The sequence below is a fragment of the uncultured Roseibium sp. genome (assembly GCF_963675095.2).
In the GTDB taxonomy this organism is placed as follows: Bacteria; Pseudomonadota; Alphaproteobacteria; order Rhizobiales; family Stappiaceae; genus Roseibium.
On record NZ_CAXXSJ010000001.1, the window covers coordinates 1 to 41,205 of the forward strand.

A 41,205-nucleotide genomic window follows, 5' to 3' on the forward strand; every position below is an offset into this window, starting at 1 on the left:
CCTGCAGAAAACGGTCAATGTCGGCTTCCGTGCTGTTCCAGCCGAGGCTGACACGCAGCGCGCAACGAGCGGTCGCCTCATTGGTCCCCATGGCGGTCAGCACATGGGAGACGGACACCTTGCCGGACGAGCAGGCAGAACCGGATGACAGGGACAGGCGTTCCAGATCAAAGGCGATCAGCGCCGTTTCCGCCGAAATTCCGGGGGCTGCAAAGCAGCTCGTATTCGCAAGACGCGGCGCCTCTTCCCCGAATATAGTCACGCTGGGGCAGATTTCACGTACGCCGGCTTCCAATTTGTCACGCAAGCCAGCCAGACGCGCCGTATCCTGCGCTTCTGTTTCCGCTTCCTGGGCGGCTGCACCAAAGCCGGCGATGGTGGCCACGTTTTCCGTGCCGGCCCGGCGCCAGTTCTCCTGACCGCCGCCAAGCATCAGCGGCGCCGGCACGCGGGCCGTGGATCGGACGACGAGCGCCCCTGCGCCCTGCGGTCCGCCAAACTTGTGGGCCGACAGGCTGATGGCATCGGCCTTCCAGGCGTCCATGTCGTTTTCCATGCGCCCGGCCGCCTGCACCGCGTCGACGTGGAAGAAGCCGCCGGCCTCTGCCACCAGATCACCGATTTCGGCAAGCGGACTGATCACGCCTGTCTCGTTATTGGCCGCCATGACCGACACAAGCGCCGGCCCGCCTTCCGCCAACATATCCTTCAGAGCATCCAGCCGAATCAGACCATTGCCGTCGACAGGAATGACCTCCTGCATGGAAGCCGGGAACCGGCCGCCGGCGGCAACGGACGGGTGTTCCGTCGCGCCGCGCAGAAGACGTTCCAGGTAGGCCGGAGACCCCTGGTCCTGCCAGGTAGGGGTCAGGGCCGTCATATTGGCTTCGGTCCCACCGGACACGAAGGTGACAGCCCGGGAGCGGGCCTTGCACAGGCTGGCCACCTGCTCGCGCGCGGCTTCGATCCTGGCACGGGCACGGCGGCCGTCGGCATGGACCGACGACGCATTTCCGACATCGTTCAGGACTTCGACCATGCACTCCCTCGCACCGGGGCGCAGCGGCGCGCCAGCGTTATGGTCGAGATAGACATGGTCTTTCGCCTGAGGCATGGCCAGTCCGTGAGCCTGTGTTTCACCTGTTTAAAGCCGGATCGAAAATCTTTTCGTTCACCCTCCGTTACGGAAAACTTGAAATTTTCCGCCCCGATGGCTTAAACGTGCCCACCTGACGACGTCGCGTCTCGTTTTCAACGATATGAGGCGTGAGCGACTTTCGAATAATTCTAAAGAAGGTTCTAGAAACTCGGAACCTGTGAGTCAAGTTTAGACTTAGGGATTTCACGTATATAGAACTGAAGGCGCGCCCGGGAATCCCAAGGGTGCCGCGATAAAAAAGGACATAGCGCTTCATGCCCGAGGTGATCTTCAACGGTCCCGCGGGCCGGCTGGAAGGCCGGTTCCATCCCGCGAAAAAACGAAATGCACCGATCGCCCTGGTGCTTCATCTGCATCCGCAGTTCGGCGGCACGATGAACAACCAGATCGTGTACCAGCTCTACTACATGTTCGCGCAGCGCGGCTTCGCGGTCCTGCGGTTCAATTTCCGCGGCGTCGGTCGGTCCCAGGGCGCCTTCGACCATGGCCAGGGCGAACTTTCTGATGCGGCCGCGGCCCTCGACTGGGTGCAGACCGTACATCCGGATGCGCGCGCCTGCTGGATTGCCGGCTTCTCCTTCGGCGCCTGGATCGGCATGCAGCTGCTGATGCGCCGTCCGGAAGTGGAAGGCTTCATCTCGGTCGCCCCGCCGGCCAACCTGCACGACTTCTCGTTCCTGGCTCCCTGCCCATCTTCCGGCCTGATCATCCATGGCGAGAACGACAAGGTCGTGCCGCAGAAGGATGTGCAGACCCTTGTCGACAAGCTGAAGACCCAGAAGGGCATCGTCATCGACCATCAGGAAATCCCTGGTGCGAACCACTTCTTCGAGAACAGCATGGACGACCTGATGGACCGTTGCGGTACTTACCTCGACGGCCGGCTCGGCCTGACGCCGGACGATTACGTGCAGATCGACTGATCCGCACCGCCAGGTATGAAAAAAGCCCGCCGAATTCCGTGGGCTTTTTTTTGCATCCTCTCTGAACAGATCTATCTTATGAACGTGGATAATCGTGGAAGCAGATCTTAGAGATTGTTTCGCATTCAACCGTTGTGTAGGCTGATTTCGCCACCTAACTCTCGATATTTTGATAAAATTTATTTCCCTTCGCCAACATAACAGCCCTGTGTTGAAACCATGATTTCATCGAATAGTTCAGCCAGAACAGGATATTCTATCTCTTCCATCAAAGGATCCACCATCATCCGCGCGCTCCCTTCCTGGCAATCGCTCCAGACTCGGGACCAGTAGAGACGAAATGCCGGGGCCACGCAGGACCAAGTATGGTTGAGTGATAAATCAACCAGAATAGGCTCACCAGTAACGGTACCTACGATTGAATAATGGTCTCTGGGGTCTAGATGAGCCCTAAGCCCTTTATCTAGGACGTCACCACCGAACGGGAACATTCCTCCATAGGGCCAGATTTCAATCTCGCTTATGGGTGGAAGATCTGGATAGCTTTCCCTGTAGGATAAGACTGAGAATAAAGAGCTCATCGTGAAGATGGCTTCGCAGGTGATTTTTCCAAATGAATTCCGGGATATCAAAAGACCTTTGGTAATACTGTCAGTGGAAAGACGCTTTGGATGCGTAATGTAACCAATTCCCTTGACAAGGTCATAGTGTTCGCAGAAGTAACGCATCGAACCGGAGGGATAAGATTCACGACCAAGATTGTGCCAACGAGCCGCGGCAAGAGGCCTGTTGTCAAAACACAATCTTATATCTGCGTCTTTGCGAAACCCAGATGGAATCCCTTTGCCTAATTCAAGAATAGAAGGACGGTATGACCGTTCACTCTTTCCGATATTTTCTCTGCTAGAATTCACATCGGGAGCTTCATCAAAATTACGAGACACCCAATAAGAGACGTCATCCGATGACATAGCCTTTTCGCAAAGAAACATCGGAAGAAAAGCTACAAATACAGTAAGTACATTAGTGAAATTCATTCTTCTTTCCGTTGTCCGCAACCTCTCCGCCTGAGGCGAGCTGAATGGTCGAGAGCGCGGGCAATATAATGCGCGCCGCCCGCGATCTTTGGATGTGTTCAACGTTTCTCACCTTGCATTATACTCAGCGAAATGCATCCGACTTGTGTCCAATATGTTTTGACGCGCCTCCTTCCCACTGGAGTCAGCCGGTTTTGGCAATGCAATGTGTTCCAGTATTAATTCTATCCGCTTTTGCAGAAAGCAAATTTAGTACGACCGGACCAACCCTCTCCATAGTCAACCCCGGCCAAGCGACAGCGCGAGCTCGGGGCCGGCGAGGGAGAAGCCTGACGATTTGATGCGCACCATCCGAACGACAATGACCGTGGCTCGCCGGTCCCGGATCTTCGCTGGCGCTCCGTCCGGGATGACGAAATCAGTGTATGTCGCAAAATAAAAAAGCCCGCCGGTTCGGCGGGCTTTTTTTGGATCTTTTTCAGCCACTTGCCGCCTGTCTTTACACTGCTTTGTAAAGACCCGCGCTGAGGCTTACTGGCCGGGCGTCCAGGCCTGGTAGTCGCCGGAGACTTCCGGACGGTGTTCCGGGGTCAGGATCGAACCGTGCGGGCGATAGGCGCCCGGCGTGCCGGTCAGATTCTGCTGATGCGGCTTCTGCCAGTGCTTGGGATAATAGGTCTCATCGGTCGGCGGCGTGTCGACGCGGTGGTGCATCCAGCCATGCCAGCCCGGAGGTATCGTCGAGGCTTCGGCGAGACCGTTGTAGATCACCCAGCGCTTCTTGCCGCCGCGTTCCCGGTAATATTTGTTGCCGGACTCGTCCTCGCCGACGAATTCACCTTTGCGCCAGGTGAAAAAGCGCGTTCCCATGGTCTGGCCGTTCCACCAGGTGAACAGTTCGAGTATGAGCTTCCACATCGCCTGAAGAGATCCTTGAGCGAAAAGCATTGGTATCGCGGACGGTATCAGCCGGACCGCCAGCAGGATTGGCGCGAATATGACGGCTCGCAGGGCGGCTGTCCAGCCCGCATTTCCCCGCTCTTAGCCTCAGACAGGGGGAACGGCCCCGAACGGGGGGAACCGTCAGGTGCCGGTAGTGCGTGTCGCACCGAAAGCGGAAATGCGTGGCGCTTTCTTGTCCGTTGCAGATGGAATGATCCGTTTGCCGGTGAGGTCGATCGAATCGGGCACGCGCCTGGAGGCGGAGGCGAATTCCTTTTCCACCGCGCTTTGCACGGCCGCCAGGCGCTTGGTTGCCTGCTCGTGATAGCTACGCGCGTTTTCCAGGCTCCGGATCTTCTCCGCCTGAACATCGAGGGTCTTGTGGATCCCCTCGATGTTGTAGAAGCCGGAGTTTTCCAGAATCATTGGCCGCTCGTCGGTCAGAAGCCATTTCAGGCGGCTGCAGAGGGTCGACGGCGAAAGCGGCTTGACCAGCAGATGATGCGCTCCTGCCCTCAGCCCCTTGTCGACCAGGGCCCGCGTGCCGTGGGCAGTGATGAACAGCAGCGGCACGTAGCACAGGGGCTCCATATGCCGGTGGCGGATCAGGCGCAGCAGCTGATAGCCGGAGGTGGGCGTCATACGCCAGTCGGCGAGAATCACGTTCGGCGGCTCGCTCAGCATGGCCTCCAGCGCATCGTCCGCCGAATCGAAGACCCGGACGCGGGCAACCTTGAAACTGATGAGAATCGACCGGATCAAAGTCTGCATGGGTTTGCTGTCCTCGACGATGACCACATCGAGATCCTCAAGCCCTAAGCCATACGCTGCGTGATGCTTCATTAGATCCGCTCTTGATTGTCCCCAACTGAAACAATGCCGAAGGCGCTTTAAGTCGCACTCAATGCGCGGCCTGCCATTTTCATAAAATTTTCATCTAAACCGCGCGGTTCCGCTGAAATTTGCGGCAGGGCGGGAACGTTTGTTTTTGAGCCGGCTCAGGCCCAAAATCGCAGAAGTCCGCGCGTTTGCGCAACACTCCCCGCTATCCACATAGCCACACTATATTTGGGGCTTGCACCAAAATTAGACACAACAGCTTGTCGATACGCGCTTGACGGTAACGATTGATTCACTCTAGTTTTTTATCACTTTCAGTGTGCGTATCCGGAAGCGGTCTTCCCCGCCTCCGATCCTCCAGTATCCAGTATCGAGCGTAACGCGTCCCGAGCCTTGGCGAACGCCATTCGGGCGCTAGCTACGGGTGTGTCTGGGTTCCGCAAAAGCTCCCCAGCCCCCTCGTGACAAAGCTGTTGATGAACACTATATGTAGTAGCCATCAGCACACAAAACACTAGATAACGGGCCAGCCAAAGCGGTCCGGAAAAAACAGGGATCGGCGTTGTCGCCGACCGGACCGACTAGGTTTCGGATTGAATTGCGTGGGATTCGCGGCCGGAAAACAAAGTACGGCCCGACCGGGAAATCGAAGGGGACATGGAATGCGGATTGAGCGGCGCTATACGAAACAGGGACAGTCTCCCTACGCCGACATTGAATTCCGGACGGCAACGAGCGAGATCCGTAATCCGGACGGATCGATCGTGTTCCGGCTCGAGAATATCCAGGTTCCGGCGCAATTCTCCCAGGTTGCGGCCGACATTCTCGCGCAGAAATATTTCCGCAAGGCCGGCGTTCCGGCCAAACTGAAGCCCGTCGAGGAAAACACCGTCCCGTCCTGGCTGTGGCGCCAGGAAGCCGACGAGAAGGCGCTGAAGAAGCTGCCTGAAGACGAGCGCTACGGCTCCGAGATCGACGGTCGTCAGGTGTTCGACCGCCTGGCCGGCACCTGGACCTACTGGGGCTGGAAAGGCGGCTACTTCGACACGGAAGAAGACGCCCACGCCTTTTATGACGAGCTGCGCTACATGCTGGCGACCCAGAAGGTGGCGCCGAACTCCCCGCAATGGTTCAACACTGGCCTGCACTGGGCCTATGGCATCGACGGCCCGAGCCAGGGCCACTTCTATGTCGATTTCCAGACCGGCGAACTGACCCGCTCCGCAACGGCCTATGAGCATCCCCAGCCCCATGCCTGCTTCATCCAGTCCGTCGGCGACGACCTCGTCAACGAAGGCGGCATCATGGACCTGTGGGTCCGCGAGGCGCGCCTGTTCAAGTACGGCTCCGGCACCGGCTCCAACTTCTCCCGCGTGCGCGGCGAGAGGCGAACGGCTGTCGGGCGGCGGCAAGTCCTCCGGCCTGATGAGCTTCCTGAAGATCGGCGACCGGGCGGCCGGCGCGATCAAGTCCGGCGGCACCACGCGCCGCGCGGCCAAGATGGTCGTGGTCGACGTCGACCATCCGGACGTCGAGGAATACATCAACTGGAAGGTCAAGTCGAGGAGCAGAAGGTGGCCGCCCTCGTCACCGGCTCCAAGGTCTGGCCAGAAGCACCTGGGCGCCGTCATGCGCGCCTGCGTCAATTGCGAGGGCGGACAACGGCGAGTGCTTCGATCCGGCCAAGAACCCGGCCCTCAAGGCCGCCGAAATCTCGCGCCGCCAAGAAGATGATGGTGCCCGACAACTACATCCAGCGCGTCATCCAGTTCGCACGCCAGGGCTTCACCAAGATCGAATTCCCGACCTACAACACCGACTGGGATTCCGAAGCCTACCTGACCGTTTCCGGCCAGAACTCCAACAACTCCGTGCGCGTCACCGACGGCTTCCTGTCGGCTGTCGTGGAAGACGGGGAATGGGACCTGATCCGCCCGCATCACCGACAAGGCGGTCGAAGACGATCAAGGCCAAGGACCTTTGGGAACAGATCGGCTATGCCGCCTGGGCATCCGCCGATCCGGGCATGCAGTTCGACACCACCATCAACGACTGGCACACCTGCCCGGCTTCGGGCGAGATCCGCGCGTCCAACCCGTGCTCGGAGTACATGTTCCTGGACGACACCGCCTGTAACCTGGCGTCCCTGAACCTGCTGCAGTTCCGCCGCGAGGACGGCTCGTTTGCCGTCGACAACTACGAGCATGCCGTCCGCCTGTGGACCATCGTTCTGGAAGTCTCCGTGCTGATGGCCCAGTTCCCGTCGAAGGAAATTGCGGAACTGTCCTACAAGTTCCGCACGCTCGGTCTCGGCTACGCCAATATCGGCGGCCTGCTGATGACTTCCGGCATTCCCTATGACAGCGACGAAGGCCGCGCGATCTGCGGTGCGCTGACCGCGATCATGACCGGTGTGTCCTACGCAACGTCTGCGGAAATGGCCGGCGAGCTGGGCGCCTTCCCGGAATACGACAAGAACGCCAAGGACATGCTGCGGGTCATCCGCAACCACCGCCGCGCCGCATATGGCGAGGACACCGGCTACGAGGCGCTCAACACCAACCCGGTCGCCCTCGACCACTCCAACTGCCCGGACAAGACCCTGATCGAACGGGCGAAGCTCGCCTGGGACCGGGCGCTTGAGCTCGGCGAGAGGAACGGTTTCCGCAACGCACAGTCCACCGTGATTGCGCCCACCGGCACCATCGGTCTGGTCATGGACTGCGACACCACCGGCATCGAGCCCGACTTCGCCCTGGTGAAGTTCAAGAAGCTCGCCGGCGGCGGCTATTTCAAGATCATCAACCGCGCCGTTCCCGAAGCCCTGCGCGGCCTCGGTTACTCCGAAGCCGAGATCGCCGAGATCGAGGCTTACGCGGTCGGTCATGCCTCCATCGACCAGGCGCCGTACATCAACCCGACGACGCTCAAGGCCAAGGGCTTCTCCGACGAGAGCCTGGCCAAGATCAAGGCGTCTCTCGGCTCCGCCTTCGACATCAAGTTCGTCTTCAACCGCTGGACGGTCGGCGACGAGCAGATGGCTGAACTGATGGTTCCGGAAGAAAAGCTGATCGATCCGGCCTTCGACCTTCTGACCCACATGGGCTTCTCCAGGGAAGAGATCGAAGCGGCCAACACCCACGTCTGCGGCGCGATGACCCTGGAAGGGGCACCGCACCTGAAGGAAGAGCACTACGCCGTGTTCGACTGCGCCAACCCGTGCGGCCGCATCGGCAAGCGCTTCCTGTCGGTGGAAAGCCACATCCGCATGATGGCGGCGGCCCAGCCGTTCATTTCCGGCGCGATCTCCAAGACGATCAACATGCCGAATGACGCCACCGTCGACGACTGCAAGGAAGCCTACATGCTGTCCTGGCGTCTGGCGCTGAAGGCCAACGCGCTCTACCGCGACGGCTCCAAGCTGTCCCAGCCGCTCAATGCCCAGCTGCTCGCCGACGAGGACATGGAAGACGACGAGGTGGCGGAAGCCATCGCCGCCAAGCCCATGGCCGCCAAGGCGGAAGTGGTTGCGGAACGGATCGTGGAGCGCATCGTAGAACGCGCCATCCGCGAACGGGAAAAGATGCCGGACCGCCGCAAGGGCTACACCCAGAAGGCACGCGTCGGCGGCCACAAGGTGTATCTCACCACCGGCGAGTACGAGGACGGCCGTCTCGGCGAGATCTTCATCGACATGCACAAGGAAGGCGCCGCCTTCCGCTCGCTGATGAACAACTTCGCCATCGCCATCTCGCTCGGCCTGCAATACGGCGTGCCGCTGGAAGAATATGTCGACGCCTTCACCTTCACCCGGTTCGAACCGGCCGGCATGGTGCAGGGCAACTCGGCGATCAAGAACGCGACGTCGATCCTCGACTACATCTTCCGCGAACTGGCCGTGTCCTATCTCGGCCGCCACGACCTCGCCCATGTGCCGCCGGAAGCGATCGGCAACACGGCCATGAGCACTGGCCCGAACGAAGGCAAGGACAAGGTCGCAGCCCAGCCGGCCGTCGTTTCCCACGGCCTCGTCCGCGGCCAGACCGAGCGCTTCCGCCTGGTCTCCAGCGGCGAACCGGCCGGTGCTCTGAGCGACGCGGTGTCGGCCAAGACGACCAACACCCCGGCCGCCCAGACCTCGGCGATCGCCACCGCCTTCGCCCGCGGTTCCGAAGCGGTCGCCGCCGTGGAAGTCAGCACGCCCCCTGCCCCGCAGCAAAACGATGCGGCCCAGCAGATCGCCCAGGCCCGCATGAAGGGCTACGAAGGCGAAAGCTGCTCGGAATGCGGCAACTTCACCATGGTCCGCAACGGCACCTGCCTGAAGTGCGACACCTGCGGCAGCACGAGCGGGTGTAGCTAAACGTCGAGGCTAAGGCCTGAAAAAACGAAACCCGCCCATCGGAGACGATCGGGCGGGTTTTGTGAATCCGCCGAGTTGATGGACCGTATGCGGTTTGGCAGTTCCCTGTCGATGGTGGATACGCGCAAGTTATCGCTCAACTTACAGCCGATGCCACGTCACCTCCAAGGCTGTGAGCGCGAAGATGGCAAGGATGCGAAGACCGTCCGACTCTATTTGGCTTACCGCGCATTCAAAATACGGGCGGAATGAAGGATTTCAGTTCGCACGAAAGTGGTGAAATCCATCAACGTTTCGTGCCGAAGATGTTGTCGACGAAGAGAGCAAAGCCGCCGCCGACGAAGAGTTCAATGACTCCGACGCTGCGCTTGGCAGACGATATATCGACGATCATTCGATTCTGCATCATCCAGATGACGGTGTAGATCGAGAGTACGAAGAAAGACGAAATGACGATCGAGAAGATCGCATAAAGCGCGTTGACCTTCTCGTCGGTGACGATCGGTTACATCGCGCGAGTCAATAACGAATTTCGAAATCGTAATGAAATAAGCCGCGGTGATTGGTCCGATTACGAAGGCGGTGTCGAGCTTGTCTGCCATTTCAAAGCGCGACGCATAGAAAAATATCATCGGGAGCAACCCGAGATGTCCGCCGAGGACAAGAATTGAAACAAATATTACAATATATCCCTTGCGCATTTGACTCTTATCTCCAGCCGATAACTTCCGATCCCCTATAGGTCTGCGACAGCGCATCGAAAAAGCGGGTCAACATGGCGTTCTCGATTTCACTGTATGGCTTCTTGTCTTCGATCCGCAGGAACTGGTCCTCAAAGGGCGTGTCGTCTACATCGAGGCCCTTTGCAAAGTAGGAGATCGGCTCCCAAGCCAGAGTGCGTTTTCCGTCCAACGCAGTGTCTTCAATGAAGAACGCCACGATCGTCCGCATCCAGGAATTGCCGCTGAAATTGTACTCTGAGGAGTGATACAGGCACTGAATTTCACCAAGTTTGTTATTCTGTTTGACGATATCGCAGTCCTTATTGTTCGAGATCGCGTCGAACATTTTCGTGACCACCGCCTTTATCTTATCGAGCGACTCGGTGTTCTCGTAATAATCGTCGAAAAAGCTGCGCGTCGGAACGCGCATGATTGACATTCGCGAATGAGTTCCGCTGATTACGTAGGCTTTGGAATTGATGTTGCCGAGTAGCGCTTGGGTGGTGGTGTCACCCACGCGGGTAGAAGCGTAGGCCTGCATCATGACATCGGTGTTCATCGCAACGAGTGCGGTACCGAAATTCGAGCCGTCGAAAAATGTGCGGATCGAGGCGTCAGTGTTCGCCTTGCCAGAATAGGCATCCCAAAAGGCAGCATAGTTGTGCGGAGTAACGATGCCAACCGGTTTGCCGGTCGAGAGCGCCTTGCCGTACTTCTGCTCGACATAGGCGGTCAACGCGGAGAACGCGCTGGCACTGATCAGCCGGCTGGTATCGCCTTTCCAATTGAGCAGGATCTGATCCGCCAAGGAATCGCTGCGATTGGTAATGCCGCGCAGTTCAAGAGCAATGTCGCCGCCGGACTTTGGGTCTGGGCTCCATGTGACATTGCCATTCTCGACTCCTTTGATCAGCGTAATCTCTTTATCTCCATAGAGATCCGGGATCTTCAGCGTCATTTTCCCTTTTTCTATGTTATACCCAGTAATAGCGTGGGCATTCGGCGTATCTGCGCCCTTCAGTTCAAGCAACGATCCCGATAGAGAGCCGTCCGCGTCGCGATCCAAAGATATGTAATCTCCAGAACTTGTACGGAACCCCCATTCGGCGGCGTCTACGGTCGAAATCAGAAGGAAAAGGACCCAAGAGGTCGCAATTAGCCGTGCATGATTCATCAGAGGTATCCAACTTACCAACATATCAATCTTACGTTGAGTTGGTCTACTTGGCAAACTATCATCTCTATGGCGAGATACCCGATCTGCGAACGTTTTGAACTGGCACTTTTCTATTGTGATGCGGATACCGGGAGAAGGAGAATTCCATGAAGGAATCGAAGTTATTGGAAGCGCTGATTGTCCCCATTCAGCGTTAGAGGCAGAAGAAGGCACGCCTATCGTCAAGACCTGCTACAATTCAATTTTTTCGATGCAACGAACGTCCGGTTTGCGGGGGAAATCACAACCGGTTTTGTGGCTGAAATGCGGACGCAAAGCGGTCACCCGTACCTAGTAGGCCGAATATGAGATTACGCCATTATCCCACTCTCAATCCGGACTGACATGAATTCATCCCATGCCTCGCATACTCATAACGCGCCTTGGGGAAAGCTCTGTTACCTACCTCGACGAGGAGCGGTCATCCGAAACACTTTGTGTCGGTGTCCAAGAAGCCTGCAACGGGCCGGAACGCGGCACAAGGCAGACTGAAGCAAGAAACCCGCCCATTGTAGACGATCGGGCGGGTTTTCGGTTCCCCCGATCGGAAACCGAGATGCGGAGACGTGCAGTCTCCCTATCCAACCAATCAAGCGCTTACAACAGGACGGTACCCATGCCGCCATAGGGCTTGCGCCAGCGGTAGTAGGTCTGCCCGGATCCCATCGAGCCGCGCCATGCCCTGGCCGACAAGAAACTCAACCTGCCGAAGCTTCGTAACATTCTTTTCGTCTTGTGGTGCTTGTTTCCCAAACTTGATCCCCGTTTTCCGAAACATAACGGCGGAACACTTCACTGGGGTAGGATCAAATCGACGCTCGCCGCATCTGCGGTGGAGCAGCCCTGTCCGCATTGGCTGGCGCATCGTTCCACATCGATTGTGCGGTATTTCCCTTGATTGCAGTCATGTCCGCCTCGACACTCTTGGCGCTTGCCGCAGCGATCCATGTCGCTATTGTCGATCGACGTGAAGGTATTTTAGTGACGCAACCAAATGTCTGAGCACATTGCGGCAATCGTCCTTGCGGGCGGGCTTTCGACTTGCATGGGTCAGGACAAGGCGGAGATGACAATCTACGGGCGACGGCCTGCGCTGCCGACCGACAAGCTCATTGGCAACGGGCGCAAGCTTGCGCATCTGACCGCCGACAAGCTCTATGGGCAGGGCTGCGATCCGGTTATGATCAACTCTGCCAACCCTGCGCTGTCCCATAATGAATATGCCCTCGTTCCCGATACGATTTCGGGTTTCGAGGGGCCGCCAAAGGGACCACTGGCCGGCATTCTGGCGGGCCTCTTGTGGGTTCGCAAATATCACCCGAACCACCGTCAGCTGCTGAGTGTTCCAACCGACGCTCCCTTTTACCCGGATGATCTGCCCGGCCAGGCTGGCCGCTTGCGCGCACTCACCGGACGTCGTTGCCATGGCGAGTTACAACGGAAAGCCGGAGCCGCCTTTGCGCTTTGGCCGGTTTCACTCACAGAGAAACTCAGCAAATTCCTGGGGACGAGTGACCGGCTTTCCATTCTCGCTTTCGCAGAGGAACAGGACCTGATGTTGGTCGATTTTAGCGATCATCCCGCTTCGAGCTTCTCAACATCAACACGCCAGAGGATTTCAGCACGGCAGAAATGCTGCTCGCGGGAAGACGTTAGGGGCTCACAACAATCCCTGGGACCGGGCTGGACCTCTCGCCTGACTGTCCTCGCTTATAGGTTCGTCCTGTTCACGGTGTGATTTTTGCCGGCGCAGGGGACAGTTTTCTGCGGGTCTGCCACAGCGACAGACCGATGCCCCCGATCAGGAGAACCGCCGTCACCCCCAGGGAAAAGAACGGCGGGGACCTTCTCGATCCCCAGAAGCTCTGCGCCGATCACCTTGGCGCCGATGAAGACCAGCACAAGCGAGACCGCCGTTTTCAGATGGATGAAGCGGTGCATCATGGCAGACAGCGCGAAGTAGAGCGCGCGCAAGCCGAGGATCGCGAAGATGTTGGATGTGTAGACGATATAGGGATCGGTCGTGACGGCGAAGATTGCGGGAATGGAGTCCACGGCAAAGATCACGTCGGCCAGTTCGACCATGACGAGCGCGAGAAAGAGCGGTGTAACGAACAGCACCGATTTCCCGCCAAGTCCGGCAGGCTGGCGGACGAAGAAGCTTTCGCCCCGCAGGTCGTCGGTCACCCGGAACCGCCGCCGCATGAAACGCAGAACCGGATTGTGCGCCACATCATATTCGGCGTCTCCGTCCCGAAGCATCTTGATGCCGGTAAAGATCAGGAAGGCCGCGAAGACCAGCAGGACCCACTCGAAGCGTTCGACCACCGCCGCGCCGACCCCGATCATGATGCCGCGCAGGATGATGACCCCGAGGATGCCGAAGACAAGCACCCGGTGCTGATAGGGCCGCGGCACCCCGAAATAGGCGAAGATCATGGCGATGACGAAGATGTTGTCCATCGCCAGGCTCTTCTCGACCACGAAGCCGGTGAGATAGAGAAGTGCGGCCCGTTCTCCCATGAACTGCCAGATCCAGACGGAAAAAAGCAGGCCGATGGAGATGTAAAAGGCGGACAGGCGCAGGCTTTCGCCGACGCCGATCTCATGGCATTTGCGGTGCAGGACACCGAGGTCGAAGACAAGCAAAACGGCGACGAGAACAAGAAACAGGCCCCAGCTCCAGGCCGGTTTGCCCAGGAAGTCGATGAACAGGACGTCCACGATGTAACTCCGAAAGGATCAGCCCGCAGAGGCGGTCCGCGACGGCGTCCGGATATTGGAACGGCGCAGGATCGGAACTCGGGCGATGATCAATGTGGGAAGCCCCAACCGCGCCGCAAGCTCTCCCAAAAAATATTTATTGCCGATCCCGTTGGCGTTTCGGTCTGCGGGGCATGTTTTAAAGAGGCCTGCCACGCACCCTACAAGGCCGCCCGCTTGCGCCTATCCTGCTCCTCCTCGGGGACCGGCGGAAACGCAATACAGCGAAAGCCACCTTCGAACACGCCGTCCCAACCTACTGGTGTCCGGTTTAACGGCGTACGGTTTGAATTTATGATTTATCCTCTTGTTTTCCTCTCCCCCCTTGAGGGGGAGATGTCTCCGTCAGGAGACAGAGGGGGGTGTAAGCCTCTCGAAGAATTCGGCTTTTCAGAAAATGCGGCACCGTTTCACCCCCCTCTGTCGGCTCGCGCCGACATCTCCCCCTCAAGGGGGGAGACCGGAGTGGAGGCAACTGTTTTTCGTGTCCACTTCAACTCGGAGCAGGAAAACCTTCGATATGTCAAACGCTTGACGAAAGACTTCGTAAGTAGACAGGACAGCAGCACTCCCGTCCCCGACATGACAGGTTCCGCCGGAACCAATCCCCTTTGACCGCGTTTAAGGACTAACACCGGCGTCCGGTCTCTGTTGCGTTGCCTCATCCGGTGACGCATCGACGCGTCTGCAACGTTTGGACCGAAACCGGATTGACGGAAACAACAAGCCCGATCGACGGGGCCGGGATTGAAAGCCTTTTTGAATGAAGACAGCGAAAGCCGCACACCGCATTGCACTTATCGGAATGGGGCCCCGCGGGCTGGGCGCCCTCGAAGCCCTGGCTGAGCGGATCGAGGATGCCGGGCTTACGCTTGATCTTGACATTTTCGATCCGGTCGCACACGCCGGCGCAGGGCCCAATTTCGATCCGGATCAAAGCGAGTTCTGTCTGCTCAACCTTCCCGTTCGCGAGATCTCGCTGGCGCCGGCGACCTATACCGGCGCGCGGACCGGCACATTCGCCGACTTTCTGTCGCCCCCCGCCGATCCCGATACCTTCCCGTCCCGGGCTCAGCTCGGCCGCTATCTGGCCGCCCGCTATGAAGACCTGACCCACAACGCGCTGTCCATGAGCCTGACGCGGCACAAGGTGGCAGTCGACGGGATCAGCCGCGGTACGGACGGCTGGCGGATCGCGGCTGGTGGCGATCGATACGGGCCTTATGAAGAGGTGCTGCTCACACAGGGCCAGCCGGCCACGGCGCCGGACGATCAACTGGAACGCTGGCAATCCCATGCGCGCGCCTGCAAAGGCGATCTGATGGCCGCCTATCCGGCAAACGCATTGCTGAAGGCGGCCGGGGACTGGACGGGTCGCACCGTCGCCATCCGAGGCCTGGGCCTTTCGACGCTCGACGTCCTGCGCCTGTTGACCCTCGGTCTGGGCGGCCGCTTCGCTGACGGGCGTTATCGCCCCTCGGGCCGGGAACCGGCGCGCATCCTGCCGTTTTCGCTGAACGGCCACGCCCCCTTTCCCAAGCCGGCGACCGCGTCTCTCGACGGGATGTTCGATCCGCTACCGGACGAGACATGCACCTTCGCGGCAGCGCTCGAAAAGGCACTCTCTGCGGAACCGGAGAAAGCGCTGGAGATCGTCTGCGAGGCGCTTCTCGTACCCACTGCGCGAATTCTGGCCGCGACGGGCAGTCCTGCCGATATCAGCGAAGTCCAGACATGGCTGGCGACCGAACGGGAGGATCCTGGAGCGCAGGAAACCCAATCGCCGAAGGAGGCCCTGCGCGCCGGTATCGAGATAGCGGACGGTATCCGTCGCCCCTCGCCGGGCTATGTGATCGGCCAGCTCTGGCGCAAATGGCAGAATGCCCTCCGGCGCGGCTTCAATCCGGCCGAGATCGAGGCGAAGACCCGATCGGCGGTAATCCACTTCGACGAGGGGCTGAAGCGCTATTCCTATGGCCCTCCGATCGCCTCGGCAAAGGAGCTTCTCATGCTGATTACGGCCGGCATGGTCGACCTGCGCGCGGCCGACGATCCGGACATCTTCCTGACCCCGGACGGTTGGCGGCTGAGCGCGGACGAGGCGGAGGTGTCGGCCTCTGTGATGATCGACGCGGTGATGCCGCCGCCCGCGCTGGACCAATCGACGGACCCGGTGATCACCGACTTGATGGACCAGGGACGCCTGGTTGCCGTCGCCGACGGGTTCGGCGGGCAAACCAGGGCCGATGGACAACTTCTGGACAGTCAGGGAAACCTCCAGCGCGGGCTGAGCCTGTTGGGCCGGATGTCTCTCGGCAGCGTCATCGCGGTGGATTCCATTCATGACTGCATGGGAGCCGCAGCCGGACGATGGGCGGAGGGTGTCGTCGCCAGGCTTCGCTGAAAGGGGCTCCAGACAGTAGGCAACAGCACGGATTTTCTGTTCGCGGCCCGGAACGTGCGAACGACCATACGCCCTCCTCACCCGGCACTCCGCTCTGCCCAGCCGGCGAAGATCTTTTCCAGGATCACCACCAGGTAGTAGAGGACGTTACCGAGAAAGCCGAGGGCGATGAGGACGACGAACATCAGCGGGTTGCCCGCGTTGGGTCTTGCCGGTGTCGAACAGTGCGCCTAGGCCACGGCCGTGGGGGCTGACGACCTCCACAAGGTTGGTGCCGATGAAGGCGTGCGTGAACGCGACCTTCAGGGCGCCGAAGAACTCAGGCAACGTCTTCGGCAGCGGGACCTTCCAGAAGATCTGCGCCTGGGAAGCGCCGAGTGATCTACAAATGAGCAGCGGGAAGGCCCATCGTTTCCACGCGCCCTGCCAGTTCTGCCTAAAAGCGTGATTTTATTGTGCCAAAGGCTTGCGATTGTTCGCCCTTTTTGTCCTAGTCTCTCGACGAACTGTCCGAGCACGTCGTCACGTCCGTTTCCCTCCGGAAACGCGGCGCCAGAAGGGAGTGGGCGAGAATGGCCGAAAAACGTGATGCCGAGCGCACGAGAAACCGTCTCCTGGAGGTGGCGACGCGGGAGTTCGCATTACATGGCTATGAGGGCGCGCGCGTGACACGCGTTGTTCGCGCCGCCCGGGTCACAGCGCGCATGCTCTACCACTATTTTGGCGACAAGGAAGGCCTGTACGTCGCCGTGCTCGATAGTGTCTATGCCCAGATCCGCGATGGCGAGCGCGAACTGTTCCTGAGTTCAGGCGACGCGTCCGAAGCCCTTGAACGCTTCGTGACCTTCACCTTCGACTTCTTTCAGGAAAACGACATTTTCGTTCGGCTGACACAGGGCGAAAACCTGATGGCGGGACGCCACATCAAGCAATCGCGCATGATCCAGGACATGTCGAAGCCCCTGATCACCACGCTCGATGCGCTGATCGCGCGTGGTGTCGCCGAAGGGACCTTCCGTGAGCATGTCGATGCCATGCAGCTCTATGTTTCGATCGTCGCGATCAGCGCACATCACATCAACAACATGCATACGCTGTCGGCCGTCTTCGGCTTCGACCTGAGTGCCGAAGACTGGATACGCGCCCGGCGCGCCCATGCTGTCAGCATGGTTCTGCGCTATGTCGGTGCCAAGGAACGGGACTGATCCCCTAGAGAAGGGACGGCAACCAGGTTGCGAGGCCCGGAATAAGCCCCACGGCAAGCATCCCGAGCAGGAACAGGCCGACGAACGGCCATGTCGCATCGAACAGCTCGTCCATTGTCACACCATGCGCCGCCCCCTTGAAGGCGAACATGGCATAGCCGAACGGTGGCGTGATGCCGCCGACGGTGACATTGAGCAGCATCAGCAGCCAGAACCAGAGCGGATCGAAATTCAGGGTCTCGACCAGCGGCTGGTAAATCGGAATGATCACCAGCATCACCGCAACCTGATCGACGAAAAGGCAGAAACCGAAGACCAGACCGAGCAGGACGATACACATCAACCAGGGGCTCAGGCCGAGATTCGATACCGCCGATGTCAGGGCACCCGAGGCGCCGCTCATGGCCAGGAGCTGCGAGAAAAGGGTCGAAGACGCCATGATCACGAGGATCATCGACGTGATCAGCACGGCGGCCCGCAGAGCATCCAGAAGCATCCCGACGCTGAGCCGGCGAAAGATGGCCGCAGTCAGCATGGCGCCGACGACACCTGTCGCCGCACTTTCGGACGGGGTCGCAACGCCGCCCAGGATCAGTCCCATGATCGCCCCCACGACGATCAAGAACGGCAGGCACGACGCCAGCGCGCGCCAGGCCGAACCGTCTGCCTCCGCCGGTTCATCGGTTTCGGACGGCGCAAGCGATGGCTTCAGCGTCACGCGCACCAGCGTGTATCCGATAAAGAGTGCCGCCAGCACGAGACCCGGTACCACGCCCGCAATCAGCAGCTTGGCCACCGACACGTTGGCCAGGGTTGCGATGATGATCACGAGAACGCTTGGCGGGATGACCGGAGCGAGGCTCGCGCCGCCAAGAATCATGCCGATCGAGAGCTTTCGGTCGTAACCGCGGGCCACCATGCCGGGAAAGATCGTGCGGGCCATCATTGCCGAAACGGCCATGTTCGAGCCGGACAAGGCGCCGAAAATGGCGGACAACACGCCTGCGAGCACGAACTGGCGGCCCATGACACGCCCGATGATGCGATCCATCGCCTTGAACAGAACATCGGTGGCGCCGGACCTGAACAGGATCTCCCCCATCAGGACGAACAGCGCGATGGCAGTCAGCGTGCCCGTCGTCGCGGTCGTGAACATGGAATTTGCCACAAGGCCGAAACCCCGCGGCCCGATGAGCATGACGACACCCGCGACATTCATAACGAGAAAGGCGAGAAAAACAGGCACGCCGGCCAGAAACAGGGTGATCAGGATAAGGGCGGCAGCGGTGAGGAAAACGGCGGCGTCCATGATTCAAGCTTCCGATGTCAAAACTTTATGGCTCTCCTTGTCGGGCTGCGTCGCCCGTAGGAAATGGAGCCCGGAAAAGGCGAAGCCGTAGATCATCCACACCGACACCCACCATTTTGGCACAGGCAGAGCCGACATGATGCGCACGCCGCGTTCGACCTGGCGCAGCGTCTCGGCGCAAACGACATAGGTCAGGAAGGCACAGACGAGCAGGCCGACGACGGCGATGGCGCGCGCGGCAATCCGGCCGTGCGCCGGCGACAGCTTCTCTATGACGACCGTCACTGCAACATGGCTCCCGTCCCGCGTGACCTGCGGCATGGCCAAAAAGGTGACGACCAGCAGGAGATAGGAGACCAGGCCTGCCGACCATTGGGTCGGCGCATTGAAGAAATAGCGGGCGACGACTTCATAGCAGTAGGCGAAGACGATCCCGGCCAGACCCGCCATCGCCAGCTTCACGCCGAGGCCGGTGATCCGGTCGTGCAGCGCCGCCAATGCGGCAACGGCGGACCCGATCGGGGTCCGCCGAGACCTGGCAATTTTGCCGGGACGTTTCATTTCGTCAGATCGGCTTTGAGCGCGAGTTCCTTGAGCGATGCGCTTGCAACACCGCAGCAGTTATCCGCCAGGCCCCAGATCGTGTCGTAGAAGGCCTTCTGGACTTCGGCTGCCTTTTCCGGCGACAGCGTCTCGATTTTCACTCCGAGCGCGTCGAGCTTGGCATCCTCGGCTGCCTGGATGTGATTTCCGATCCAGGGCATTTCGAGTTCCGTGATCCGGCCGGCTTCCAGAAGCACGGATTGCTCTTCCTTGGACAGACCGTTCCAGACATCGAGATTGACGAAGACCGGTTGCGTGGCCGCGCCGAAAGTCGGGCGGAGCCGGTACTTGGCAACTTCATAATGTTTCATGCTGAGCATGCCAGCGGCTGGCCATCCGGCACCGTCCACGATGCCCGTTTGCAGGGCCGAGTAGATCTCGGAACCGGGCAGAACGACGGGTTCGGCGCCCAGAGCCTTGATCGGCCCGAAATAGGTCGGCGTTCCGCGGACCTTACGACCGGCAAGGTCGCCTTCAGGGCTGAGCGGCTCCTTGGTGAACAGGTGGTAGCCCTCCATGCTCACCGACATCATGGCAACGAGCTTCAGGTTGTGTTGAGCCTGATAGAAATTGTCGATGGCATCCCACACCCCGCTTTCGCGACGGGCGACCGGGTCGACGTCGATGGCATCGACCGCCAGAGCCAGTCCGCCATCGCCGGCGTGAAAGACCGGGTGTGTATAGAGCACAGCAAACGCACCGCTCGACACGGGTTCGAGCTGCTCGAAAATCGGCACGGTTTCCGGCCCGGAAACCTTGAAGGTCACGGTATCGCCGCCGACCATCTCGACGTTCTTCATATAGCGATCAAGCACCGCATAGGTCGGTGTCTGGGTGGAGTCGAAGCTGGACAGCAGCGAGAGCTCTGCGGCGTTGGCGCAGGCAGTCGCCAGCATGAGGCCGGCGGCCAGTGCCGCACCGCGAATGGCACCGGTTCTGGAAGGTCGAAATTGCAGTCGCATTGTGAAATCCCCTTGATTGGACGCGTGTTCGGTCGTCTCGCCGCCGGCAACATGCATAATAATTAGGCATTTTCGCCCATGCTCAGCGATGCAGCAAGTAAAAAACTTTTTATTTAAGATTGCAAGGCCTAAAGTAAATCTGCTAGGTCGACCTGAGCAAGGAGGGCTTCTGCGTGGTCACGATAGAAAGTGCCGTGAAAAAATCGGAAAAATGGCGTCAGGCCCATGCCGACTGGGAGCCGCGCCTCGGTGCCGTGCTGGACGTCGATGACAATGAGGTTCGGGCCCTCGACCTCGACCGTGGCCCCCTGTCCGGCCTGGCCGTCGGTGTAAAGGACGTCATCGACGTGGCGGGCATGCCGACCCGGAACGGCAGTAAAACGGGCAGCAGCGCAGCCCCCGCCGCTGAGGATGCCGATGTTGTCGCGGCGTTGCGGCGGGCGGGCGCATCGGTCGTGTGCAAGACGGCAACGACGGAGTTCGCCTTTATCGATCCGACCGGGACGAAAAACCCTTTCAATCCGGAACGCACGCCCGGCGGATCGAGCAGCGGATCGGGTGCCGCGGTCGGCGCCGGCCTTCTCGACATTGCCGTCGGCACGCAAACGGCCGGCTCCCTGTGCCGGCCGGCCTCCTATTGCGGTTGCGTCGGTTTCAAACCGACCTTCGGCACCCTCTCGACCAGAGGAATGACGCCCCTTTCACCGGCGTTCGACACCATCGGCTTCATTGCCCGGACGACTGAATTGGCCGACAGGGCCTTCGCCGCCTGTGGCGGCGCGCCCGGCACCGACGTCGACCTGTCGACGCTCAGGATCGGACTGCCCCCCATCGACCGGAATGCATCCATGGAGCGCAGCGCCGTCGATGCCCTTCACGGTGCCGCTGAAGCACTCCGAAAGAGCGGAGCAGCCGTGGAACCGACCATGGCCGAACTCCCGTTTGCCGACGTCATCGCCGATCACCGAACCGTCATGCTGCATGAAGCATCGAGAGCGCATGGCGCCTTGCTGGAGAGCGGCAAATTGCAGCCGCTCTTTGCCCGCGGACTTGAAGAAGGATTATCGATTTCGGAGGATTCGGCCAACGCAGCCTTTCATCGGCTGCAAAGTGCGGCACAGGCGTTCTGGCAGGATGTCGCGGGCTTCGACCTGCTCATCACCCCTCCCGTCCCCGGCCCAGCTCCGATGCGCGCCGAAGGCACTGGATATCAACACCTGCTCACCCCCTGGACCGTGCTCGGGGGACCTTTGCTGTGCCTGCCCTGGGGCACCGATGACGCCGGGCTGCCGCTATCGATCATGCTGGCCGCTCCGCCGCAGAAGGACGCAAACGTTCTGGGAGCAGGCGATGCGCTCTCCCGCCTCGCGCCCGTGACCCCGAAGCCAGCGCCTCAGGCTTAAAGCGACCTGGCCTGAAACGCACTGGGCCTGAAACGCACTGGACCCGAACCCCGCTTAAGCGGGCTTCAGCGCCACCATGGCATCCACTTCGACAGCCGCATTACCCGGAAGTCCGCAAACGCCGACCGCCGTACGCGCGTGCACGCCGCTGTCACCGAACACATCCACGAACACATCGGTCGCGCCGTCTATGACGAAAGGCGAGCGGTCGAAGCCGGATACGCAATTCACGAAGCCCCCGAGGCGCAAGATGCCGGACACACGATCGAGATCGCCATCGCACGCCAGTTTCAGGCAGTAAAGCAAGTTCAGGGCGCAGACCCGCGCCTCCTCGCGTGCGCGCTCGGCGCTGACCTCATCGCTTCCGACCGGCCCCGCCAGTGTCACCCGACCTTCCCACTCGCAGATCTGACCTGAAAGGACGACGAGATTGCCGTCCCTGCGAAAGGGTGCGAACCGCCCGCGAGGCGTCCAGGGCGGCGGCAATACCAGCCCGAGCTGCTCCATTCTCTCGTCGATGACACCCATTCTTGTCTCCTATTGATGCGTGTTGACGACGGATCTCGTACGGGTCCGATCGGCGCCTGCGGCGAGGCTGGTGAGATGCCTTTCGTCAGGAACCAGGCCAGATCGAATCCCAACGCGCCCCGCAATGTCGCGCCATATTGGTAAATTATTTTTTACTTTGCAAGCCTACTGCTTCGGATACCCCCTCACCCAGCACTCCGCTCCGCCCAGCCGGCGAAGATCTTTTCCAGGATCACCACCAGGTAGTAGAGGACGATGCCGAGGAAGCCCAGGGCGATGAGGACGGCGAACATCAGAGGATAGTCCGCGTTGGTCTTGCCGTTGTCGAACAGCGCGCCCAGGCCGCGGCCGTGGGGGCTGACGATCTCCACCAGATTGGTGCCGATGAAGGCGAGCGTGACCGCGACCTTCAGGGCGCCGAAGAACTCAGGCAGCGTCTTCGGCAGCGCGATCTTCCAGAAGATCTGCGCCTGGGAGGCGCCGAGCGAGCGCAGGATGTCGCGGTATTCCGGCTCCAGAGTCGACAGGCCGATGGCGACGGAGACGGAGATCGGGAAGAAGGAAATCATGAAGGCGACAAGAATTGTGTTCAGATCGTGCTGGCCGATGAAGAGCAGCGCCACGATCGGCACGACGGTGGCCTTGGGAATCGCGTTGAAGGCGACCAGCAGCGGATAGAGCGCATCGCGCATGGTGCGCGAGAAGCCCATGATCATGCCGATCAGCGTGCCCGCCACGACGGCAAGCAAGAGCCCGGCGACGGTGCGCCAGAAGGTCTGCCAGCCCATCACCAGGAAGAGCTTCCAGTATTTCGCATAGGCCGGAACCAGGTCGGAGGGCGAGGCCATCTTGTAGTTCGGCCAGCCCTTGACATGGACGAGCAGCTCCCAAAGGGCGAGGAAGAGCGCCATGGCGAGCGTCGGCACGAGGATCTTGCGGGCGGTTTCCATCAGGCGGCCTCCTCGGTTCCGGGAAGCCTTCCTTGCGCGATTTCGATCTGGTGGCGAAGGATGGCGAGCATGTCCGCCGCCTCCGGGGTGTAGAGACGGTCCAGGTCCCGGGGGCCCTTGTCCGGCACCGGCAGTACGTATTGTGTCCGTGCAGGCCGGCCGGAGAGCACCACGACCTGATCGGCGAGGAAGATCGCCTCGCGCAGGTCATGGGTGATGAGGACGCCGGTGAAGGGCTCCTTCTCCTTCACCTTGTGCATGGTCTGCCACAGGTCTTCGCGGGTGAAGGCGTCGAGCGCGCCGAAGGGCTCGTCGAGGATCAGCACCTCGGGCTGGTGGACGAGCGCCCGGCAGAGGGAGGCGCGCTGGCGCATGCCGCCGGACAGTTCCGACGGGCGTTTGTCCTCGAAGCCCTCGAGGCCGACGAGGGAAAGCAGATAACGGGCGCGGTCTTCCTGGTCCTTCTTCGACAGGCTGGTCGGAACGATCTCGAGCGGCAGCATCACGTTCTTCAGGATCGTGCGCCATTCCAGCATGACCGGGTTCTGGAAAGCCATGCCGACGGTGGAGCGCGGTCCCATGACGCGCTCGGCATGAAGCATGACCAGCCCCTCATCCGGCTTCATCAGCCCGGAGATGAGGCGTGTCAGCGTGGACTTGCCGCAGCCGGACGGCCCGACGACGGCGGCAAAGCCACCCTCGTCGACGGATAGTTCCAGACCGTCGAGCACGGGCAGCGGCCCGACCTTGGTCTTGTAGGCGTGTTTCACGCCCTCGATCTTGATCATCGGATACATGTCCGGTCCCCGCCGCTCAGGTTCCCCAAATCGTTCGTCATATGGTTGGCCGACCGGTTCGCATCACAGGTCGACCACGATCCGCCCGCACCCGCGCGACACGCAGGGCATGAAGACATTCCCTTCAGCACGCTCCTGCGGGGTCAGTACATAATCATGGTGCTCCAGTTGACCGGACAGCACTTTGGTGCGGCAACTGCCGCACACACCGGCCTCGCAACTGCTTTCGACAGGGATACCCGCCGCCCGCATGGCCGTGAGCGCGCTTTGCCCCTCGGCGACAGAAACAAGCTGCCCCTGCCCCTTTATCTCGATCTCGAATCCGCCCGCCATTTCGGCCTCGGCGCCCGGCGCGGTAAAGCGTTCACTCATGACGGGCATGCCGCGGGCGCCGAAGGCGGCTTCCGCTTCCGCAATCATGGTTTCGGGGCCGCAGACGTAGACTTGGGTCGCGGGATCCGTTCTGGCCGCCAGGGCCGGAATGTCGAGACGCGCGCTCGGAAGGCTGCCCCCATGGAAGTGGACCCGCTCGGCGAAGGGCATCTCCGATAGCCATTCGCCGACCCCGGGCAGATCTTCCGCCGTCAGGGCGCAGTGCAGTTCGAACGCCCTGCCCTCGCGCCACAGGCGATGGGCCATGGACACAAGCGGCGTCACGCCGATGCCGCCGCCGACAAGACAGACCGGAGCCTCGTCCTCGGTAAGCGGGAACAGGTTCTCCGGGGGACTAGCCGTGATCTCGGCCCCAAGCCTGGCCTGGCGATGCAGGGCGAGCGAGCCGCCGCGGCCGTCGTCGCGCCGGGCCACGGCAATGCAGTAGCGGTGGGTTTCGGACGGGTCGTTCACAAGCGAGTAATGCCGCCGCCCCACTCCGGGCACGTCAACGGCCAAATGCGCGCCGGCCGTGAATGCCGGAAGAGCCGCGCCGTCTTCTGCGCGCAGTTCGATGAGCGCAATCCGCGCGCTCAGGCGGCGCAGGGCCACGATTGTCAGGTCGAGGGTCGATGTCATGCGCACAATCAGATCGCGGTGGCGATGCCGAGTTCCTCGATCCATTGCTGGTATTGCATGAGCGGCAGGTCCCCCGGGCCGACGGGAAGCTCCATCTGGGTCCAGAACGGCGGTACCAGCCAGGGCCGCTGGCTTTCGATCACCGGCTTGTCCTGTTTGCGTACGTGGCTTGCCAGGTCCAGGAAGGCGCCGTCACTCTCCGGCGCCAGGTCGAAATTGCGCGAGAAGATCCAGAAGGTCTGGGTCAGGTTCCAGTCGACGGGCGATGTGGCCAGCCAGATGACATACCGACCCGATGGGCTGTCCTTCACCAGACGGATCACGCCGGGCATGGAGACATAATCGGTATAGGTCAGGGTCACGTCGCCGGCGTCGGCAGCTTCCGGTTTCGACTGATCGACGGTCAGGAGGCCCGGCGGCTGCACCGTCTCGTATTGCACGATCAGCTCATGACCTTCGCGCCAGGCGCGATGATCGGGCGGTTCCGGATGATCCCGCTCGCCGAGGATCCCCTCATGCACCCACGGGAAATGGGTGTCGTCCAGCGTTCCCATGATCATCCGGGTCGAGGATGTCTTGACCAGTTCCTCCTCGGTCAGGCGGATCGAGCGGAAGGCCGAGTCATGCAACTCGGGAAATTCGGGCAAGGGCAATTTCGGCTCGTCCGACAGGCAGACCCAGATCAGCCCGTGCTTTTCCTCTGCGAGATAGGCGGGAAGATCGGCTGCGGCCGGAATGGCACGTCCCTCGGCGAGCTGCGGGATCCGCTTGCACTTTCCACCTTCCCCGAAGGCCCAGCCGTGATAGGGGCATTGCAGCGCCTGCACGCCACCGACCGTCACCACCTCGCCCAGGGAAAGCTGCGCCTGGAAATGCCGGCAGGTGTCCGGCAGGGCCGCGAGCTTGCCATCCAGCCGGACGAGGACCACTCGGCGGCCCAGCAGGGTCACGCCGACCGGCCGACCATCGTCCAGGGCGCTCGCCTCGCACACCGGGTGCCAGAAACCGGACATGCTCTGGCGAAAGCCCTCGATCGCTTCCTCGCTTGGCCCGAGATCGGCGCGGGTGATGGGTTGTTGTACGGTCATGGACGGTTCCCTCTCCTGTCTTGTCGCAGGAGCAGAAAGCCAAACCTGAGTGTCAACGACAAGCGCCGTTATGACGACACACCGCTCTCAAAATCAGGACACTTGCGACGTCGCCACCTGACGCAGAACGCCCTTGAGGTGACCGCAGAAATTCGCCACGGCCACGGGCATGGAGGCATCGGCGACGCCTGCGATCAGCCGCTGCGGCAGCAACCCGCGATCGGTCAGCGGCAGGAAGGCGAGATCACCGGCCTTGAGCCGGTCGAGAATGCCGATCGGCGTCATGATCGAGATCGCCTCGCCGGACTGGACATAGCTGCTCATGAAGGTGAGCGAGTTCGACACCATGCGGCTCGGCAGCTTCAGCCCCGTGGTCGACAGCACCATGTCGAGCTGGTCTGCAATGGTGATGGAGCGGGCCGGCAGTAGGAGCTGGTAGCCGAGCAGGTTCGACAGCTGCACGGCGGGAAGCCGGGTCAGCGGATGATCCGGCGCACAGATGACCCCCAGCGGGAAATCCGCATAGGCGACCTGAACCAGCGACAGCCTGGGCGGCGGATTGAAGATCAGCGCCAGATCGGCGGACCCGTCCGTCGCCTGGCGGATCGCCTCTTCCGCCGGACAGCTCCTGATATCGAAATCGATCCGCGGATAGAGATCCGCAAATCCCTTGACCGCCATGGGCAGAAGGTCCGCGAGCGCACTCTCGATACTGGCGATGACGATCCGGCCGCGCAGCCCGGTGGCAAGCTGTTCGATCTCGCTCACCGCCTTGTCGTAGTCGCGCAGGGTGCTGCGGATGTGACGAGCCAGGATTTCGCCGGCGGCGGTTGGGCGCAATCCGCGCGGCAGCCGCTCGAACAAAGGCGTGCCCAGCTGCGCCTCCAGTTCCAGAAGGTGCCGGTTGATCGCGGAAGGCGCGACATGCACCGCTTCGGCCGCCTTGCGGATCGATCCGTGGCGGATGATCGCCTCGAAATAGGTCAGAAGCCGGGTGTGCATGTGTCCTCTCTAAAAGACGCAAACGGCACCGCCCCGAAGGACGGCACCGTCACAAACTATCCCCATGAGGGGAAAAAGTCTTGCCAGGGAACGTGTTACTGCATTTTGCGCAGATCCGCGGCCGGCAGGTAGGCATCGGTGAAATAAAGCTCCGGCGTGGGCGCGTTCTTGAACGCATAGGCCGTCTTCATCTGGTCCAGCGCCTTGGCGAAACGCTCCGGTACCATGCCGCCAAAGCCGTTTGCCTTCACCTCGTCGGTCATGACATTGCCGTCGATGGCCAGCTTCAACCGGCGGGTTTCCAGCGCGGTGTCGATCGCGGGCGCGTAAGCAGGCATCAACTCGACGGCTGCGGCCGGATCAGCGATCGCCGTCTGCCATCCTTTCACGACCGCACTCAGGAACCCGGTGATTTCTTCCGGATGGGCCTTGGCATAGTCGGTGTTCACGATGACGGCGGAGCCGTAATAATCGAGGCCGTAGTCGGCGAAGGGAAAGACCGAGATATCCTCTTCCGGCACGCCGAGGCGGGCCAGGGACAGGTAAATGGAGAAGGAGAAGCCGGTCACGGCCTGAACGGTGCCTTCGGCCAGCATCGGCTCCCGGGTCGGAAAGCCCAGGGGCTCGACGGTGATCTTGTCCATGTCCAGGCCGTTCAGCTTCGCAAACAGCGGAAACTGTGCCCAGGCGCCATCCGGCGGCGGTGCGCCCAAGACCTTGCCCTCAATGTCGGAGATCTTTTCAATGCCCTGGGACTTGCGACCGACCATGGCGGTTGCCGGCCTATTGTAGATCACCATGGCGGCGGTAACCGGCGCGCCCGGGTTCGCATCGAGAAACTTGATCAATGCCTCGACATCGGCGAGGCCGACCGGATAGGCGCCGGTGGCGACTTTCGGGATGGCATCGAGCGAGCCCTTGCCTTCGACAAGCTCGACATCGAGCCCCTTGTCGGCAAAGTAGCCCTTCTCGCGCGCCACCACATAGGGTGCGGCCGGCCCTTCGAAGCGCCAGTCCAGCGCGAAAGGCATCTTGGTTTCGGCCGCAGCCGACAACGCCGTCCCGACGAGCACCGCGCCCGCCATCAGAAATCTAGAAAACATATGGACCCCTTCCTCTTTATGTCTGAGGCCGAGATCACCACCGAACAGCGTTGCTTTCCAGATCAAGTATGAGAGCGTTGCGTCCTGTTTTTGAGTACGGTCCAAGCGCGATCGAACTGCGCCCGGTATGCGTCACGTTGGATGCGGATTTCGGCAAGGATGGATAGTGCCCCCCGGCCGGCACCAAAAACAAAGAACCCGCCCGACCGGCATCGGTCAGGCGGGTTGTTTTCTTCGCGAACTGCTGAACGGCAGCTATTCCTTCAGCTCTATGACCGTCAGGTTGCCGTTGATCCTGTCAGCCACGAACTCGACCTCCTGACCTTCCTGTACCTTTTCCAGCATGGCGTCATCGGCCATGCGGAAAACCATGGTCATCGCGGGCATGTCGAGATTCTTGAGTTCCTCGTGAATGATGGTGACCTTCTTTCCCTTCAGATCGACCTTCTTCACGGTCCCCTTGGTATAGTCCGTGGCAAAGGCGGCGGTGGCGATGACGGTGCCCAGGGCAGCAGCGACGAGGAAACCGGTAAGCTTGTTCATCTCATTCTCCTGACAGGTAAGACAGATTTCGTTCACTTGTGTCCGGCATGGCCGGCATGGGAGGAGCCGGATCCGACTATTCGGGACGGCTGTGGTGCGGTCGCGGGTGTGTCCGCCCGGCTGGCGTCCGGCAGCTCGCCGGTCCACTCCCAGGCCTGGGTTCCGGGCGGATTTTCGTACCAGCCGGGATCGCTGTAATCGCCGGCGGAGAGGCCTTCGCGGACCTTCACGACGGAAAACATGCCGCCCATTTCGAGCGGACCATGGGGCCCCCAGCCGGCCATCATCGGCACGGTGTTGTCCGGGATCGGCATGGCCATCTCCGCCATTTCCGCCATGCCGTTGGAGCCCATGGGCATATATTCCGGCTGAAGCAGACGGACCTTGCGCGCGAGCGCCGTCTTGTCCGCCCCGATGAAGGTCGGCACGTCATGGCCCATGGCGTTCATCGTGTGATGGGACTTATGGCAGTGGATCGCCCAGTCGCCCGGATGCACGGCATCGAACTCGTAGGCCCGCATCGCGCCGACCGGGATGTCGATCGTGACTTCCGGCCAGCGGGCTTCCGGGCGCACCCAGCCGCCGTCCGTGCAGGTGACCTCGAAGTCGTAACCATGCATATGGATCGGATGGTTGGTCATGGTCAGGTTGCCCACGCGCACCCGGACACGGTCGTTCTTCGCGACCACCAGCGGGTCGATGTTGGGGAAGATCCGGCTGTTCCATGTCCACAGATTGAAGTCGGTCATGGTCATGATCTTCGGCACATAGGAGCCCGGCTCGATGTCGAACGCGTTGAGCATGATCAGGAAATCACGATCGACCGGCATGAAGGACGGGTCCTTCGGATGCACGATGAAAAACCCCATCATGCCCATGGCCATCTGGACCATCTCGTCGGCATGAGGGTGGTACATGAAGGTGCCGGATTTCACGAGGTCGAACTCGTAGACGAAGGTCTTGCCCGGCGGGATGCCGGGATGAGACAGCCCGCCGACGCCATCCATGCCGGAAGGCAGAATGAGGCCGTGCCAATGCACCGTCGTGTGTTCGGGGAGCCTGTTGGTCACGAAGATACGGACCCGCTCTCCCTCGACCGCCTCGATGGTCGGGCCGATGGACTGGCCGTTGTAGCCCCACAGGTACGCTGTCATGCCTTCGGCGAGTTCCCGTTCCACCGGTTCCGCGACCAGGTGAAACTCCTTCACGCCGTTGTTCATGCGGAAGGGCAGCGTCCAACCGTTCAGGGTCACCACAGGATTGTAAGGCACGCCGGTGTCGGGGGCGCCTTTGGGAGCCTGGGTGGCCGGTCCATCCATGATGGCTGCCTCCGGCAGGCCCATGTTGGAGGTTTGCGCCCAGGCTGCAGTGGATACGAGGGCGGCACCTGTCGCGCCCGCCCCCAGAAGCTGACGTCGGTTCATCATCATCCTGTTCCTTTGACGACTATTCATCAGTGACCTCCCCCCTCGGCCGCAGCCACGTTGACAGTGGCACCGCCGCGGGCGCCCTCCATTGGCCCCGCACCGAAGGTGGCGGCGGCCAGATCCGCCTCCGCGAGCCAGAAGTTTCGGCGCGCATCGACGGCCATAAGCTGGGTGTCGATGCGGGCGCGGGTGTCGGCGAGAAGGTCGAACGTGTTGGTGATCATGCCATTGTAGGTCAGCAGGCTTTCCTCCTCGACCGCCTTTCGAAGCGGAAGCACGGCGTCGCGGTAATGTCGGGCGATCTCGTGCGAGGACCTGTAGGCGGTGTAAGCCGAACGGGCTTCGGAGCGGATGTTCACCGCCTTTTCCGCCAGACGGTTCGCCGCCTGCATGTAGGCATATTCCGCCTTGCGCATCCGAGCCTTGCCGCTGTCGAAAATCGGAATGGCGAATTCCAGCTCGATCTGAGGCGTTACGAGAATCTTTTTCTTCTTCTTTTCCTCCAGATCCGGACCATTGAGCTCGTATTCGGTCTCGATTTCCCGCTCCGCCTCCACGCCGACGATCAGTTCCAGATCAGTGACGTATCTGGTGGCTTCCGTCAGGCGATAGCTTTTGGCGACGGCCTCCAGTTCAAGCCTTGCGACCTGCAGGTCGATGCGGTTGCGCAGCGCATCGGCCTCGATCGTCGGTTTGCCGCGCGGAGCCCTGGGAAGTGCCGGTAAGTTGTCGGGCACGAAGTACTCGACGTCCTGCCCCCACAGTCCCATCAGCCGGGTGAGCCGCTCCTTAGCGAGCCTTGCAGCCAAACGGGCTTCCGCCTTCTGCCCGGCCAGTTCCGCATAGAAGGCGTGCTCACGCGCCTGCCCGGCCTTGGGCATGGCCCCCGTCTCTCCCAGCTTCTGGGCGAGTTCCGATGCCGCGTCCGCGGCAACCTGAGCCTGGTTGAGATTGGCGACCGTTTCGAATGCGGCAACCGCATCAATCCATGCGCGCCGGGTCTCGGCCGCAAGCGTAAGCGTGTCGCCGATCGCAACCGCCTGGGCCTGGCGAAACCGGGCGTCGGAAACATCGACCCGCTGCTTTTGCGTCGCAAGCGACACAAGGTTGGCCGCGACCGCGCTTTCGATTGAGCGAAAGCCGCTGATCTCGGGATGCGCCAAACCGAAGAGGCCGACGGAAACGATCGGGTTTTCCAGCATCGTGTCCTGCCAAGCGTCGGCAGCACTCATGCCCAGCGCCGCGTAGGACGCCTGCAATCCGCGATTGTTCAAGAGGGCAACCTGGACCGCCGTCTCAGCGTTGATCGTCTTCTTGTGCACCATCTTGCGGACCCGTTCCGAGACCGCCTTCGACTGGGCGGCATTCTCGATCCAGACGGTTTCCTTGTTGCCGGTCCCCGCGGACGTGCCGGCAGAGACCGCCCGGAACCCGGGTTTCGCTTCGGAATAGGTGGCAACCTGTTCGGCTGAGACGCACCCCGCCAGCAGGGCGGCGGTGGCCACCCAAACAAGCGGTTTGACTGGGGCTTTCCTCACGACCCACCTCCCCGGCCCGGTGCTTGCCGGTCATTGAGCTGGCGCCATGAGCCGGGTTCAACAGGCCCCCGGGCCGTATAGCCCTCGGTCACCGAGGGCGGATAAAGGGCGTGGATGGCGGCACCCGGGTCTTGCGGACCGGGTCCCGCGGACAGGTCCGGCAACGGTGCCGTGGCTGCGCAGCCGCCGACCAACAGCGGCGAGAGCGCAGCAAAAACGCTTAGTCTCATTGAAACTCACTGATCTCGATATTTTAGAACGTCACCGCAGCAGAGGCGGCGCACGATTGGCCCGGGCTGGCCCCGGGGGGAGATCAGGATCTGGGAGGGTGCTCTAGCCGGAAGCGGGACGCATCCGTCAGTGAACCGGTAAGCGATAAATAGGGCGCCAGCACCTTCCAGCCGGAAAAGATCGGGACCTGAAGGATCGCCAGATCGGCAAAGCAGGACGACTGACAGCAGGTTTCAGAGGAGAATTTGCCATCACTCCCGGCCTTGCCGGCCGGACAGTCGGCCGAACGCACCTGCTTGTCGCCGTGATGTTGGACATGGGGCATGTGGTCCGAAGACTGCGCAGCCTGGGATGTTTCCATGCGCGGACCATCCGCCAACCCGTGTGCGCCCGCTCCGGGAAGTACTACTCCCAGAAGAAAGATACCGGCAAAGAAAATCTGAAGAAGGTTGCGCACGAACCACCTATCCATCAATCAAAGAGTCACTACCGGGAAGCCAGCGATGCAACAATTGAATTGTCCGTGATTGACGGCAATTCGAAGCGCGCGGGACCCGCGTCCGGAAAACATGCCTCACCCGTCCCTTTCCAAGAGATAGGTTGCGATTGCCGTGCGGTCTTCATCGGACAGGAACGCCGTTCCATCGCGTACGACTTCCCCCATGGAGCCGCCGAAGACATCGCCGTTCGGCATGATCCCGGTTTGAAGGGCGTATTTAAGGGCGTTTACAGTCCAGCCTTCCTTCTTCAGGGCAGCACTGGTGATGGACGGGGACTTGCCGCCGTCCGGCAGTTTCTCCGCGCCATGCAAGGCCATTTCCGCCTGCCGGGCGCCCAGCAAGTTTCTCGGCGTATGGCAGGCGCCGCAATGAGCCGGGCCTTCGACGATGAACTTCCCCCGGTTCCAGAGGTCGCTTTCCTCAGGATCGGAAGTGAAGGTCTCCGGAATATGATAGAGCGCGCGCCAGACCTTGAGCCCTGCTCTCAGATTGAAGGGCGGCATCATTTCGTGAGGTTTCGAAGGCACGGACACGGGAGGCACGGTCTTGAATGCCGCCCAGAGGTCCGCCACGTCCTGATCGCTGAAGGCGTTGTAGAACGGATATGGAAACGACGGATAATAGGGTGTGCCTTCCGGCGACACGCCCTGGCGCAGCGCAGCCGCGAAGTCCTGGATCGTCCAGCCGCCGATGCCGTGGTCCGGGTCGGTCGTCAGATTTGGCGAATAGAACGTGCCGAAGTCGGTCGGCAGCCTGACGCCGCCCGCAAGCGGCTGTCCGCCGCCGCCCGTATTCGTGTGGCAGGCAATACATCCGGACATCCTGGCGAGATAAGCACCTCGGGCCGGATCCCCGGCGTTTTCCCCGATCGCTTCCGGCTGGCCGATCGGCCAGACGTGAAGCACGGCGAAGGCCGCTCCCGCCAACGCGGGAGCAGCGAACGCGACAATGAGCCAAAGGCGCATCGGCTATTTTTTCTCGACCCGGAATCTGGAATGACAGGCAGAACAGGTCTGCGCGACCATATTGAACACCCCGTCGGCCGGCATCTGGGCCAGTTGGGCGGGATCCGCCATAGGTCCCGCACCGCCCATCATCGGGGCAGAGCCCATCATGCCGCCGCCGGACATCATGGACCCTGCGCCCATCATGCCGGCGCCGCCGCCCCCGTGCGCCAAGCCGTTGTCGGCGGCCGCCTCGAGCCCGGTCGCAAACACGCCAAGCTGGTCGGAAAGGTCCGAGAAGGCCTGCCAGTCCGTCCAGATTTCAGGCTTGGCCTCCGACGGCCCCTCGATGCTGTGCTCCGGGAAGAGTTTGGTCAAAGCCTCACCGGAATGGGACCGGATCGCCGCGGCGCCCTTGCGCACCGCGTCCGCGTCATAGGCCTGTTCTCCGCGCATCATTGCCGACAGGGATTTCATGACATCCCCCATCACGCCCATGGCATCCATTCGTTCCTTGATGATGCCTGACGCACCGCCATGGGCATAGGCAGCCACAGCCCCCGTCAGCAGGAGCGAGCCCGCGACGGTCAATACCGTAAATTTCATTGATCAGTTCCTGTATCCAGATTGCCGGCGGACGCGCCGCCGCATGTCGTATCAGATGGACAGGAGCGGTGATCGTGGAGGCGGCGGGTCGATTGTCGCAACCCGCGAGGCGACGGGTGCGAAGGAAAAGCCGGTGACTTTCTCGGTGGAATCCGGGACGGCCAGGCGGGCGTCCGCTGTCAGGGCAAGCAGGAGTGCGCCGCAATGGACCGTTTCATGTTCGGCCACATGACCGCCTGCGTCCGGGGCTACATGGTTATGGGAATGACCGTTATCGGTACCGGCCGCATATACGTGGGCATGGGGAGCATCGGCAAATGAATGACTGAACGACCCGCCGGCAAGGATGAACGCCACCGCAAGGGTGGTTTTCAAAAAGACCGCTATGGAGGAACGTCGCTTCATCACTATCGACCTATTGGCTCCCGTTCGCCCATTGTAACACGCGAATAGAGGCAACAATCCGGTCAACCGGTTCGCCGGTCAAGCCTTCAACCGGCCTCATGTTGCCCGAAGGTTGATGACCTGTGCGACTGTCCACAGCGCAGAGCCTCATACGTGCACCTTCCCTATTCCGCTGGGACGGCAGCCGCATTTGGGGTGACGGCCGCCGATGGCTTCGCCTCGTCCATCGCCGGTGCGATCCGGCGCAGACGCAGGGCGTTGGTCAGGACGAAGACCGAGGACAGTGCCATGGCGCCGGCGGCCAGAACCGGCGACAGCAGGATGCCGAAAGCCGGGTAAAGCGCGCCTGCCGCGACCGGGATCAGGGCCGTGTTATAGGCAAAGGCCCAGAACAGGTTCTCCTTGATGTTGCGCATGGTCCTGCGGGAAATCTCACAGGCGTTCACCACGCCGCGCAGATCGCCCGACATTAGCACCACATCGGCGGATTCGATCGCCACATCCGTGCCCGTCCCGATCGCAATCCCCACATCTGCATGGGCCAGCGCCGGAGCATCGTTGATGCCGTCGCCGACGAAGGCGATCCGGCCGTCCTCACCCTTGAGCTCGGTCAGGGCCGCCACCTTGCCATCTGGCAGCACGCCCGCGATCACGATATCGATGCCGGTTTCGGCGGCAATCGCATCGGCGGTCTCCCGCTTGTCGCCGGTGATCATGGCGACCTTCAGACCCTGGGCATGAAGGGCAGCAATCGCGGCACGGCTGGAGGCCTTGACCGGGTCGGCGACGCCGATGACGGCCGCGACCTTGCCATCGATGGCCGCATAGAGCGCCGTGCGGCCGCGTTTCGCCAGCCTGACTTCCTCGCCGGCAAGGGCCTCGGTCGAAATACCTTCCCGTTCCATCAGCCGGTCCGCGCCGACCAGGACGCGCTGCCCTTCGACCACCGCGCTGACACCATGCCCGGTGATGGAGGAGAAGTCGCTTGCCTCCGGGAGTTTCAGCCCTTCGTTTTCGGCTGCCCTTACGATCGCCTCGGCGACGGGATGTTCGGAACGCGCCTCGACGGCGGCAATGCGGGAGAGAACGATGGAGCGCTCAAACCCGTCGGCGAGCACGAGGTCGGCCAGTTCGGGCCTGCCTTCGGTGACCGTGCCGGTCTTGTCCAGCGCGACGATGCCGATACCGGCAAGCTGCTGCAGGGCGTCACCTTTTCGGAACAGGACGCCCATTTCGGCCGCCCGGCCCGTACCGACCATGATGGAGGTCGGGGTCGCGAGACCCATCGCGCAGGGACAGGCGATGATCAGCACCGACACGCCGGCCACCAGGGCCAGGGTCAGGGCCGGGTCCGGGCCGACGATCAGCCAGACCAGCACGGTCAGGACGGCCGCCGTCATGACCGCGGGAACGAACCACAGCGTTATGCGGTCGACGAGCCCCTGGATCGGCAGCTTCGCCCCTTGTGCTTCTTCCACCATGCGGATGATCTGCGACAGGGTCGTATCGGCGCCAACGCGGGTTGCCTTGAACTGCAGCCCGCCCGCACCGTTGACTGTGCCGCCCGTCACCGCGCTGCCGGCGGATTTCGAAACCGGGATCGGCTCGCCGGTGATCATGCTTTCATCCACATGGGACGATCCTTCGACCACTTCGCCGTCGACCGCGATCCGCTCGCCGGGACGCACCACGACGATTTCGCCGAGGCTCAGGGCTTCGATCGGCACCTCGATCATCTGGCTGTCGCGCAACACCCGCGCCGTCTTGACCTGGAGCCCGAGCAGTTTCTGGATGGCCGCGCCCGTGCGCCCCTTGGCGCGCGCCTCGAGGAAACGCCCGAGCAGGATCAGAACGACGATCACCGCGGCCGCCTCGAAATAGACCGCACGCACCCCGGCCGGGAGCAGATCCGGCAGGAACGTCGCGACGACCGAGTAGAGATAGGCAGCGCCCGTGCCGACGGCGACCAGGCTGTTCATGTCCGGCGCGCCCTTCAGAAGCGCGGGGATCCCCTTGGTATAGAACCCGCGGCCGGGTCCGATGAGGACGACGGTCGTCAGCAGGAATTGCAGGATCCAGCTTGTCTGCTGGCCGATGGTGGCCGCGATCAGATGATGAAGCGATGGGATCAGGTGCCCGCCCATTTCAATGAGGAACACCGGCAGGGCGAAGACCGCGGCAATCGCCATCTTCCGCGCCAGGTCGCGTGCTTCTTCCGCCTTGCGTTCGCTGCGGTCCTGGGTGGCGCCTGCCTCCGCAATGCTGGCCGGATAGCCGATATCCGTGCTGGCCTTGATCAGCTGCTGAACGGTGACCGCGCCTTCTGCATAGACAACGGTTGCCGTTTCGGCCGCCAGGTTCACGCTGACGCTCAGAACCCCGGGGGCGGCCGCAAGCGCCCGGTCCACGCGCCCCACGCAGGAGGCGCAGGACATGGACTGGATGTTGAGGGTGACCGTTTGCGTGCGCGCCGGATAGCCGAGATCCTCCAGCTTGGCGACCGCCGCGGCGATCTTCTGCGGTTCGGCCGTGAACTGCGCGCTTTCCGTGGCCAGGTTCACGCCGACGTCGTCGAGCCCGTCTACGGAGGCCAGGCCGCGCTCGACGCGCCCGACACAAGAGGCGCAGGACATGCCCTGGACAGACAGGGTGACTTTCTGATGGCCGGACATGGGTCCAACTCCAATATGATTTGGCAGGTTTCCCTCAAATGGCACTTCCAGTCACTGGAAGGTCAAGGCCGAGCCGAAAATTTTCTCAAATTGATTTTTCTCCTTGACCCTCCCGTAACTGGAACCTCGACATTTGGCGCAACCAACCTATGGAGCCAACCATGAAATTCAGCGTTCCCGACATGAGCTGCGGCCACTGCGTTGCCGCCATCGAAAAGGCGGTCAAGGCCGCCGACGCCTCGGCAGACGTCACCTGCGACCTGGACACCCACGTCGTCGAGATCGGCACTTCCGCCGGGCAGGAGACGATCACCAGCGCTCTCAAGGATGCCGGCTACGAAGCCAGCCCTCTCTGATCCCTGGAAAGCCGCATCCCGCACCTCAAACGGCGCGCGGTGCGACTTCTTTTGAAATCAGCGCTTCTTGCTTCCCGGTGCGGCCCTGTTAAGACCGATGTACCGACACACAGGAGAACCGGAATGCCGCACGTCATCGTCAAGCTCTGGCCCGGAAAAACCGAGGACCAGAAGACGAAACTCGCCGAAGCGATCACCCGCGAGGTGACGCAGATCCTCGGAAACGGCGAAGCGTCGGTCTCCGTCTCCTTCGAGGAGGTCGACTCCAGCCGCTGGCGGGAGGACGTCTACCTCCCCGACATCGCCGCCCAGCCGGACCGGCTTTACAAAAAGCCGGGATACGAGATGTGAGAAGGTGCTGCGGGTTGATGCAGCGGCACTTTCTTCCACAACCGTCATCCCTGTCTATCGAGGCACCCGGCTTGTTTAGTTTGGTGAGTTGGGTGTGAATGGGAGCGAGCGGAGCGCCGAGTCATCCCCGGTTGGTAAGAACCGTCGGCCAGCGTGGCGTCCGCTCGCGTACCCTAGTCATCCCGAACAGTTGCATGAGAGCCGTGATTGGCGGCGTCTCGCAGGACAAGGACGGGCGATGAGCACTCTACCACACTCCATTTTGTCCATCGACATCTCGAAAGACTATCTGGATACCGACGGCTGGCCCACAGTCTGGCGCCGCCGGATCCCTAACGATACCAGCGGCGTGGCATCGATCGTGAAGAGAGCACGCCAGCTTAAGGCGTTCGTCATCTTCGAAGCCACCAGCGTCTATGACCGCCGTTTGATGGCGGCGCTGGAAAAGGCGGGGCTTGCCTACCACCGGGCCAATCCGCGCAAGGCGCGCGAGTTCGCCAAGGCTGCAGGTTTCCTGGCCAAGACCGACCGCGTTGATGCCGCCATGCTGGCCGAATATGCCCGCCGGATCCCTCTTGCCGCGGCCGAGCCGCTCGCACCGGAACGCCAGGCTTTGCGCAGTCTCATCGACCGGCGCAACCAGCTCGTCACCATGCGCAAACAGGAGGCCACGCGCCTCAAGCAGGTGGACGATGCGGCGATCCGGGCCGAGATGGAGACCTTCCTCATCGAAATCTCGGACCGGGTCGCGGCCTATGAGCAGCAGATCAAGGTCCATCTCAAGACCCATCCCGAGCACGAGCATGTCGCCCGTCTTTTGTCTTCCGCCCCCGGAGTGGCTCTGGTGACGGCCGCCAGCCTCATTGCCTTTCTACCTGAATTGGGCAGGCGTTCGGCCAAGGCGATCACCGCACTGGTCGGTCTGGCGCCGTTGTCACGCGATTCCGGCCGATGGCGAGGACAGAGGCGCATCTGGGGTGGGCGCCGAAAGCTCCGCACGCTCCTCTTCCTGGCTGCTCGGCACGCGGCCAAGCATCCTGCATTTGCCGCCTTTGCAAAGCGTCTCGAAGACGCCGGCAAGCAAACAAAGAAGGTCCGTATCGCCGTTGCTCGCAAACTGCTCCTGGCCCTAAACGCCATGATCAGCGAAAATCGGCCCTTTATAGAGCAATCTGCTTGACAGGTCGCGATACAGTTGCTGGCCAAGCGAAGCGCGAGCCGGGACCTACTCGTTTGTAGAGCGCTTGTTGCCCTGACCAAAAGCTGCGGCAAACGGCCTTGCGAGGTGGCCCCGGATCAAGTCCGGGGCGACGGTGATGCGTGGGGCGCGCGCCCCCGAAAAAGGCACCGCGGCTCACCTGACACTCCTTGTCATCCCAGCGCAGGCAGGGATCCATATGTGGACGGCCCCGTGGTTGCAAGGTTGAAGTTGGCAGGTGTTCCGGATCGCTTGCGGTCATATGTACGGCCTGCTTTGCGGCCGTTTTGCCGCTGGCCAAGATGGGTTCCGCAGCGGATGGGATCCAAACAGTACAGCGATATCGGCCTTGAAGCCGCCACTGGATCCCACGGTATTTCCCATCCGCCTCGGTTCGACCGAACACACCTTCTCATCTTCCCTCGCAAGTTCCTCTGTCGCGCCAGCCTGTCTTTGGCCGGGGCAAGTGTTTTGTCGATCGTCAGGCGAGTCCCGGTTGCTCCTTCGGTGACCGCGGGTGATAGGTTTCGCCGCTGACCATCAGCTTCCAGGCGATGCGCGCCAGCTTGTTGGCGAGCGCGACGGCAACCAGCTTGTGCGGCTTGTGACGACACAGTTTCTCCAACCAGGGCCAGGGCGTTTTGATCCTCCCCTGCCGGCACTGCAGCAGAACGGCGCTTGCGCCGGCAACCAGGGTGGCGCGAAGCATCTCGTCCCCGGCGCGGGTGATCACACCGAGCCGGTTCTTGCCTGCCGTGGAATGGTTTTTCAGCGTCAGGCCGAGCCAGGCAGAAAAATCGCGCCCCGATTTGAAGGCATGCGCGTTGCTCACCTTGATCGCCAGCAGGGTCGCACCAACCGGACCAATGCCCGGGATGCCGGCCAGCCGCTGGCTGAGTTCATCGGCACGGTGAAGCTCTCGCAGTTTTGCGTTGAGATCGGCTATCTCCTTGTCCACTCGCGCGTAGTCACGGACCAGCGTTTCGAACATATCCCGTGCCATCTCCGGCAGCGTCTCGTCCGCGCGGATCCGCTCGACAAGCCGGTCAAGCTGGAACAGGCCCTTCGGGGCAACCAGACCGAACTCTGCCGCAAAGCCGCGGATCGAATTGGAAAGCTGCGTACGCCGGCCAAGGAATTGTCCCCGCAGCTTCGCCAGCATCTGCGCAGCTTGCTGTTCTGGACTTTTCACCGGCACGAAGGTCCGGGCCAGCTTCGGACGGCTCATCGCCTCGCAGATCGCTTCCGCGTCCGCCGCGTCCGATTTGCTCCGCTGCACATAGGGCTTGACGTATTGCGGCGGGATCAGCGCGACCTCATGCCCCAACTTCCGTAACTCCCGAGCCCAATAATGCGAGGCTCCACAGGCCTCAAGGCCCACCTGCGCCGGAGGCAGGCCGGCAAAAAAGTCGAGAACCTGACGACGGCGAAGCTTCTTGCTCAACACCGGATGGTCCCCAGCTTCCACACCATGCAATTGAAAAACAGACTTGGACGTATCCATTCCAACGCGGCTAATATTCTTCATGGACGGCTCCATCGTTTGAGATCTTTAACAACCTCATTCTGGCACATCGATGCCGTAGGGGCCGTCCACCCCAACAGTAACCCCATGAATTCGCAATCTTTTCCTACCGCAAGCCACACGGCGTACTGGATCCCGGAATTCCGCTCCGGGAGACCAATCCCATCATAACATCGCTCAAAACAAACAATCCCAGACCGCGTGGCGCGCAAGCGTCATCGCGAGATCTGGGATCCAGCTGACAGCCCGAGCGCAAGCGAGGTCCGCTTTCAAGGAGAGCAAGACGCGCTCGCGCGCGGCTGATTTCTGGATACCAGATCAGCACGCAGCTTCGCTGCGCTTGTCTGGTATGACGGGAAAAGCCCCCCTCTCACACCACCCCGGGCTTCCTCGCGATCAGGTCGATCAGGGCGGATTTTCCCGAATGGCCCGCGCCTTCGTTGAGTTCGGCTTCGTACGCTTCCAGGCGCAGGATGTCCCAGGCGCCGAAGCGCTCGGACAGCAGGTCCTTCGTGTAGAGGTTTTCAACGGCCGACGGGCCGCCGGTCTTGTAGTCCAGCTGCTTGGGCGTGTAGCCGT

The 41,205-nt window shown here is 61.4% G+C and carries 36 protein-coding genes and 4 pseudogenes; 11 read left to right on the top strand and 29 right to left on the bottom strand.

The annotated features are described in order from the left end of the window. A partial coding sequence (locus ABIN98_RS00005) for a cysteine desulfurase family protein (RefSeq protein ID WP_346906267.1) occupies positions 1-1,114 on the bottom strand: 1,114 nt, incomplete at its 3' end. Positions 1,115-1,413: 299 nt separating this feature from the next. Here ABIN98_RS00005 and ABIN98_RS00010 point away from each other — a divergent pair. Further along, positions 1,414-2,082: an alpha/beta hydrolase gene (locus tag ABIN98_RS00010; protein ID WP_346906269.1), complete on the top strand. Its 669-nt coding sequence runs from the start codon at positions 1,414-1,416 to the stop codon at positions 2,080-2,082. Between the two features lie 179 nt (positions 2,083-2,261). Here the strand turns inward: ABIN98_RS00010 and ABIN98_RS00015 are convergent, their stop codons facing one another. From ABIN98_RS00015 to ABIN98_RS00030, 4 genes are all read right to left on the bottom strand, one after another. Further along, positions 2,262-3,119 (bottom strand): hypothetical protein, encoded by an 858-nt coding sequence (locus ABIN98_RS00015; protein ID WP_346906271.1) that lies wholly within the window; start codon positions 3,117-3,119, stop codon positions 2,262-2,264. A 279-nt stretch (positions 3,120-3,398) separates the two neighbouring features. Then, positions 3,399-3,605 carry a hypothetical protein gene (locus ABIN98_RS00020; protein ID WP_346906272.1) on the bottom strand — a complete coding sequence of 69 codons (207 nt, stop codon included), beginning with the start codon at positions 3,603-3,605 and terminating at the stop codon, positions 3,399-3,401. Positions 3,606-3,650: 45 nt separating this feature from the next. Continuing rightward, complete coding sequence (locus tag ABIN98_RS00025; protein WP_346906274.1) at positions 3,651-4,037, bottom strand: NADH:ubiquinone oxidoreductase subunit NDUFA12; 387 nt, start codon at positions 4,035-4,037, stop codon at positions 3,651-3,653. A gap of 165 nt (positions 4,038-4,202) precedes the next feature. Then, positions 4,203-4,904 carry a response regulator gene (locus ABIN98_RS00030; RefSeq protein WP_346906276.1) on the bottom strand — a complete coding sequence of 234 codons (702 nt, stop codon included), beginning with the start codon at positions 4,902-4,904 and terminating at the stop codon, positions 4,203-4,205. 659 nt (positions 4,905-5,563) lie between these two features. On the opposite strand from ABIN98_RS00030, the pseudogene ABIN98_RS00035 reads away from it, so the two are divergent. Together ABIN98_RS00035 and ABIN98_RS00040 are read left to right on the top strand one after the other, a co-directional pair. Continuing rightward, positions 5,564-5,944: pseudogene (locus tag ABIN98_RS00035) on the top strand (vitamin B12-dependent ribonucleotide reductase); the annotation flags it as partial. Positions 5,945-6,341: 397 nt separating this feature from the next. Beyond that, positions 6,342-9,264 (top strand): annotated as a pseudogene (locus tag ABIN98_RS00040) (vitamin B12-dependent ribonucleotide reductase); the annotation flags it as partial. A 347-nt stretch (positions 9,265-9,611) separates the two neighbouring features. Here the strand turns inward: ABIN98_RS00040 and ABIN98_RS00045 are convergent. Both ABIN98_RS00045 and ABIN98_RS00050 read right to left on the bottom strand, forming a co-directional pair. Beyond that, positions 9,612-9,965, bottom strand: a complete 354-nt coding sequence (locus ABIN98_RS00045; protein WP_346906278.1) for a hypothetical protein — start codon at positions 9,963-9,965, stop codon at positions 9,612-9,614. A gap of 7 nt (positions 9,966-9,972) precedes the next feature. Then, a complete protein-coding gene (locus tag ABIN98_RS00050) occupies positions 9,973-11,052 on the bottom strand; it encodes a hypothetical protein (protein WP_346906280.1) in 1,080 nt (359 codons plus the stop codon). Between the two features lie 1,144 nt (positions 11,053-12,196). Between ABIN98_RS00050 and ABIN98_RS00055 the strand changes: the two genes are divergently transcribed. Continuing rightward, positions 12,197-12,940 (top strand): NTP transferase domain-containing protein, encoded by a 744-nt coding sequence (locus ABIN98_RS00055; RefSeq protein ID WP_346906282.1) that lies wholly within the window; start codon positions 12,197-12,199, stop codon positions 12,938-12,940. Here ABIN98_RS00055 and ABIN98_RS00060 read toward each other — a convergent pair. After that, positions 12,930-13,929, bottom strand: a pseudogene (locus ABIN98_RS00060) (TerC family protein). The gene ABIN98_RS00055 and the pseudogene ABIN98_RS00060 overlap by 11 nt on opposite strands. A 799-nt stretch (positions 13,930-14,728) precedes the next feature. On the opposite strand from ABIN98_RS00060, the gene ABIN98_RS00065 reads away from it, so the two are divergent. The 3 genes from ABIN98_RS00065 (at position 14,729) to ABIN98_RS00075 (ending at position 17,574) form a co-directional block, all read left to right on the top strand. After that, on the top strand, positions 14,729-16,369 hold the full coding sequence (locus tag ABIN98_RS00065; protein ID WP_346906284.1) for an FAD/NAD(P)-binding protein: 1,641 nt from the start codon (positions 14,729-14,731) through the stop codon (positions 16,367-16,369). Between the two features lie 243 nt (positions 16,370-16,612). Then, positions 16,613-16,750: a hypothetical protein gene (locus tag ABIN98_RS00070; RefSeq protein WP_346906286.1), complete on the top strand. Its 138-nt coding sequence runs from the start codon at positions 16,613-16,615 to the stop codon at positions 16,748-16,750. A gap of 191 nt (positions 16,751-16,941) precedes the next feature. Next, positions 16,942-17,574, top strand: a complete 633-nt coding sequence (locus ABIN98_RS00075) for a TetR/AcrR family transcriptional regulator (RefSeq protein ID WP_346906288.1) — start codon at positions 16,942-16,944, stop codon at positions 17,572-17,574. Between the two features lie 4 nt (positions 17,575-17,578). Here the strand turns inward: ABIN98_RS00075 and ABIN98_RS00080 are convergent, their stop codons facing one another. The 3 genes from ABIN98_RS00080 to dctP are packed head-to-tail and all read right to left on the bottom strand — an operon-like array spanning position 17,579 to position 20,448. After that, positions 17,579-18,883: a TRAP transporter large permease gene (locus tag ABIN98_RS00080; protein WP_346906290.1), complete on the bottom strand. Its 1,305-nt coding sequence runs from the start codon at positions 18,881-18,883 to the stop codon at positions 17,579-17,581. A gap of 3 nt (positions 18,884-18,886) precedes the next feature. Beyond that, entirely contained in the window at positions 18,887-19,444 is a 558-nt protein-coding gene (locus ABIN98_RS00085) for a TRAP transporter small permease (RefSeq protein ID WP_346906292.1), read from the bottom strand. Next, positions 19,441-20,448: a TRAP transporter substrate-binding protein DctP gene (gene dctP / locus ABIN98_RS00090; RefSeq protein WP_346906294.1), complete on the bottom strand. Its 1,008-nt coding sequence runs from the start codon at positions 20,446-20,448 to the stop codon at positions 19,441-19,443. The genes ABIN98_RS00085 and dctP overlap by 4 nt, the downstream gene beginning before the upstream one ends. Before the next feature lie 173 nt (positions 20,449-20,621). Here dctP and ABIN98_RS00095 point away from each other — a divergent pair, with 173 nt between their 5' ends. Then, a complete protein-coding gene (locus tag ABIN98_RS00095) occupies positions 20,622-21,851 on the top strand; it encodes an amidase (RefSeq protein ID WP_346906296.1) in 1,230 nt (409 codons plus the stop codon). A gap of 54 nt (positions 21,852-21,905) precedes the next feature. Here the strand turns inward: ABIN98_RS00095 and ABIN98_RS00100 are convergent, their stop codons facing one another. From ABIN98_RS00100 to ABIN98_RS00175, 16 genes are all read right to left on the bottom strand, one after another. Continuing rightward, positions 21,906-22,379 carry a RidA family protein gene (locus tag ABIN98_RS00100; RefSeq protein WP_346906298.1) on the bottom strand — a complete coding sequence of 158 codons (474 nt, stop codon included), beginning with the start codon at positions 22,377-22,379 and terminating at the stop codon, positions 21,906-21,908. A gap of 185 nt (positions 22,380-22,564) precedes the next feature. Beyond that, positions 22,565-23,329, bottom strand: coding sequence for an ABC transporter permease (locus tag ABIN98_RS00105; RefSeq protein ID WP_346906300.1), 765 nt, complete (start codon positions 23,327-23,329; stop codon positions 22,565-22,567). Further along, positions 23,329-24,126: an ABC transporter ATP-binding protein gene (locus ABIN98_RS00110; RefSeq protein WP_394701387.1), complete on the bottom strand. Its 798-nt coding sequence runs from the start codon at positions 24,124-24,126 to the stop codon at positions 23,329-23,331. The genes ABIN98_RS00105 and ABIN98_RS00110 overlap by 1 nt, the downstream gene beginning before the upstream one ends. 63 nt (positions 24,127-24,189) lie before the next feature. Continuing rightward, complete coding sequence (locus ABIN98_RS00115; protein ID WP_346906303.1) at positions 24,190-25,137, bottom strand: PDR/VanB family oxidoreductase; 948 nt, start codon at positions 25,135-25,137, stop codon at positions 24,190-24,192. Between the two features lie 8 nt (positions 25,138-25,145). Beyond that, on the bottom strand, positions 25,146-26,225 hold the full coding sequence (locus tag ABIN98_RS00120) for an aromatic ring-hydroxylating dioxygenase subunit alpha (RefSeq protein ID WP_346906304.1): 1,080 nt from the start codon (positions 26,223-26,225) through the stop codon (positions 25,146-25,148). A gap of 93 nt (positions 26,226-26,318) precedes the next feature. Continuing rightward, positions 26,319-27,227: a LysR family transcriptional regulator gene (locus tag ABIN98_RS00125; RefSeq protein WP_346906306.1), complete on the bottom strand. Its 909-nt coding sequence runs from the start codon at positions 27,225-27,227 to the stop codon at positions 26,319-26,321. Between the two features lie 95 nt (positions 27,228-27,322). Further along, positions 27,323-28,330, bottom strand: a complete 1,008-nt coding sequence (locus tag ABIN98_RS00130) for an ABC transporter substrate-binding protein (RefSeq protein ID WP_346906308.1) — start codon at positions 28,328-28,330, stop codon at positions 27,323-27,325. Positions 28,331-28,585: 255 nt separating this feature from the next. Beyond that, complete coding sequence (locus tag ABIN98_RS00135; RefSeq protein WP_346906310.1) at positions 28,586-28,873, bottom strand: copper-binding protein; 288 nt, start codon at positions 28,871-28,873, stop codon at positions 28,586-28,588. A 32-nt stretch (positions 28,874-28,905) separates the two neighbouring features. Further along, on the bottom strand, positions 28,906-30,300 hold the full coding sequence (locus ABIN98_RS00140) for a copper oxidase (protein WP_346906333.1): 1,395 nt from the start codon (positions 30,298-30,300) through the stop codon (positions 28,906-28,908). A gap of 26 nt (positions 30,301-30,326) precedes the next feature. Then, positions 30,327-31,838: a TolC family protein gene (locus tag ABIN98_RS00145; RefSeq protein WP_346906312.1), complete on the bottom strand. Its 1,512-nt coding sequence runs from the start codon at positions 31,836-31,838 to the stop codon at positions 30,327-30,329. Next, positions 31,835-32,068 carry a hypothetical protein gene (locus ABIN98_RS00150; RefSeq protein ID WP_346906314.1) on the bottom strand — a complete coding sequence of 78 codons (234 nt, stop codon included), beginning with the start codon at positions 32,066-32,068 and terminating at the stop codon, positions 31,835-31,837. The genes ABIN98_RS00145 and ABIN98_RS00150 overlap by 4 nt, the downstream gene beginning before the upstream one ends. 83 nt (positions 32,069-32,151) lie before the next feature. Beyond that, positions 32,152-32,430, bottom strand: a complete 279-nt coding sequence (locus tag ABIN98_RS00155) for a hypothetical protein (RefSeq protein ID WP_346906316.1) — start codon at positions 32,428-32,430, stop codon at positions 32,152-32,154. 213 nt (positions 32,431-32,643) lie between these two features. After that, positions 32,644-33,534 (bottom strand): cytochrome c, encoded by an 891-nt coding sequence (locus ABIN98_RS00160; protein ID WP_346906318.1) that lies wholly within the window; start codon positions 33,532-33,534, stop codon positions 32,644-32,646. A gap of 3 nt (positions 33,535-33,537) precedes the next feature. Beyond that, positions 33,538-34,119 carry a cytochrome c gene (locus tag ABIN98_RS00165; protein WP_346906320.1) on the bottom strand — a complete coding sequence of 194 codons (582 nt, stop codon included), beginning with the start codon at positions 34,117-34,119 and terminating at the stop codon, positions 33,538-33,540. 51 nt (positions 34,120-34,170) lie between these two features. After that, positions 34,171-34,524: a hypothetical protein gene (locus tag ABIN98_RS00170; protein ID WP_346906322.1), complete on the bottom strand. Its 354-nt coding sequence runs from the start codon at positions 34,522-34,524 to the stop codon at positions 34,171-34,173. Between the two features lie 164 nt (positions 34,525-34,688). After that, the gene (locus ABIN98_RS00175) at positions 34,689-37,196 is read right to left on the bottom strand and encodes a heavy metal translocating P-type ATPase (protein WP_346906324.1); all 2,508 of its coding nucleotides are present in this window, start codon (positions 37,194-37,196) and stop codon (positions 34,689-34,691) included. Between the two features lie 161 nt (positions 37,197-37,357). Between ABIN98_RS00175 and ABIN98_RS00180 the strand changes: the two genes are divergently transcribed. The 3 genes from ABIN98_RS00180 (at position 37,358) to ABIN98_RS00190 (ending at position 39,083) form a co-directional block, all read left to right on the top strand. After that, positions 37,358-37,552: a heavy-metal-associated domain-containing protein gene (locus ABIN98_RS00180; protein WP_346906325.1), complete on the top strand. Its 195-nt coding sequence runs from the start codon at positions 37,358-37,360 to the stop codon at positions 37,550-37,552. Positions 37,553-37,675: 123 nt separating this feature from the next. Then, on the top strand, positions 37,676-37,903 hold the full coding sequence (locus ABIN98_RS00185) for a tautomerase family protein (protein ID WP_346906327.1): 228 nt from the start codon (positions 37,676-37,678) through the stop codon (positions 37,901-37,903). Between the two features lie 238 nt (positions 37,904-38,141). Continuing rightward, positions 38,142-39,083: an IS110 family transposase gene (locus ABIN98_RS00190; protein WP_346906329.1), complete on the top strand. Its 942-nt coding sequence runs from the start codon at positions 38,142-38,144 to the stop codon at positions 39,081-39,083. 499 nt (positions 39,084-39,582) lie between these two features. Here the strand turns inward: ABIN98_RS00190 and ABIN98_RS00195 are convergent, their stop codons facing one another. Together ABIN98_RS00195 and ABIN98_RS00200 are read right to left on the bottom strand one after the other, a co-directional pair. Next, positions 39,583-40,629, bottom strand: a complete 1,047-nt coding sequence (locus tag ABIN98_RS00195; RefSeq protein ID WP_346906331.1) for an IS110 family transposase — start codon at positions 40,627-40,629, stop codon at positions 39,583-39,585. 367 nt (positions 40,630-40,996) lie between these two features. After that, positions 40,997-41,205: pseudogene (locus ABIN98_RS00200) on the bottom strand (SAM-dependent methyltransferase); the annotation flags it as partial.

Bases quoted from the DNA above. Each gene is read 5' to 3' on its own strand.
- ABIN98_RS00155 (WP_346906316.1), bottom strand. From the start codon at position 32,430: ATGGAAACATCCCAGGCTGCGCAGTCTTCGGACCACATGCCCCATGTC.
- ABIN98_RS00195 (WP_346906331.1), bottom strand. From the start codon at position 40,629: ATGAAGAATATTAGCCGCGTTGGAATGGATACGTCCAAGTCTGTTTTT.
- ABIN98_RS00170 (WP_346906322.1), bottom strand. From the start codon at position 34,524: ATGAAGCGACGTTCCTCCATAGCGGTCTTTTTGAAAACCACCCTTGCG.
- ABIN98_RS00015 (WP_346906271.1), bottom strand. From the start codon at position 3,119: ATGAATTTCACTAATGTACTTACTGTATTTGTAGCTTTTCTTCCGATG.
- ABIN98_RS00065 (WP_346906284.1), top strand. From the start codon at position 14,729: ATGAAGACAGCGAAAGCCGCACACCGCATTGCACTTATCGGAATGGGG.
- ABIN98_RS00180 (WP_346906325.1), top strand. From the start codon at position 37,358: ATGAAATTCAGCGTTCCCGACATGAGCTGCGGCCACTGCGTTGCCGCC.
- ABIN98_RS00010 (WP_346906269.1), top strand. From the start codon at position 1,414: ATGCCCGAGGTGATCTTCAACGGTCCCGCGGGCCGGCTGGAAGGCCGG.
- ABIN98_RS00080 (WP_346906290.1), bottom strand. From the start codon at position 18,883: ATGGACGCCGCCGTTTTCCTCACCGCTGCCGCCCTTATCCTGATCACC.
- ABIN98_RS00045 (WP_346906278.1), bottom strand. From the start codon at position 9,965: ATGCGCAAGGGATATATTGTAATATTTGTTTCAATTCTTGTCCTCGGC.
- ABIN98_RS00075 (WP_346906288.1), top strand. From the start codon at position 16,942: ATGGCCGAAAAACGTGATGCCGAGCGCACGAGAAACCGTCTCCTGGAG.
- ABIN98_RS00190 (WP_346906329.1), top strand. From the start codon at position 38,142: ATGAGCACTCTACCACACTCCATTTTGTCCATCGACATCTCGAAAGAC.
- ABIN98_RS00160 (WP_346906318.1), bottom strand. From the start codon at position 33,534: ATGCGCCTTTGGCTCATTGTCGCGTTCGCTGCTCCCGCGTTGGCGGGA.
- ABIN98_RS00130 (WP_346906308.1), bottom strand. From the start codon at position 28,330: ATGTTTTCTAGATTTCTGATGGCGGGCGCGGTGCTCGTCGGGACGGCG.
- ABIN98_RS00105 (WP_346906300.1), bottom strand. From the start codon at position 23,329: ATGGAAACCGCCCGCAAGATCCTCGTGCCGACGCTCGCCATGGCGCTC.
- ABIN98_RS00100 (WP_346906298.1), bottom strand. From the start codon at position 22,379: ATGGGTGTCATCGACGAGAGAATGGAGCAGCTCGGGCTGGTATTGCCG.
- ABIN98_RS00135 (WP_346906310.1), bottom strand. From the start codon at position 28,873: ATGAACAAGCTTACCGGTTTCCTCGTCGCTGCTGCCCTGGGCACCGTC.
- ABIN98_RS00085 (WP_346906292.1), bottom strand. From the start codon at position 19,444: ATGAAACGTCCCGGCAAAATTGCCAGGTCTCGGCGGACCCCGATCGGG.
- ABIN98_RS00165 (WP_346906320.1), bottom strand. From the start codon at position 34,119: ATGAAATTTACGGTATTGACCGTCGCGGGCTCGCTCCTGCTGACGGGG.
- ABIN98_RS00185 (WP_346906327.1), top strand. From the start codon at position 37,676: ATGCCGCACGTCATCGTCAAGCTCTGGCCCGGAAAAACCGAGGACCAG.
- dctP (WP_346906294.1), bottom strand. From the start codon at position 20,448: ATGCGACTGCAATTTCGACCTTCCAGAACCGGTGCCATTCGCGGTGCG.
- ABIN98_RS00110 (WP_394701387.1), bottom strand. From the start codon at position 24,126: ATGTATCCGATGATCAAGATCGAGGGCGTGAAACACGCCTACAAGACC.
- ABIN98_RS00175 (WP_346906324.1), bottom strand. From the start codon at position 37,196: ATGTCCGGCCATCAGAAAGTCACCCTGTCTGTCCAGGGCATGTCCTGC.
- ABIN98_RS00025 (WP_346906274.1), bottom strand. From the start codon at position 4,037: ATGTGGAAGCTCATACTCGAACTGTTCACCTGGTGGAACGGCCAGACC.
- ABIN98_RS00055 (WP_346906282.1), top strand. From the start codon at position 12,197: ATGTCTGAGCACATTGCGGCAATCGTCCTTGCGGGCGGGCTTTCGACT.
- ABIN98_RS00125 (WP_346906306.1), bottom strand. From the start codon at position 27,227: ATGCACACCCGGCTTCTGACCTATTTCGAGGCGATCATCCGCCACGGA.
- ABIN98_RS00140 (WP_346906333.1), bottom strand. From the start codon at position 30,300: ATGATGAACCGACGTCAGCTTCTGGGGGCGGGCGCGACAGGTGCCGCC.
- ABIN98_RS00150 (WP_346906314.1), bottom strand. From the start codon at position 32,068: ATGAGACTAAGCGTTTTTGCTGCGCTCTCGCCGCTGTTGGTCGGCGGC.
- ABIN98_RS00120 (WP_346906304.1), bottom strand. From the start codon at position 26,225: ATGACCGTACAACAACCCATCACCCGCGCCGATCTCGGGCCAAGCGAG.
- ABIN98_RS00115 (WP_346906303.1), bottom strand. From the start codon at position 25,137: ATGACATCGACCCTCGACCTGACAATCGTGGCCCTGCGCCGCCTGAGC.
- ABIN98_RS00030 (WP_346906276.1), bottom strand. From the start codon at position 4,904: ATGAAGCATCACGCAGCGTATGGCTTAGGGCTTGAGGATCTCGATGTG.